We start from the raw sequence: 57,671 nt of genomic DNA, 5'->3' as shown, positions 1-57,671 counted from the left end.
CAGTTTAATTGCTACCTCAAGCAATTCGATATTTTCTGTCCAAACTTCGATCAGCTGTGGATCAACATCCTTTAGAAATGCAATATCACTTGCTTTTGAAAACGACGGATCAACGTGTTCATTTGGCGTGGTAAATCCATTGGCAATCAACAGAAAATCTTTATAATCCGTTGGAAACGTTACTCCTAGTCTTGCTTCAGCCTCTTGTATTTCAGCTAAGGTAGCAGGCTGATTACCTAGCCACTTTGCTTCGGTTTGCTCAGGTGTAAAACTAAACTCTCCTTGTTTAATTGCGATTTCGGAGATCTTCTTAAGTACTTTTTTCAACTTATGTTCTTTTTAAATTAAGTCAAAACCAATATCTTCTCTGAAATATTTCCCGTCGAAATAAATTCTGCCAGCATCAGCTGTTGCAGATTGTAAGGCAGTAAACAAATCTTTTTGCAAACTGGTAATCGCAATTACCCTTCCTCCATTTGTTTTCACGACATCATTTTCTAACAATGTTCCGGCATGGAATGCGTTAGAATGACGTAGGTTTTCAATTCCGGTAATGGCTTTACCCTTCAGGTAATCGCCTGGGTAACCACCTGCCACAATCATTACAGTAGCAGCTGTTTGCTCAGAAATAACCAAACTCACCTGGTTTAATTGTTTGTTGGCAGTAGCTAAAAACAACTCTACCAAGTCGTTTTCAACTCTAGGGATCACACTCTCTGTTTCAGGATCGCCCATACGCGCATTGTACTCGATTACAAATGGCTCTTCCCCTACTTTTATCAGTCCGAAGAAGATGAAACCTGTATAATCGATATTATCTTTCTTTAAACCCTCAACTGTTGGCTTAATAATCCGTTCTTCTACTTTAGCCAAAAATTCTGGTGTGGCAAAAGGAACTGGCGAAACGGAGCCCATACCACCAGTATTTAAACCGGTATCGCCTTGACCAATCCGTTTATAATCTTTAGCTGAAGGCAGTGTGATATAATTTTCGCCATCGGTTAAAATAAATACCGAAAGTTCTATCCCGCTTAAAAATTCTTCGATTACTACTGTTGCCCCGGCTGCACCAAATTTACCGCCAAGCATCAGTTTTAATTCTTCCTGAGCCTCGATGGTTTCGGTACAGATTAACACACCTTTACCTGCTGCCAAACCGTCGGCCTTTAAAACAACTGGCAATGCATGGTTTTGCAAATAAGCCAAGCCATCTTCTAAAGTTTCGGGGGTGAAAGATTTTGAGGCAGCAGTTGGAATACCATGGCGCTCCATAAACTGTTTAGAAAAATCTTTACTCCCTTCTAAAATAGCTCCTTCTTTTTTAGGTCCGATAACTGGAATGTGCGCAATGGCTTTGTCGGCAAGGAAAAAATCGTGAATACCATTTACCAAAGGTTCTTCCGGACCTACTACAACGAGTTCGATGTTTTCGGTAAGCACTACTTTTTTAATGGCATCAAAATCGTTTACATTGATATTGATGTTTGTACCATAAGCTCCTGTACCACCGTTACCTGGAGCAATAATTAGTTTATCGCAGTGCGAAGACTGGCTCATTTTCCAAGCGAATGTGCTTTCTCTGCCGCCTGAACCTAAAAGTAAGATATTCATATCGGCAAAGATAATATTTTAGTAACAAGTAGCGAGTATCAAGTAATAAGACTTGTCATCAAATACTAGCTTCCTTTAGCGCTTCGTGTCATTTGCTCGAGCATATCCCACATTTCGTTCGGGATTGCTTCCAGACCATTCATCTGGCCTGCTCCCTGCAGCCATTCGCCGCCATCAATGGTAATTACTTCGCCATTAATGTATCCAGAGAAATCGCTCACCAGAAATGCAGCTAAATTGGCGAGTTCCTGATGATCGCCAACTCTTTTCAACGGTACACGGTTTTTGAAATCGAATTTTTTGGCTAAATCGCCGGGCAATAAACGCTCCCATGCGCCTTTGGTTGGGAACGGACCTGGGGCAATCGCATTGGTACGAATACCGTATTTACCCCACTCAACGGCCAAAGACCTTGTAAGTGCTAAAACGCCACCTTTTGCACAGGCAGAAGGCACAACATAGGCTGAGCCTGTAAAAGCGTAAGTGGTAATTATATTTAAAACTGTTGCCGCTTGTTTTTCCTTAATCCAGTGTTTACCAAAGGTAAGTGTACAGTTAACCGTTCCTTTTAAAACGATATCGATAATGGATGAAAATGCATTGGCTGATAACCGTTCGGTTGGAGAGATGAAATTACCCGCAGCATTGTTCAATAGTACATCAACTGAACCAAATTTTTCTAAAGTTTTGGCCAATACGTTTTCTACCTGTGCTACTTCTCTTACATCACAGGCAACTGCCAATACTTTGCCACCTGTTTTTTCTTCCATTTCATCGGCAGTTTTTTGCAGTACATCCTGTTTTCTGCTTGTGATTACGAGGTTGGCTCCTAATTTCAAGAAATATACGCCCATTGCTTTCCCTAACCCCGTTCCACCACCTGTAATTACAATGGTTTTTCCTTTTAAAGCGTCTTCTCTGAGCATTGGTGCATTATAACTGAACATAGTATATTGGTTAATTGGTTAAAGCTAACTTGCTGGGAATGGTTAAGTGGTAATTGTTGAAACTGGTTAACCGTGCTGTAGTAATCGCTCAGTTGTTTGAACCGAGTAATCGACTCCAAACGCCCTGCTCCAAACTCCAAACTTACTTTCTCTGCAGATTAGCTAAAATTGTTTTTAAAATATGGCGTGTTGCCGGCGACCACCATTGTGCTAACATTTTTTCTAAAGTAGCCGACTGATCTGCAGTTACGGCAGCAATTAATTCCTCGCGTATATTTAACTTGCTTTGCGACCAGGTATTACTTTCGAGCTCCATATATTTCTTAATCTTACGTTCGGCAGCAGTTAACAAACTTTCATTTTTCACCAATTCATCAACCAAACCGACTTTTAAAGCTTCTTCGGGGCTGTAAAGTTTACCTGAAAGCAAACTACGACTGGCTTCAGCCTTACCTAACCAAAACGCATACAATTGAAAAATACTATTTGGCACAATAATACCTACTGGTACCTCATTAAGTCCAATAATATATTGTCCTTCTGCCATTACCCGATAATCGCAGGCCAATGCCATTACGCATCCGCCGGCTGGGCTATGGCCACTGATTGCCGCTACCATCGGTTTTTTAAATGAGACCATACTGGCTGTAAAACCCAAAAACAACTGCCAGAAAGATTTAGCCTCTTCTTCGTTATAGTTATAAAGTTCTACCAAATCCAATCCAGCAGAAAAGAAAGGTGCTGTACCGGTTAAAATTACACCGCCAATGTTATCATCGGCGATAATATTTTTAAGCATATCGTCAAGCTCGGTAATCAACTCGCGGTTTAAGGCATTCGATTTTCCTCTATCTAAGGTAATGGTTGCCAGGCGGTCTTTAACACTTACTTTTATTGTATTCATATTTTAAATAGCATCAAGATTTAAGAATCTAGTATCAAGATAATATACCGCAGCATAAACTATGCATGCATACTAATTCAAATTTATCTATTTTTCTCTATTTAACATCATAAGTGTAAACTTTTCTTGCTAAATGCCCTACTGTATCTATTCCTTCTACTACTACGCGATAGGTTCCAGGCTCATCTGCATTATAAAATTCGAATTGTGCTTTTCCATCTTTATCTGAAACAACCTGTGGATTCCAATAAATAGTTGTTCTGAAATCGGTCCTGCTGCTTGAGCTTGCCGCATCATATTTTGGTGAATAAAACTCTCTTGAAATCGTAAATCCTTTTGGATTAAAGGTTACAATTCCTGGTGCATAACGATCGGTACTTCTTCCCCCATCACCACGTTTAGTTGTAATGATAATTACACCTCCGCCACCTTGTGAACCATAAATTGCAGTATTTCCGATACTTTTTAACAGCTCGATGGATTCTACATCGCTAGGTGTAACGTTATCCAGAAAATCGGCCTCCATTTGTATGCCATCAACAATAATACGAATTGGTGTGTCTTGACTGCGCATCAAGTATGGCACATTCCCCCTAAATATCACTCCTGGTAAACGGCCTTGCAAACATTGCGATAAGGTAACGCAGGTAGATAATTGATCAGCGGTCATTATGAAATCGGCTCTTCCCGCACCATTTAGGTTGGATGAATTCTTCGCCGGGTTTTTCTTTTCAGTAATCGTTACTTCTTCGAGTTTAATGGTCCGCTCCAGCAGGCCTAAACGGGTCATCTCATTAAAATAGTTATCACTTTCTTTAATATACTTCATTAAAGTATTATTCACATTGATATCGATATCGGCTCCATTTTTGTTCTTGGTTACAATCTGCCCGGGAACGATATCAAGATTAATATCCACAAACTTCCTTTCTGTTTTAGTTCTGGCCTGAACAACAAATTTTGTACTATCGCCAAAACTTAAATTATCGAAAACAAACTTTCCTTCGGCATTGGTTTCCGTATCCAAAATGTACATCGTTCCTTTTGTAGCCATTAGCATTACCTTACCACCAGGTACAGGTTTATTGCCTTTCGTTACCGTTCCGCTAATGGTAATAGACTGCTCGGGTTTATAGGTAATATTCGGACCAACACCATTGATAATATTTTTCCAAAGAAATCTTCTCCAGCCCTGGGTAAGCATTAAGTTATCGAGTTCCTTTTGTGTTTGAAGATCATCCTTTAAAAAATAATGGTTGGGTTTCTCCACATAGCCACTCAAATCAGAGGTAAGTAACAACGAGGTGAGGATATTAGACTCGTTATTTTCATCAGGTGTTACTTTTGCCGTATTGGTTACAGCAACCGAAAAACTACCTAAAACGGGCTTGCTGTCATTAGCAGCATCGAAAGTAAAGGCTGCTTTTCCTCTTTTTGAACCAGAAACTCCTGATGCATTAATCGATATGTCAATTAATTCGGCCTTGTTATTAATAAAAACCAACCGCTCTGCCAAAGGTTGATTGCTGCTTGAAAATAAAGTAAACTGTACAATACCAGTTGGCAGGTTCTTTTTTGGAATATTGGCCACTAGTACCTGTTTATCCATTTTAGCTTTCGAGCCATAATATACATTGCCACCATGCTGCGCCACAACTTTTAGTTCATCGCCATTCACAAGATCTGCACTGGCCATAATTTTAACCACCACTTTACCTGTATCTAAAGCATTTACAGAAAGTGCATAACCACTTTTAACGGCCACAGGTAATTTAAACGTTTTTTCTGATCCATCCTTAAATTTAACCTTTGCCGAATATGACTTACCTGCCTGATTATTAAACACAAAGCTACCCATACCTAAATAATTGGTGGCAAAACTGGTTACTTCATTTCCCCCTTCGTCTACTATACCCCCTTCTACATCTTCACCGCGACCATCGGCATTGACAGCTTTAATGGCAACTTTTTGGGGCAATTCTTCAACAAGTGTTCCCCCCTCTGGCATAAACTGTACATCAACATTGTTAGAGGTGGAAGTGATCGGGATAGATTTGATTACTTTTTGTTTATTATCCAGCGCGATGGTCGCAATAATTTTCCCTGATTTATTTTGGAAAGATTGATTGTTTGTGAAGCTAATTACCGCATCACCTGTTAAACTTGTTTTAACTTTACCCTTTGTAACGGTACGGTAATCTAACTGAACTTCATAACTTACTTCATTTTCACTGTAAGCCACGCCATTTTTATCTTCAAAATGAACTGTTGCCGTTACTTTATCTGCATTGTTCTCTTTGGTAAAACTGTAAGAAGTTTTTGTAAAAACTTTGTTAGCCCAGCTATTTCCGATCTTAATTGTCTTATCGTAAAAGAATTCGGTGCCAAAATTCCTCATGTAATTGGTATAGGCCCTAATTCTATAATTGCCCTCACCAAGTGAATCTGTTAACTTAAAATCGCCCCAGGTAATTCCTCCCATAATGGGTAACTTAACTAGTTTTTTTAGCGAATCCTTTTCATTTATCAGCTCTACATACAGGATCTTACTAATGCCCGAAGGGGCCGAAGTCTTGGTATTTACAACATAGGCTTTGAACCAAATATCATCGCCAATGGCATAATAAGGCTTATCTAAGTGAAGGTGAACTTTTTCTTGTGGATTTTTACTGGTGTAATCTTCGAGTTTTTGCAAGAGCTGACTAAATGGATCATCATCCATTTTAAATGCGGCAAAAACAATAAGTAGAGATAGAAAACTGATTGCGAGAGTAATTTTGAGTTTCATGTGGTTAGGTAACAAATAAATACGTGTCAAGGTACAAAACCTAAGGCATATTTTTATGAAGATACCATGAAATTTAGTTTCAATCTAAATTTTTAGTTCACAACTACAGAAACACTTTAATTTATCAATATGGCTTTGAAAATGAAGGATTCAGTGTGCCAACCCTATCGGTCCGTTGTTCATAAACCCAACAACAACCATAGCACAAGGCTTTCATTTCCAAGAACGAAAATATTCCTTTAGCTATTGATTTGGAAATGAGGGGCTCTGATCACTTGGCCTCACCAGCCCGCTTTTGTTTCTGCCGATGAAAAATCGGCATTCACGACAATCGGGTTTAGAAACAATGTTCAGCAGCCCGAAAAACAGTTCCTTGTTAATAAACCCGACAACAGCGGCGGCTCCCGATTCCTTCTATCGGGACCACAGCGAATGGCGGGGCTAAAGCAGCCATAGCACACCCCCTTTCATTTCCAAAAAAGAAAAAGATACCAGTTTTCAATTGGCTGTTGGCAGTTAAACAATCTCTAAAACTTATTCTTCCACATCATACTTTCTACCGGTCTGGTGGTTTTGTTGTTGTATTTAGCATTACCTTTTGAATTGTACATCGTTTCTATTTTACCTTCAACAACAAAATAAATCAATTGGCCAATAGGCATTCCGGCATAAATTTTCACAGGTTGTGCTACTGATATTTCTAATGTCCAGGTATTACAAAAACCAACATCACCTTTACCTGCTGTTGCATGGATATCGATACCTAAGCGGCCGGTACTGCTTTTACCTTCTAAAAAAGGCACATGTCCGTGTGTTTCGGTATATTCTAAAGTAACACCAAGATATAGGGTACCGGGATGAAGGACATAACCATCTTTAGGGATTTCGAAATGTTCGATTTCATTGTGCGCTTTCGCATCGAGCACACGGCTTTTATAAGTAGCCAGGTATTTCCCTAAGTGCACATCATACGAGTTGGTTCCTAAACATTCGCGTTTAAAAGGCTCAATGATGATTGTTCCCTTCTCAATTTCTTCTAATATCCTGCTATCAGATAATATCATTTTTATACGTATTTTTGGCCTAAATTATCATTTATTTAAGATAATTTTGCATGTAATCTCCAATTTAATCAATGCCAATAATTTACAATAAAAATATTGATCAGCATTCTGTTTTAGCAATTTGGAAAATTGAAGAAACGGAGGAAGAATTGTTGGCCGGACTGCAGCTTAAGCAGCATGAACATGACATTATTTCGTCATTAAACAGCGGCAAGCGGTTACTGCACTGGTTAAGCACAAGATTACTATTGAGAACAATGCTTAATACAACCGAGTATATCGACTGTCAGTTTGATGAACATGGCAAGCCCTATCTGGTTAATTTCGACTATCATATTTCATTAAGCCATTCTTATGATTATGCTGCCGTAATGATTAGCAAAGATCATGCTGTAGGTGTCGATATCGAACTGATTAAGCACAAGATAAAAAGCATTAAACACAAGTTTTTAAGCGATGTAGAACTTGCCCAGAAACAGATTGGCGATAATACAGATGGCTTATATGTTGCGTGGTGCGCTAAAGAAGCTATTTATAAGTGGCATGGCAAAAAGGGTTTAGAATTTAAACAGCATATCCATATTAAACCTTTTAAGCTAAAAAACGAAGGCTCACTAAATGCATTGGTAGAACTGCCAACAGGTACGCGAGAGCTGACCGTTAATTACTTTAAAACCAAAGACAGCTACATGTTAGGCTATGTAGCCAGCAATTCTTAAAATAAATGGAGATGAACGAGACAGCGGAAAAAGCAATTGCAACAGATTTAAAGCCAACTATTTTTACAGACTGGGGCTTAACAGACTATCAGGAAGCTTGGGACAAACAGGAAAATCTGTTAAATAAAACGGTGGCCATTAAGACAGAAAACCGTGTAAACAATACCAATAAGCCTACCCCAAACCATCTTGTATTTTGCGAGCACCCACATGTTTACACCTTAGGTAAAAGTGGGCATCCCGAAAATTTATTATTGGATGAGCAGGGATTAAAAGATAAACAGGCAACCTACTATAAAATAAACCGGGGCGGCGATATTACTTATCATGGTCCGGGGCAGCTAGTGGGCTACCCTATCCTTGATCTTGATAATTTCTTTACCGACATACATTTATATTTACGCACGCTGGAAGAAGCCGTTATCCTTACCTTAAAAGATTATGGGATAGAAGCTGGCCGTTATCCCGGTTTTACGGGGGTGTGGTTAGATGCCGATAACGAAAAGGCTCGTAAAATATGTGCCATGGGTGTTCGTTGCAGCCGTTGGGTTACCATGCACGGTTTTGCCTTTAATGTAAATGTAGATTTAGATTACTTTAAAAATATTGTGCCCTGCGGCATCGATGATAAGGCTGTAACTTCTTTAGCAAAGGAGCTGGGTTATCATCTTGATATGGAAGAGGTAAAAGGAAAATTAAAGAATCATATTGCCGAGCTCTTTAAAATGCAGCTGATTTAATTGGTTGAATAAAACTAAACCGAACGCTAATTCGTAGATTAAGCTATGAAGATTTTATTAAGCGCCATTTTATTTTCTTTCTTAACTTCGGGCTGCACTAAACAACAGCCTATGCCTATTGAACCCGTTATCGACCGAACAAAAGCTTCTTCAAATGGAGAAGGTAATTTTACATATCTGGCACTTGGCGATTCTTATACCATTGGCGAATCGGTTAAACCGGCAGAATCTTTTCCTTATCAGCTTCAAAGTTTATTAAAAGCTCAAGGCAGCAGTGTAACAAATCCAAAAATTGTTGCGGTTACCGGTTGGACTACCGATGAACTTCAGGCAGGTATAAAAAAGGAGAATTTAACAGGCACATATAGTTTTGTTACGCTCTTAATTGGTGTAAACAATCAATATCGGGGTTATCCGATAAATACGTACAAAAAGGAATTCACAGAATTGTTACAAACGGCAATCGCTTTTGCCGGAGGCAACAAGAATAAGGTTTTTGTAGTTTCTATTCCAGATTGGAGCGCTACGCCCTTTGGCAAAAACTCGGGGCGAAACCCACAAACGACTGCCAATGAAATCGATAGCTTTAACGCTGCAAACCAAGAAATCACGCTTTCAACTGGCGTAAACTATACCAACATTACCCCGGCATCTCGAAATGCAGCAACTGATTTATCGCTAGTGGCGAGCGACGGGTTGCACCCTAGTGCTAAAATGTACACCGAATGGGCAACCGCTTTATTACCAAAAGTGGCAAATGTATTGAAATAATTAAACGTTTGTTTATGCTGTTTTTAAATTAAAAAATATATTTTAGTTTAACTATTTAAATTAATACACTTAAAAATTGATACTATGGAAGATCAAAAACCTCAAGAACAAGCACCCTTCGGTCAGCAACCGTTTGGACAAACACCATTCGGAAATCAAGGCCCAGCGCCAAAGAACTGGCTTGTAGAATCAATTCTGGTTACATTATTCTGCTGCCTGCCTTTTGGAATAGCTGGTATTGTAAATGCGGCTAATGTTAATAGTAAATATGCCATGGGCGACTATGCAGGGGCTCAGGCAGCATCTCAAGCCGCCGGCAAATGGACAAAAATTGGATTCTTTATTGGAATTGGAGTTTATGTCTTATATATATTATTTTTTGTGGTGCTCGGTTTTGGCGGTGCCATGATGAGTAATTACAGATAGATGAAATTAACGTACATCTTAGGAATCATTATAGGGTTAGCACTTGTGATAATTTACTATAAATTTAATCCTGAGATGTACAATTTCTTTCCGGAATGCCCTTTTCACAAATATTTACACCTCGACTGCCCTGGTTGTGGTTCACAAAGGGCAATACATGCCCTGCTTCACCTCGATATTAAAAAAGCTGCAGGATATAATCTACTCCTTGTACTCAGCTTACCACTACTCATTACCCAGCTGGCTTTCAAAATTTATTCTTTTTCAACAAAGAAGAAGCTGGTGATGCGCTTTTGGTATAACCCAAATACACCTAAAGTAATTTTTGCTATCGTAATGATATTCTGGATCGCCAGAAATTTGCCCTACACACCGTTCAACTATCTCGCTGCTTAACTAGACCATTGTAGCAGTAAGGTGGTTATAATCTTTTAGCACCGCCTCTAGAAACTGCAGTTCATTCATCCCCGCCGGAATGGCTACGAAAATATGTTCTTTGGTTTTAGACGCCATGGCATAAATTAAATTGGCATTCCCTGTTTGGTAATAGCCGGTTAACACTTCATGAATTAGTTCTATATCTCTATCGTTTAAATGCAGAACTTCCTTAAACTGCGGTTCATATTCTTCAGGTAAATTAAAACTGAAAGCCACGTTAGAAAATTCGGTTCTTGGTTTAGTTTTAATCAATGTCGTTTTTGCTAATATATCACCCAATCTTTGATGGTTTTTGGTTACTGCTACAGAAACCAGTGCTACAACGCCCCATCCAAAAGGAAAACCAAAATCAATCATCCTAAATAACCACCTAAAAATATACTGTCCAAGTGTTGGTTGTGTACCATCAATACTAATTACCTTTATCTTTAACACCTTCTTCCCCAAAGTCTGGCCATCCATAGTGATTTCGCAAACCAGATCGTAGAAAGCAAAAATTGCAAGGAAAATAAAGAAAACAACTATTGCAGCACTTCCCGACATCGCCATCTGTGCAGCTCCCATTACCACTAAAGTAATTATAGCGAGAATTAGAAATCCAGCCAGATCAATACACCTTGCAGCTATACGCTCTCCAAGGCCAGCAATTTCGTAATCAATATCAATATTTTGAGCAGTGCTAATTCTGATGCTATCCATATTCAAACATAATTTTTTTTTAAGGATAATAGCTGTAGGCCGATCTTTATTTTTTAAACTAAAGTTTTCTTATATTTTCATACTTAGATTGTTCATCTATGTATATTTGTTAAGCCTGGTTAATTGATTTGAATATAATGCCGGTTTCATTTCCATAAAAAATTAGCTATTTTAACCCGAGATTTGGTAAAGCCTTTAAATGAGAGAAGCATTATTTGTTAAACAGAATTCGAAGAAGTGGCAACATTATGATTCCATGCAACAGGCAAATCCTGATGAAGTGGCCAATCAGTTTATCGAAATCACTAACGATTTGGCTTACTCAAAAACGTTTTATCCAAATTCGAAAACAACCGCTTATCTCAATGGCTTAGCCTCTAAATTACATCAATCCGTTTACAAAAACAAAAAGGAAAAATCGAACCGGTTTATCCATTTCTGGAAAACAGAACTCCCCTTAATATTTCTACAACACAGAAAACAGGTATTTTATGCATTGGCATTTTTCTTGGTTTCTTGTGCCATTGGTGCTTTATCGGCAAAATACGATGATACTTTTGTGCGATTGATTATGGGTGATGGTTATGTAAACATGACAAACGAAAACATTGCCAAGGGTGATCCTTTTGGGGTTTACAAACAAAGTAATGAGTTTATGATGTTTATGCAAATTGGGGTTAATAATATTTATGTTGCGCTATATACCTTTGTTTTGGGGATTATATTTTCATTTGGCTCTATTGTTTCATTATTCAGAAATGGCGTGATGCTGGGCTCATTCCAATATTTCTTTTTTAGTAAAGGATTAGGCTTTCAATCGGTTCTGGTTATCTGGATTCACGGCACATTAGAAATATCGGCAATTGTTTTGGCAGGCGCGGCTGGTTTAATTTTGGGCAATAGCCTTTTATTCCCCAAAACGTATACCCGTATGGCTTCAGTTTTAAAAGGGGCCAAAGATGGATTAAAAATTGTAATTGGCCTGATACCGGTTTTTATAGTTGCAGCATTTTTTGAGAGTTTTGTTACCCGACATACTGAGATGCCGCTATGGTTAAGTATGTTCATTTTATTATCTTCTGCGGCTTTCATTATTTGGTATGTATTTATATACCCCATAAAAATCTACAATAAACAAGCAACACTAAATTAACATGCCAGGGAAAATTGAATTTAAGAAAAGAAGAGATTTCGGACAGGTGATTAACGACACCTTTACCTTCATGCGTCAAAATCTTAAGCCCCTCATTAAAATATATTTCACATTTTGTGGCCTATTTTTACTGGCTAGTATGTTAACCATGTTATTGCAACAATACAAAATGGTTAATGTAATAAATACGGGCATTGGGAACAGATATGGCAAAAGCTCGGGACTCGGGGCTATTTACGGTATTGAATACTTTTTATCACTATTATTTAGCATGACAAGTTACGTCAGTATGAGTGTTGCCATACTTTCTTATGTCGCTGTATATGTGCAGAAAGGGAACCAAATACCAACCACCGATGAAGTATGGGGATATTTTAAGTATTACTTCTTCAGGATTTTTGGCAGTTCTATCCTATTGATTATCCTGTTATGTATAGCCTTTATGTTTTGCCTTGTACCTGGCTTCTGGCTATTCCCCTATGTGGCCATGATGTTCCCCATTATGGTAATCGAAAATGGTTCTTTAGGTTACTCTTTTAGCAGAAGCTTCAAAATTATAAAAGATAATTTCTGGATTACTTTCGGCACGCTTGCCGTTGTTTGGATTATTGTTTCTGCCTGTATGAGCATGATTGTTTTACCTACAAGTTTATTTAATATGATTGGTATGTTTACGCATAAAACCCCACACATGTCTTTAACACTAACCATGATTACAACAGTTTTGCAGTCATTATGCCAGGTGTTTACCATCATCCCCATCATTACCATTTCATTGGCCTATTTCAGTTTAGTTGAACAAAAAGAAAGCCCCGGCCTAATGGAACGGATTTCTAATTTTGGCAATACCGAAAAACCTATAGATACCAGACCTGAAGAATATTAAAATGCAGCGCGCACTCTTCCGATATCTTCTTGTTTCTCTTTTGTTTTTTATTCCGGTAATCAACAAAGCACAGACAGCTAAACCTAAGCCTGTAACTGTTGTAATTAAAACAGATACCAGTAAGGTTGTGGCCTCAAAATTTGATAAAGAGGCCATAAGCAATTATAAAGAACAAAAAGAGTTTCAATACGACGAAATGGGTCAACAACAATTATCGTTATGGGACAAATTTTGGTTATGGTTCTGGGGTATAATCGGCGAACTGTTTCAGGGAGCAGCATCCAACATTTTTTCCAGGTATATTTTTATCGGACTTGGTGTTGCGCTGATCATATTTATTGTGGTTAAAGTTATTGGAGCAGAAAAAATCTTCGCTAAAAAATCTAAAGAAACAATCCTTCCATACGGTGTAATTACCGAAAACATCCATGAGATAGATTATGAACAGGAATTACAAAGATTAGTTGCCGAAAGAAAATTCCGTTTGGCCGTTAGGCTTTTATACTTGAGGGCGCTAAAAAAATTGAGCGATGCCGAAATTATCCAATGGCAGCCCGATAAAACCAATTATAATTATTTAATGGAAATCGGTAAGCCAGAGCTGAGAAACGATTTTAGCCAGCTTACCCTACAGTTCGATTATATCTGGTATGGCGATTTCCCTATCGATGAAGTGAAATTCGACCCTATCAAGCAATCATTTAACCAGTTTAACAACCAGATTAAATGAAAGGCTACAAATTATACCTGATTATCGGTTCCATTCTAATTTTGGGTTATTTAATTGCGCAGTATAATAAGCCTACGCCAACAAACTGGGCGCCAACATATGCTATTAAAGACAAAATCCCATACGGAACATATATTTTATACAATAGAATCAAAGATATTTTGCCCTCGGCAAGTATTCAACAGTCGAAAACAGCCGTTTATACTACGCTAAAATCTAAAAGATTCAATAAAACGGCTTATATAATCGTTGCGCAAAAGGCAGATATTAGTAAAACGGATCTTGAACAGCTGATAAAATATATGCAAGCGGGCAATGATGTATTTATAGCCACTTATGATTTAGGAAAAATAAGGACGGAACTTAAAGTGCAAACTTCTACGGCAATGTCTCCCGAAGGAAGTACCTTAAACTTCACCAATCCAGAACTAAAAACTGATGCAAACTATGGTTTTGAAAGAGGCATCGGCAGCCAGTATTTTAGTAAAGTAGACACCAATAAAACGACAATATTGGGCGTAAATGGGAAAGGCCAGCCTAATTTTATCCGTTATGCTTACGGAAAAGGCAATCTCTACCTCATCGCAGAACCTGGTTTTTATACTAATTTTAATCTGTTAGATAAATATGGTGCAGAATATGCCGCTAAAACCTTGAGTTATTTACATGGAAATAAGCAGCTCATTTTTGATGAATATTTTTCTGTGCAAAAGAACACCGCTACCGATATGCTCAGGGTATTCTTTAAACATCCTGAACTGGAGTTTGCATACTATCTGGCAATATTTAGCCTGATAGTTTTTGTCTTGTACGACATTAAGCGCAGGCAAAGAATTATCCCAATCGCAGATCCGCTTACTAATTCTTCTTTGGCCTTTGTTAATGTGGTGGGCAGTGTTTATTACCACGAGCGGAACAACCTCGATATAGCCTTAAAAAAGATCAATTACTTTATGGAGTACTTAAGAACCAGGTATTATCTAAAGACCAGCGATATCGACAGCAAATTTGCTCAGGTGCTAATAGAGAAAACAGGCATTAATGAAGCGCTGGCCAAAACCCTGACTAAACATTTTATCCAAACACCAACAATGGGCGATTTAAGCGATACCCAATTAATTAATTTAAACGAAAGCATAGAACAGTTTTATAAAAATACGCAAAGTAATGGAACAAGAACAGTTTAACCCACGCACCGATTTAAGCGCCTTAAATGAAGCTGTAAATCAAATCAGAAATGTACTTGGAAATATCATTATCGGCCAAAAACAGGTTATTGATTTCTTAATTGTTGGTTTGCTTGCCGACGGGCACATCTTAATTGAAGGAGTACCCGGTGTAGCCAAAACGCTGAGCGCTAAATTGCTGGCAAAATCTATTGATGCACAATTTTCGAGGGTTCAGTTTACCCCCGATTTAATGCCATCTGATGTTTTAGGAACCCCGATTTTTAATACCAAAATAGGAGATTTCGAATTTAGAAAAGGTCCTATTTTTGGTAATATTATTCTGGTTGATGAAATTAACCGTGCACCGGCAAAAACCCAGTCGGCCTTGTTCGAGGTGATGGAAGAGCGCCAGGTAACTATAGATGGCCATACCTATATCATGGACGAACCTTTTATGGTATTGGCCACGCAGAACCCCATTGAGCAGGAAGGAACATACCGCCTGCCTGAAGCACAATTGGATCGGTTTTTATTCAAAATAGAGGTTAAATACCCTTCTTTAGCGGAAGAAACTGCGATTTTAATGGCTCAGCACACTTTAGTTAATAAAACATTATTAAACGATGTAAAACCAGTATTGTCTGTTAAACAGATACAAGAGGCTAGAGCAATCATCCGCAATTTGTTTGTAGAGCCAAAATTATTGGAGTTTATTGCCAAAATCGTAAATGAAACCCGCAACAATTCATCGCTTTATCTGGGCGCTTCGCCAAGGGCATCTTTAGCAATTGTACACAGTGCAAAAGCTTTCGCTGCTATTCAAAACCGCGACTTTGTTACACCTGAAGATATTATTGCTGTTGCAGGCCCTGTATTAGCGCACAGGATTTTGTTATCACCTGAAAAAGAAATGGAAGGATTAACCACAAGCGACATTGTTAATCAGATTATTAAAAAAATTGAAGTACCGAGATAAGTCAGTTTGCAGTTGCAATTTTTAGTACACAGTTTGCAATTAACCGATTAAATAATTTATACAGTTAACCATTTCAACCGATTAAACAACATTGAAAAAATTCTTTCAGCAATATTATAACAATCTATTCCTAAGCGATCGCTTATTTGCGGCTTTAGGCCTCTGCATTGTACTTTTTTTGTTGAAATTCTTTTTTGCCTGGCTGGGCGATATTCCTGAAATTGCCACTGGCGCCGTTTTTGTTTTATTTTTTATCGATATTTTTATTCTATACCGCAATACCCAAGGGATTGATGCCAAAAGAATTACCTCGAAACGTTTGAGTAATGGCGATGAAAATCCGATACAAATCGAAATCAGGAATAGTTATGGTTTTGGGGTAAATGCCAGGGTGATTGATGAAGTACCTTTTCAGTTTCAACTCCGGGATAAAGATTTTAAACTTCATCTAAAATCTGCTGAAGTAAAATCGATCCACTACAACCTGCGACCAACAAAACGTGGTGAGTATGATTTTGGTTTTATTAGAGCGTACATCAGTTCACCTCTGGGCTTAATTAACCGCCGTTATAATTTTGATGGCGCCAAGATCCTGCCTGTTTTTCCTTCTTTTATTAACCTTGGTCAATACGAATTGATGGCCGCTTCACGCTATTTAACAGAATTCGGGATCAAAAAAATCAGAAAGGTCGGACAAAGCAGCGAATTTGATCAGATCAAAAATTATGTTGGTGGCGACGATATCCGTACCATTAACTGGAAAGCTACGGCCAGAAAAGGTGGTTTAATGGTGAATACCTATACAGACGAGAAATCGCAGAATATTTATTGTGTAATTGATAAATCGCGTGTAATGCGCATGCCTTTTGAAGGATTAAGCCTACTCGATTATGCTATAAATGCAGCCGTTGCACTTTCGAAAGTGGCCATGCTTAAAGAAGATAAAGCAGGTTTAATTACGATATCTGAAAATATCGGCGCTGTTGTGCCAGCAGATCGTAAAGCTTCTCAGCTTGGCAGTATCATGAATGTGCTTTACAAAGAAAAAACGAGATACCTTGAAAGTAATCTCGAGGCACTTTATTCCGCGGTACGATCAGTAGTAAAACAAAGGGGCCTTTTGGTTTTCTTTACCAATTTCGAAAGTTTATCGGCACTGCAAAGACAGTTGCCTTATTTAAAAAGAATAGCCAAATACCACTTATTGGTAGTTGTATTTTTCGAAAATACTGAACTAAAAGAATTAAGCACAGCACCTGCAAAAGACGTAGAAGGAATTTACCATAAAACCATTGCCGAGAAATTTATCTACGAGAAAAAACTAATGGTTAAAGAACTCAACAAACATGGCATTTTAGCCATCCTTACCCCGCCTCAAAAACTTACTGTTAATGTAATTAACCAGTATTTGGCATTAAAGGCACAGCATCGAATTTAGTTTGGAGTTGAGAGTGGTGAGTTTCGAGGCACTGTTCTACTAGACCATGTCTGGCAACTCCGAGCTCCAAACGCCCAACTCAAAACCCCCTACTCCTCTTCCCTAAAATACACCTTGTAAAAGTTCATCGATTTATCATCGTCGTAACCTTTTTCGATCATATCTTTATTGCCATGGATATAAATATGGAAGTTTTTATCCAACTTTAACACGCTTTTATAGGCTCGGGCTTGTTTTTTAACAGCAGATTCGGCGATTTCAAAATTATCGGCAATCGGACTTTCGTACTCTTGCTCGTAATTCTTCTTATAGTTTTTGAATGATTCAATGCCTTCGGCATTTCCAATTACTTCATTACCGAATTCCTCAATATCAAAGGTTTCTTTTTCTTTGAAATACTTCATCGAGCGGTTTAAGAGATCGATTTTATCCGCTTTACTGATTTCGTAATCGTCATCAAGTTTCTGCGTAACGAAGTTTTTGTAAACCCCTAAAACATTATTGGTTTGGTTATAACTGTCGTTCCTGATTTTTAGCTTCAAAAATTCATCTTTCCAGTAAACAGCAGAATCGTTGCTACTTTTCGATTGATCCAACACCACGACTTTATAGCCCTCTTCTTTATCAACGTTAAAAATCAGGCAACCTTTATCCAATTTATTAATACTGATGGCGTCTTGCTCGTAACTTACATTAAAGCCATCCTGCTCCGGGTAAACTTTTAGGTAGGTATCTTTTGTTTCGGATTTAAAAACCCCAACTACGTCCAATTGCTCGCCTTCTATCTGCACCTTTTCAAAATAAGCAACATACAGCTCGCCAGATTTAATTTTTGGGTGATTGGCTACATCGTATAAATGTTTGGCCAGTTGTTGCGAATCTTCATGAAAAAGTTCGTTGTTTTCGAAAATTTCATGAACGAAATGGAATACTTCGTTCAACTCCAGATTATCGTTAGGATGGTAAAAACGGTAGACCTCATTTACCTTTTCGAAAGGTTTTAGGAAATACTGCATCAACAGGTTTCCCAACACTTCATCATCAATTTTTAAAGGAGCATCAGATAATTTATAATACTCTTCAAGCAATTTATTGCCTGTGTGGTGGATAGAAAGTTGCTTAAGTGAAGCCTCGAAAAATGAAATCATGGGGGCAAAAATAGTAAAATCATTGGTTAACCTTCTCGGTCATTCAATCATTCTCTAATTCAATTATTTCTTAATATAAACCTCGGCCCGCTGCAGAAAGCTTTTTTCCTTTAATGATGCCTCAACCTCATTTATAGCCTTCATTAAGTTATTTTCCGTATTCATAATTTCTGCTGTGGCTTTAATAATCACATCCCAAACAGGCTCCATAGTGGAAAGAAGTGCTGTACCCTTTTCTGTGAGTTCAACCAAACGTTTACGGGTATCTATTTTATCTTTTTTAGACCGGATCAGTTTCTCCTTCTCCAATTCTTTTAACAAACTGATGGTAGAAGGATGTGCATAACCAATTTCATCTGACAACGAAACCACGTTCATCGTTGATTTTTTATATAAAGTATAAAGCACAGGGAACCATTTGGGTTGAAAATCAATTCCGAATGCTTTATAAATCAACAGACCATCTTTACGGATCTGATCGCTCAGCCTTTGCAATCGGGTAGAAATGGCCAATAAACCAGAAGCATCAATTACATTTTGTTCCATTAAAGAGATTTTAAATCCAGACTATAAAAAACATTGTCTACAGCCATCCTAGGGAAGTAAACCGGCAAATCTTCCATTGCAACTGATTTAAATCCGTTACGTTCATAAAAACGGCAGGCGGCCTGCAATATGTCTTTTGTGCCCAAATATACCTCATTCAGGTTATTATCCTCACAGTATGCTAGAAGTGTTTTCAATAAAGCTTGCGCAACACCAAAATCTTTTCCTCGGAATTCCTTTTTAACAAACATTTTTCTGATTGCCCCCGATTGATGCTCAGGAACAGCAATTAAGGCAATGGTACCAATCAATTCACCATTTAGTATGGCACCCCAAAAAGCGCCGCCAGAACCATCGTAATTTTTTTCTATATCCAACAAATCCGGCTGTGCTGCCAGGTCTATATCTACATTAAATTCTATTTGCTGGATGGGCAGAATTAACCCAATAATCGCTTCACAGAATTGATTATCTAACCGTTCAATTTTAAATTCGTTTTGCATCGCTAAATATTATTGAACAAATATATGTAGTTAACTACATATATTCCAAATGCAAATATCATTTGAACCTCAAATTTTAGGAAATACCTGGTTACTGGAGAAGGTTATTTTGTGTTCTTTAACTTATTGAGAAAGTCGACTATCTTTTTATCGGCATAATTGGCCACGCCTTCATGCTTGAAAGATAATCTGCCCTGTTTATCAAAAATAACTGTTGTTGGTAAAGCGCCTGCAAATACTTTTTCAGGAATCTCACTTTCTACTTTATAAACGGGCATCGCATATTTACGGTCGGACATAAACTTGCCCGATTTGACAAAATCGCCATCTGCATCCGCAAAAATGAAAACAACATTTTTATCATCTTTAAACTGAATGTATAATTTGTTAATCGATGGCATTTCAGCTCTACAGGGAGGACACCAGGTTGCCCAGAAATTAAGAAAAATGACTTTTCCTTTTAAATCGCCAAGATCAATCACATTTCCTTTTACATCCTTAAACTGGATTCCGTCAAGGCTCGTTGCGATTTCCTTTGGGCTTTCAACTTTTGGCGAATAAAAACCAATTTCCATTAATCCCCTAATTAAAAACGCTTTTGCATCGGGCACAAAAACAATTACCAAAAGGATAATGATAAATAACGCATTGAATATATGTTTCCTGATAAATTTCATTGCCTATCTGCTTTTCTTATGGTAAATAATAACGAAAACAGATTCGTAATTGGTATGGAAATAATTTTTCCCGGAAGCAATAATGCCTGAAAAAAAAGCATAAAACGGTTCACATCGTCAGTATATTTAAAAGGATTATCGATAAAGCCTAAAAATCCCATATTATTATAATCTGGTTTAATATAAATGTAATAGCTCACCACTAAGTAGACAAGGCTAAAGAATATGCCTAAACAGGCCGCTCCATTTTCAAAATCCTCAAACTGGTTAAAGGGAATGTAATAAATAAAGATTAGCACTGCTGCTAAGGCAGCGCCACCGGCAATGATGATCCAGATTCGTGGCCAGTACAATTTATGGTGATAAGTTTCTATGCTCCCTGTTGGCCCTGGATTGTTTCTCTCAAAAAACCATTCAAATATCGACATATTACTAATTTTGCTGTTGCGTTACCCGAATTTCTTTATCCGAGCATTACTAATCATGCTTCCCCTGTTAAACCATTAACTAAACCACGAGTCATAACACCATAAATACAATGTTACTTTGTAAATATATATAATTGCTTAGGAATTACTACTTTTGGCCTGTTGAAAAAGCATAGACAAAACATTAAGAAATATCTATCGGCATTTATGCTGATTGTATTTGCTATTGCTTTAACTCCGTGGAGTGTACTTCACCACCATAACCCTCTTCCGGTTGTGCAGAAAGAGGTCAACTGTAAACATGTTAGCCACGTGCAGGCCCATGGCGATACCTGTTTAATCTGTAATGCTAGTTTTGAAAAAAATTATGTGCAAACGCACCACATTTACAGAATCTTCTTATCAGCCAAAATTTTTAACCGAACCGAAGCGACCTTAAAGAATGCCTTTACCGAAATAAAGCGCACTTGCCTACGTGGCCCCCCATTAGCATAATTTTTTCTTTCAAGCGCATCCGCGCTTAATCAAATTATTTATTTGAGAAACTAAAACTAGCTTCATTTAGCTATTGCTTTGGTTTTTCTATCATTTTTATTTACTACAACACATGAAAAAATTACAGCTTATTGGCTTGGTAATTCTATATACATTATTAAGCAGCACCGTTTTTGCTGCCGCTTTAAAGAATATAACAGGTAAGGTTATTGATGCCAGCACCAAACAAACGTTACCAGGTGCAACCATTTTTATTCCTGATTTAAAAGTTTCAGCAGTAACCAACAATTATGGAGAATTTACGTTGAATAACCTTCCTTCAAAAGGAAGTTATCTTATTGAGGTACATTATGTTGGCTATAAAACCACTACACAGGTGGTAAATTTTGCAAGCGCAGCCGGATTAGAATTTTCTTTACAACCTACTGCCATAGAAACAAAGGAGATTGTAATTACCGGAAGTTTGATCAGTAGTACCAGCAAAAGAAATAGTGCTTCTTCTGCAGTAATTGGTAAGGATCAGCTTCTACAGCCTTCAACAAATTTAATTGATGCGTTGACCAAAATACCTGGTGTATCGCAAATTACTACTGGCCCATCTATTTCTAAGCCTGTAATCAGAGGCTTGGGTTACAACAGAATTGTAACTTTAGATGATGGGATAAAACAACAAGGCCAGCAATGGGGCGATGAGCATGGTATTGAAATCGATCAGTTTAAATCAGACCGCGTTGAAGTTTTACGTGGCGCAGCATCGTTAATGTACGGTTCTGATGCACTCGGTGGTGTAATTAACCTATTAGAGCCAAGTACCGCACCCGAAGGGCAGATTAAAGGAGAATTTATTACCAATTACTCTACAAATAATGGCCTTACCGCTAACTCGTTAATGTTAAATGGTAACGAAAACGGGTTTGTTTGGAGAGCCCGTGGAACGTATAAAAATGCTTACTCTTTTAAAACACCAACAGGTTACTTCCCTAATTCGGGCTTTAACGAAACCGATTTAAGTGGTATGGTAGGTTTAAATAAAAGCTGGGGTTATACCCACTTAAACGTTTCGAACTTTCATAACAATATTGGCTTTTATGAGCCGACTTTAGATGACAATGGAAATTTTGTAAAAGAAGATGGTAGTGCTTTTACCAACGATGATTATAAAAACCGCACTTTAGAATACCCTCGCCAGGATATCCGCCACTTTAAAATTGCATTGAACAACAATTTCATTATCGGTAACGGCAACTTGAAAGCTGATTTTGGCTATCAACAAAACCAACGCCGTGAGTTAGATGGACCGGACCCTGCCTTATTCTTCGATCTTAAAACCTACAATGCAGACCTGAAATACTATATCCACGAAACCAATGGATGGCAGCCCGTTTTTGGGGTAAGTGTAGATGATGCACATAGCCAAAATAAAGGAACAGAATTTTTAATTCCAGCTTACGATACTTTTGGTTTAGGTGTTTTTGCTTTTGCCAAGAAAAACTGGGAGAACAATACATTTAGCATCGGTGCACGTTATGATTTCAGAAAAAACAACGGAGAACAATTGTTTGATGACGGAGAAGAGCTTTTCGCACCTTTCAAAAATAAGTTTTCCAATGTAAGCGGCGCATTGGGTTTTACGCACCAATTTAACGAAGAATGGAACTTTAAAGCCAATGTGGGTTCTGCATTTCGTGCGCCAAATCCAGCAGAGCTAGGCTCGAACGGTGTGCACGAAGGTACATTTAGATATGAAATCGGTAACTCTGGCTTAAGTCCTGAGCGCAGTTACCAGGTAGATGCAGCTTTAGAATATGAAGGAAAAATTGTAAGCGCAAGTGCAAGTGTTTATAACAACTACATCCACAATTATATTTACGCTTCCAACAATGGCGAACAAAGAGAAGCTGAAGGTACACTTTATGATGTTTACCGTTACGGACAGGTAAACGCGAATCTTTACGGTGCTGAAGCAAGCTTAACCATCCACCCTGTTCCGTTTATCCACTTTGAGAATACCTTTGGATACGTTCATGCACAGAATAACACTTTAAACAGGCCACTTTCATTTATTCCTGCAGGAACTTTGAGAAACGAGTTGCGTTTCGAGCCTAAACTTAAAGGAACAAATGATGCCTACCTATCTGTTGGTATCAACTCGGCATTTAAACAAACACGTGTGGATGATGTTTTCGAAACGCCAACCAGCGGTTATACGCTATTAAACGCAGGCATTGGTGCTACATTTAATTTAGGCAAACAGCCAATCAAACTATCTGTTTCGGCCAACAACTTGTTAGATCAGAAATATTATGATGCTTTAAGTAGATTTAAACCAGGCCGTTTTGATCAGGAGAATCCTAATTTAGGTGTTTACAATACCGGTAGAAATATCACTTTCGGATTGTATGTTCCTTTTACACTGGTAAAATAAAACTCACTAAATACCATTTACAGACAAAAAGCGGGGTTGATCAATAAGATCACTCCGCTTTTTGTTTAAGTATATCTAAGATTAATCGTCATTTCGCTATTATCGACGGGCTCCAATAGAAAGGTCGTCATTTCGAGCGAAGTATAACTGAGCCGAGAAATCTGCATAGACAGATCTCTCCATTTCGCTACGCTTCAGTCGAGATGACGCCCTATTTATTTGAGGTTGTTATCCAAACCCAATCACTTCTTAACCACTGTCCTCTTAGCCCTCACATACTGATTTGGCCATTCGGTATCATCGCCAAGTACCTGCGCCGCATGGGTAGGAAAATAGGCATCACGCAGCGATTCGCGTGCAATAAAAATCAAATCAGCTTTGCCTTGTTCTAAAATTTCTTCCGCCTGCTGCGCCTCTACAATCACGCCTACTGCACCTGTATAAATGCCAATTTCATTTCTGATCTTATCAGCAAAAGGAACCTGATAGTTTGGCCCCGCAGGAATAAAAGCATCGGGCACATTACCCCCCGATGAGGTATCAATTAAATCCACACCGCGATCTTTTAGCACCGCTGCCAATTGTAGCGAGTCGTTCTCGTTCCAGCCACCTTCCGTCCAATCCGTTGCAGAAATGCGAACAAATAAAGGCAAGTTTTCCGGCCATACCGATTGTACAGCTTCAACCACATCGATTACCAAACGAATACGGTTTTCGAAACTTCCGCCATAAACATCTGTACGTTTATTGCTCAGCGGACTAAAAAACTGATGTAGTAAATAACCGTGCGCAGCATGTATTTCTACAACTTTATAGCCTGCATCCAATGCACGTTTAGCTGCTGCCCGGAAGGCAAAAACAATATCCTGAATCTCTGATATCGTTAATTCATGTGGTTCAACCTGTCCTGGCTTAAAAGAAATTGGAGATGGCGCAATTGGTTTCCAGCTATTTTCACCAGCGGCAATTTGTTCGCCACCTTTCCAGGGCACTTCACAACTGGCTTTTCTACCTGCGTGCGCCAGTTGAATGCCTGCAATTGCTCCATTATCATGGATAAACGAAACAATCTGTTTTAATTTAGCTACATGTTCATCTTTCCAGATGCCCAAATCGGCATAGGTAATTCTTCCATCGGCAGTTACTGCAGAAGCTTCCTGGATAATTAAACCTGCACCACCAACGGCACGGCTTCCTAAATGCACCAAATGCCAATCGGTTGCAAAACCATCAACAGCAGAATACTGGCACATTGGCGAAATAACAATTCTATTTTTTAAGGTTACATCCTTTATGGTAAAAGGAGAAAATAATTTAGACATAATATTGGGATATTTTACCGCAAAGAACTCAAAGTTTTTTCGCAAAGGAAAATAAAGTCATTTGCCCAAGCGCTCTTTGCTTTTCCACAAACATACAATCTCCACATTAAGGATGTTTTAATGCAACAATTATTAGACTGATATTTTACCTTCCCGTGGCGTAGGGCGCGGAGCGATAGGCGTGAAAACGCTAACCCCTATTCGCTCAGCGCTAAACTTTTTTCAAAATAATTTGGAGATCATCAAACAACATCATACATTAGTGTATTATTTAACTAATACAGTAGATATGATAAATATTAACAATCTTAATTTTGGCTACAGCAAGCATAAGCCATTATTTAAAAATATGAGCATGCGGTTAAGCAATGGTCATATTTACGGTTTGCTTGGAAAAAATGGGGCAGGCAAATCGACCCTGTTAAAAAATCTTGCCGGTTTGGTGTATGCACAGAGTGGCACGTTGGATGTAATGGGCTTTAACCCGGCCAAAAGACAGCCAGCACTATTAGCGCAGATTTGTTTTATACCTGAAGAATTCTATTTACCATCAGTAAAAATAGATGCCTATTTAAAAGCAAGCGCACCATTTTATAAAAATTTTGATCACAGTTATTTTACTGATCTGATAAAAGAATTCGACATTCCGGTAGAGCAGAAACTCATTAATATGAGTTACGGCCAAAAGAAAAAGGTAATTATTGCTTTCGGGTTGGCTACACGGGCGAAATTGGTCATTATGGATGAGCCTACAAATGGATTGGATATTCCTTCTAAAGCACAGTTCAGAAAAATTATGGCTTCTGCCATGACAGATGAACGGTGTATCATCATCTCCACCCACCAGGTTAGAGATTTGGACAACCTGATCGATACCGTGATTATGCTTGATGAGAACGATATCGCCCTTAAAGCTACGGTAGAAGAAATTACAACAAAGTTAACCTTCAAGAAAGTTAAAGAAATCGATGATAGCATCATCTACGCGGAGGCATCACTCTCTGGGTATAATGCTGTTATGCCAAACTATCATCAAGAAGAAAGCAAATTAGATATGGAACTTCTTTTCAATGCTATACTTGCCGAAAAAATCAAATTTAAACCTTTATTCAGTTAAGCGATGAACAACACATTCAATATTAATAGATTTGGCTTATTGCTTAGAAGACAATGGCTTGATTTTGGAAAAATTTACCTGATCAGTTTCGGTGTATTAATTGGGATTTTAGCCCTTATTTATTCCATAAGCCTAACTGATGATAAATTGAAACACCTTTCTTATGATACATTAAACTTCAGGTATCCGTTATTTTTGATTACGGGCTTGCTTTTCGTGAGCATTATAGCTAACAGTTATTTTATGCACTTAGGGCAAAAGCCCAAGGCAATTATTAATATTTTGATTCCTGCATCCAGCATTGAAAAATTTTCATGTGGTATATTTTACACTGTAATAGTTGCAATACCAAGCTATTTGCTATGCTTCTACCTAACTGATCTTATCTTTGTCTCGTCTGTCAGGTCAACCCATACGCTAGTATCAAGTTATAATGACCATTACGGTAAAAAAGTAGTTATAGATAACCTAGCGTATTTCTTTTCAACTACGACTGTTAAGCAATTTTATGAGTATTACTACGTGCCATTCTTAATCAATGCTGTTTTTTTACTAGGTTCTATTTTTTTCCAGAGCTTCCATTACATTAAAACAGCAATTTCGGTGATGGCCTTCGGGGTATTTTGGGTTACTTCGACAATTTTTGTTATGAAAAAATTAACTAACAACACTGTTTGGGTTGGAAGCCATTATTGGCAAGACGAAAAAAATATTTTTTTCCTAACAAGTTTAATTGGCATATTATTAACACTGGCATTCTGGTTCATCTCATTTATACGTTTAAAAGAAAAGGAGGCCTAAATGGAATTTAATAACAACAAGGCAATTTACCTACAGATAGCCGAATATGTTTGCGAACAAATTTTGCTGGGTAAATGGAAAGCCGACGAAAAAATACCATCAGTTAGGGAAATGGCAGTAGAACTTGAGGTAAACCCCAATACGGTAATGCGCACCTACGAATTATTGCAGGGCAAGAATATCCTTAACAACAAAAGGGGAATAGGTTTTTTCCTTGCTGATGATACTATCGATCAGGTAAAACAATATCGTAAAACTAGCTTTATTGACAATGAACTGCCCAATCTGTTCAGGAACCTTTACCTCTTGGAAATTGATTTCGATGAGCTAAAATCCCGCTATCAAACTTTTGTATCACAAAACTTTAACGCCTAAAAAATGAAAACAAGTAGTAAACTTTTAATAGGGTTAGCACTTACCCTTCTTATTGTTCCCTTAACAGTAATGATTTTGATTGCCAAAGCAAACCGCATCGACAATAAAACTTATAATAAAATGCTAATGGGAGCCGAAAATATTAATAGCGATTTAGATCGGTTTATCAAAAAATATCCGGTCAAGGCATTTCATAATGTAGTGATTAGTGGTTCGGAATCATCTTTTCTTAACGTAAAAATTATTGCCAGTGATAAGTTCTTGTTTAAAGCAACCACAGCTCTTGCCTCTGATATCGATTACAAAATAGACGATGATGGAAAACTTCATATCTCTTTAAAAAAAAGAAACAAATATCAATATGGAACACTGTTGATTTTTTCGCCAAATTTAGAAAGTATTATTTTTAACAACGTATCGATTGATGACTTATCAGCGAATCAGGAAAGTTTAAATGTGGAAATCGTAAAAGGCATAAACTTCAGATTAGGAGAAGGGATGAAAATTAAAGACCTGCACCTTATAAAGCAAACCGTTTATGAACAACAAGATGTAGTGATACCAAACATAATGATTGAAGATGCGGCGATTAAAAACCTGAAGGTGGATATTAATACCGGATACCTAACTGTAAACAATACAACGCTAGGGAATGTAGATCTGAATTTAAAAAATGCAAAAGCAGAATTCAAAAATGAGGAAAATAAAAATGTGGCCCCCATAGATACCCTTATATTAAATAGCCTGGGAAAGAATGAAGTAAATTTTCAACGCATTAAGATTAATAAAGCGAGTGGCAAGCTCTCTGATGAAACAAGTATTCAAATACCTATGATCAATCTGAAGCAAATAATTAAATAATGCTTTTACCTAGAAGAATAATAACCTTTTAAAAATTACCGTGATTATTGCAAAAAGGGCATGATTTTTAAGCTAACTAATTGGCAAAAGTTTAACTTGGGCCAATTAGCTTTTTAGTTTTACATCATTACCCATTATGAAGAGATACTTCCTTTTACTTATACTTACTTTGTTCGTTTTTAGCCATGCACAAGCACAAAAAATAGACACCCTATCTATCACCCTTGATAACGTTAAATACCCATATCCGGTTAAATATTTCCCTATCAATACAGAAGGGCAGGATATTAAAATGGCCTATATGGATGTTGCACCAACCGCTGCCCCCAACGGAAAAACAGCAATCCTCTTTCACGGTAAAAATTTTGGCGGTTATTATTGGGGTAATGTAATTAAAGCCTTAACTAACATTGGTTACCGGGTTATCGTACCTGATCAAATTGGTTTTGGCAAATCATCTAAAGCATTTATCCATTACAGTTTCCACCAAATGGCTACCTGGAATAAAAGACTGCTGGATACCTTAGGCGTTCAAAAAACCGTGGTTTTAGGTCATAGTATGGGCGGTATGCTGGCTACGCGTTTTGCCTTGATGTACCCGGAAAGAACTGAAAAACTCTTGCTCGAAAACCCAATCGGGCTAGAAGATTATAAAACTTTCATTCCTTATATCACCACTGCACAACAATACCAAACCGAACTTAAAACCACAGCCGAAAGTGTTCGTAAATATTACCAGGGTTCCTATTTTACCTATTGGAAACCCGAATACGAATACCTGGTGAGCATTGCCGGAGGGGTAACCAATAGTTCCGACTACCCACGCTGGGCTAAAGTTGCCGCACTAACTTATACTATGATTTATGAACAACCTGTGGTCTACGAATTTCAGAATTTAAAGGTTCCTACTGTTTTGTTTATTGGTAAAGAAGATAAAACCATCGTCGGCAAAGGCCTGCTTACGCCAGATCAACAGGCTTTACACGGGCAATATAAACTTTTAGGAAAGCAGACTGCAGCCAAAATTATCGGGGCTAAAATTATCGAATTTGATGCCTGCGGACATATTCCGCATATCGAAATTCCGACGGAATTTTTGGTAGCATTAACCGGAAGTTTGTAAATATAAATATTTTGAGTGATCGTCATTCTCACGTATCCGGGAATCCTAAAGCTTATAACAAGCACTGTAAAGCATTAAGATTCCCAATCAAGTTGGGAATGACGACAACACTAAATCTAATTAATCTCTTTCCCTACAATTTTATTAATACCCTGCATTTCGAAATCGATGTCCTGCCCCATCGATTTCATTTTACCATACAGCTCTACACGTAGGTGGCTGTTAAGTACAATTCCGGTTTTCATATCAAGTGAGGTTTCTCCTGAGTTGGTTCCTTGTAGATCGGTTTCCATTTTGTTGCCCATCACTTCAAAATTTCCTTTTGAGACTAATGTTCCTTTTACGCTCAAAATAGCAATACCATCTTTCACTTCCTTCAATGTGTATTGTGTAATCGTTTCAATGGGCATACTCATCTGCATTTTAGTATCAACCGTCCAGCTGTCGCCTATTTTAACGGGTTTATCAGGGTAAATTTTAAATGACGATTCCATGGTCTGTTTTACTACCTCGTTGCTAAATTGTTTACTTAAAGCATTTTTAATCTGTTTAACCTGACTGGTATCTTTAGTCATCCTTGCCGCCATATTATCGAGCATTTTATCGATACCAGCGACTGTTTTAATCCCACCGTTTGGGGTTACAGTCATATAAAAAGACGCCCCTTTTAAGCCGCTAAAAGGATTCTTTTTGGTACTATCCTGATCATCTGAATTGAGGGTCATGGTGTTGCCCATCGCTACAGATTTCATGAAAATTCTGTTATATATTACTTTCACATCCTTTTCGCCACTATGACCTTCGGTAATATCAAAAGTATAATCCGTTCCAATGCTTTGGGTTAAATGCACATCGCGGCCAGCAATTTTCTGGTTAATGATCTGTTCGGAAGTAAGTGTGAAATCGTACTTATAACCCGTTGGATAATTTTGTCTTAACACATAGGTTTTCTGTGCAAAGGCAGTTATAGAGACTAGGCTCCAGATGATTATTGTAACTATTTTTATTTGATAATTGACCATTTTAACCTGCAGGCTGTTGCGCAAAAATGCGGCTTAATTGAAAATATAATTCCGGATGTTTTTCCCTTAACTGTTCAGGTTTTTCAAAGAAATATTCAGAAACCACAGCAAAAAATTCAGCCTGATTGGTAATGGCATAAGGGTTAATATCCGATTTATTGTCTTCAATTTTTTCCATTTCCTCATGCATCATCTTAATCCAGGGCAAAGTATATTCATGTGCAATTAAATTCTCTGGAACACCATCTGTTGCGCCGTCAGATTTATCCAAAAGATGCACAAATTCGTGTATAGCGGTATTTTCTTTCCCTGCACTTTTAGAAAAACCATGTCGCAAGGCCGAGCGTGATAAAATCATCTGTCCATTCATATAACCCGTCCCTACCATACCCATAATATTCCTTTCGCCACCTTCAAACTGGAAATCTTTATTAAAAGTATCCGGATACAATAAAACGCTGGTTAAGTTTTTGTATTGCCAATCGTCAAAACCAAAAATGGGGATAACTGCGCTCGAGGCAATCAGCAACTCATCTAATGTTGTCATTTCTAAACCCACCGCTTCTATCTTAACCGTGCTGAAAAACGCGGCCACTTTCTGCTCAAACCTCAGCTTATCGGTCGAATCGAGATTATGGTAATACCCTACATAATCATCCAGTATCTTTTTGTCTACATCCGTTAAAGGCTCAACAGTAGCCTTCTTTTTTTTAAGGATGAGATAAAGGGCAATTAGAAAAATAGGAATTAAGTAGGCAAGTGGAAGCGAGTTCATAACAAGGATTACACGGATTTAAATGATTGCACAGATAAGGGTTAGCTTTCGATAATTTCTAATTGGATCAAAACATCCTCACGTGTAACCGGATAGGGTTTATTGTTTTTTATGGCTTGATAAACAGCTTCGAAAAGCGGTAGATAACTTCCTACTTCTGATGGAATTGTCTCCTCAGTTTTATGGCCTTCAGCAGCAATGGTTGTTAATAAACCATCCTTACTTGCGGACTCAATGCCGTAACCCGGATCGGTTAATTTCATACCCGCCAGCAGCTGTTCTTCCTGAATATCCGTTCTTTGTTTAATAAAACTTCCATTTACGCCATGTAAAACAAATCCTGCCTGTGGGTTTACCACCAACATGCTCGAAGTAACAAAAACATACAAACTATTAGGGTAACTCAATTGGATCGAGAAATAATCGTCGACCAAAGTACCTAATCTATTCTTACCCAGAATTTTATGGTAACTCAATGGTTTGCCAAACAGGCATATTACCTGGTCTAACAAGTGCGGGCCTAAATCGTATAAAAGTCCGCTGGCCTCTACCGGGTTTTCTTTAAATGCTTTCGGCCCAATTACATTACGGTAGCGATCGTAACGCAGGTGCATTTCGTTCAATTTACCTAATTTACCGCTTTCAATCACCTTTTTAACCGAAGTAAAATCACTGTCCCAACGGCGGTTCTGGTAGAAAAAGATTTGTTTCCCTACACTATCGGCAAGTTCAAAAAGTTCCTTTGCCTGCGCAGCTGTTGCCGTAAATGGTTTTTCAACCAGAATGTGTTTATGCTTGGTTAATGCTGCTTTCGAATGCTCATAATGAAGATTATTAGGTGTATTAATAACAACCAACTCTATTTCGGCATCATTTAAAAGCTCCTCAACACTATTATAACTTGTAATACTTGGGTAATCATTAACTGCGTTTTTATGGCTGCGTTCTACTATAGCCTTTAAATTGAACCCGCTGTGTGCCTGTAAAAAAGGAGCGTGAAAAACTTTCCCTGACATGCCGTAAGCTAATAAACCCGCATTAATTGTTTTATTGATATTCGTATCCATAGGTTATAAATGTAGCTAAAAATACAATTACGATTCAAGCTTTAATGTTAAAACCGCAAAGCTTTTACTTAGGCCTTACACGTTTTTACACTATCTTTGCACAATATGAAGCCGTCGGAGATTAATGCCAAGTGGAAAGTTTTACAGGAAAAGATTTCAAAGGAATTTGATTCAGATTTCCCTGATTTAAAAGTAATGCTTTTTTTAATCGGTGTTCAGGAGCTGGGCAAAGGGCCAAAGAAATACAGCAAACGCCAAAAAGAGGAACTGATGCACATTGCTACCTGCCGTTTATTAAGCGAAATGGGCTTTTATGAGCTTGAAGGCTTAGATCAGGATGGTTGGCCACATTGGAAATTAATTAAAGCGATACCTCCCTATACCATGCTTGAGCAGGAAATGCTGATGAAATCGCTCGTGGTAAGTTATTTCGAAGATATTTATTCGTAATGCGCAGACTAACTTACGAAGTTGACCACTGCTTGGGCTGAGCGAAACTTCGTAAGTTTTGCGTGGCCAGTGCAGTGATTAAAATTTAATATTTCTTTTAGAAAGCAAGACCATTTACATCTATTTAAGTTAGTCGGGCTTTTTGCTATATCTTCCAATCCGATGAAGAATCGGGATTGGAAGGATGCCGTTTCAATCCCGTTTAGATCATTCAGTTTGTGCAAGTATTTGGGGCTGCAGGGCGGTTAGAAAACTTCCGAAGTTGGCCTCGACCGTAGCCTAAGTGAAACTTCGGAAGTTTGGACCTGCCCCAGCACCGAACCCAAGTTAACTAAACCTGATAGAAACGGAAAGCCCATAACGCAGTGGGGGCTTGAAGTGGATAGCAGGACTTTCGGAACCGATGTGTGCAGGAACCTGCTTTTCAAAAAAACAGACTAGTTTATTATCTAGTGTCAGATGGTAACATCCGGCACCACAACAGCACAAAAAAAACCCCAGTGGATGTACACCGGGGCTGCATTTATAATGACCTCATAGGTAGAGGAAAATTGCGATATTATCCTTGTTTTTGTGCTGTCGCTTTTAACGCATCGTTAGCAACGATTACAATCTCTACACGACGGTTAGCTGCACGGCCTGCATCAGTTTCGTTATCTGCAATTGGCTCAGCAAAACCTTTACCAATGGTAACTAACCTTGATGATGGAACACCTTGAGAAACCGCATAAGCTTTAACCGCTGCTGCTCTTCTTTCCGATAAACCCATGTTATATTGTTCAGTACCACGGCTATCGGTATGACCGATAATTTTGATATCAGTATCAGGATATTGATTTAATGACGAAGCTAAACTCTGTACGTTTGTTTTAGCTGCATCTTTCAAAGCCGTTTTATCGAAATCGAATAAAATACCGCTATCAAATTTCACAATAATTCCTTCACCTTCACGAATAACTTCTGCGTTAGGAATAGCTTTCTGGATTTCAGCTGCCTGTCTGTCCATTCTACGGCCGATAAAAGCTCCCGCTGTACCGCCAATAGCACCACCAATTAGGGCACCTACTGCTGTATTACCGGCTTTTTTACCGATCAATGCACCAATAACACCACCAGCTGCAGCACCAATACCAGCACCTTTTTGTGTTTTAGTTAAACTATCACAACTTTGGAACGCCATCGATCCTACTGCTAACCCTATACTTAATGTTGCTATTCTTACTTTTGAAATACTCATAATAATCTAGATTTATAATTCTACTCATTATATTCAAACACAATGCCAAAAAGTAACCGAACAGTACTTTCTGTCTATTTTGACCGAATTTTACTCCAAACACGAACTATATACACACAAAAAAAGAGTCCCGATCAATGGAGACTCTTCGATATTGTATCATTCTTAGTACAAAAACTAAGCAGAGAAATAACTCTCTAACTCTTTCAATGTATTTTCATCTGTTTTAAAATCCTTAATTACCTGCCCTTTTTCAACCAAAATGATCCGGTTACAAACGTCGGTAACGTGATTTAAATCATGACTGGAAATAAAGGTAGTCATGCTGCCAGTTTGCTCTTTCAACAATTTCTTTAAACGGATCTGCGTGGTTGGATCGAGGTTGGCAAAAGGCTCATCTAAAATTAAGATTTCTGGCTTCTGCATCAGGGCAGCCGCAATTCCTACTTTATTCTGATTTCCTTTACTAAAATCGCGGATGTATTTTCCACTGTTTAATATTTCTCCATTAAAGAACTCACCGTATTGACTCAAATAGGCAGAAACATCTGCCACACTTAAGTTATTTAAACTGCCGATAAAAATAAAATACTCCTCCGGGGTTAAATAATCAATCAGAAAACCTTCATCCAAAAATGATGCAGTATAATTCTTCCAGTTATCGTTGTGCATTACATTTTCGCCTTTTGATAAAACCTCGCCGTGAGTTGGGCGGATTAAATCTAAAAGCATCCGGAAGAAAGTGGTTTTACCAGCGCCGTTATTTCCAACCAAGCCAACGGTTTCGCCAGCAGCAATCTGCAGATCTTCGATGTTTACAACGGTTTTATCGCCATAAATTTTTTGTAAATTCTTAACTTCTAAAATCATAATTATTCTCTAAAGCCTTCGGCTATTTTATAACGTTGTAACTCTAATCTTTTTGCAATGTAATTAACCCAAAAGCCCCGCAACAATAACATGGCCAGGCCAAAAACAGATACGGCAACCAAGCCCCAGTAAGGTTTGTTGAGGATGCCAAAGGGCACATAAATTAATATTGGTGTAAGCGCATAAGGAAACATTAACAACCATTGTGTAGCACCGGTACCCTGATAGTTAAAGCTTGCCGCCTTGGTGATATCTAATCTTTTATAGTTTAATGTAGCAAGATAGAGCACCACTACGGTACCAAAACCAATGTTGTATAAATAGGCTGCCAAGTGTAAGAGTAATAACTTCGGACTTAAAAACCCGTAAAAACTCGCCAATAAGGTAATAATGGTACAGCCAATGGTAAATAGTAAAAATTTAGCCCTGATGTAATCTTTAAAATTGATTTTATTGGCTAATATCCCGTCAAAATGGGCACTTTGCCATGCAAACATAAACTGGCCATAAATAATGATCGAAACACCAGTCATAAAAATGGCACCAAACATCATTTGGCCGAAAGCATCGCGATCTATTGCTTTTTCTTTATAAAAAATAAAGCCGTAGAACAGGAAGAAGAAACCAAGAATAACCGAAGAACGAGGGCGTTTGTGGCGAAGGATTAATTTCAGTTCTAAAGCTGCGAGTTCGCCAACTTTACCAAAGCGGTTAAGGAAAGCATAATCGGTACTGCCTTTTTTCTCTTGTTTTGTACTTAATTCTTCTACATATAAATTTTTACGCAAGAAATTAGAATTGAAGTAAAAAATACCAACAGCAGCAATTGTAAATGCAAAACCATATAAAGGCTGTGCAGCGATGGCCCTGAATACCACATCAGAACCTGCCATGATTGAGATAACCTTATAATATTCTAAAGCAGCAAAGGCAGCAATAACAACCAAGCCTAAAAAGGTATAAAGTGTATTGGTGATCGATTTCCGCTTGATGTACAACACCAGATAGTTATTAAAAATCATGATCGAAAATATAGAGATGATGTACATAATTGTAACCAGGGCTCCGTACTCAACAGAAATTTTAATGAAACAAAAAGGAAGAAAGATAAAGAATGGCCATATATTAAATGCCGAGAATAATGCCTTAACATTTAAAAATTTAATAATCTTACTCTTCTGGATCTTTAGGTGCAAATAAGGAATAATACTAAGGGTTGGTAGCTCCTGAAACTGCATGCGCATGATAAAATCGAATGCAAAATAATAGAGGATAATGCCGTTAAAGCTTCTTAGAATGTTTTGATCTGGAAAAATTTTCGGAAGAAAAATACTCATCCCAAAGCCTATCCCAACGGCTAAAGCAAAGAAGTAGAGCATAAAAAAACCCAAAACAATCTGGCCAGCAATACTACTGCCTCTGTTTCGCGAACGCCAGAAAGATTTTCTTTGATGGCTTAAAAAAGTACTCAGCATATTTAGTTTAGGTATTTGATTTTAGTCAATATACTTATTAGTATGCATTAGGCAGAAAATGTTACACTAATATTTGTATTTGTCTTTCCAGTTCTGCTTAAGTTTTTCACGCAACTTCTCTTCTGCAGGGTTTTTTCCCGGATCGTAGAGTTTAGTGCCACTTAATTCTTCTGGAAAATATTCTTGTGGTGAAAAATTGCCTTCATATCCGTGCGAATATTGGTAATCTTTTCCATAACCGATATTTTTCATCAGTTTGGTCGGTGCATTACGGATATGCAAAGGCACAGGCAAATTTCCGGTCTGCTTAACCAAAGCCTGTGCTTTATTAATGGCCTCATAAGATGCATTGCTTTTAGGCGAACTGGCCAGATAGGTTACACACTGCGATAAAATAATCCGCGCCTCCGGATAACCGATTACATTTACTGCAGTAAAACAGTTATTCGCCAAAAGCAGGGCATTAGGGTTGGCATTACCAATATCTTCTGAAGACAAGATCAGTAACCTACGGGCAATGAACAACGGATCTTCACCACCTTCTATCATCCGGGCCAGCCAATAAACGGCGGCATTGGGATCGCTGCCACGGATGGATTTAATAAAGGCCGAAATGATATCGTAGTGTTGCTCTCCGGCTTTATCGTATAACGCAAGGTTCTGCTGTGCATGCGCCAGCACATTTTCGTTGGTGAGTATAATTTTATTTCCACCGATGCCATTAATGGCAATTTCGAGCACGTTTAACAATTTCCGCGCATCACCACCCGATAAACGGATCAATGCTTCGTGCTCTTTTATAGCAATATTCTTCTCTGAAAGAACGCTATCTTTTTTAATGGCTGTTTCCAATAAACCCGCTAACTCCGTTTCGGTTAACGATTTTAAAATGTAGACCTGACAGCGGGAAAGTAAAGCGGAGATCACCTCGAAAGATGGATTTTCGGTTGTGGCACCAATTAAGGTAACCAAACCTCTTTCTACTGCCCCCAACAGACTATCCTGCTGCGATTTGCTAAAACGGTGAATCTCATCGATAAACAGAATGGGTAGGCCTAAAAAACTATCCTTCAGCTGTGCGGCCCTGTCGATCACCTCCCGAATATCCTTCACGCCACTGTTAATGGCGCTTAAATTAAAAAAAGGACGATCTAATGCCTGCGAAATGATATAAGCCAAAGTTGTTTTACCTACACCTGGAGGTCCCCAAAAAATCATTGAAGGGAGCTGACTGCTTTCGATCGCTTTGCGCAATACTGCACCTTCTCCAACTAAATGCTGTTGACCAACATATTCATCGAGATTTTGAGGGCGCATACGTTCGGCTAAAGGAGGCAGGTTTTGCATAATGGTAAATATATAAAAATTGAGTATTTTGTTTGTCGATAATTTACTAACCAAATATTGAAAGCATAAATCCCAGGTTGTTAAAACAAAAGGACGGATGCTTTAGTTCTAATTTATTGTTATGGACATTAAAAACTTAGATCACCTTGTATTAACGGTTGCCAATTTAGAAAGTACCTGCAGGTTTTATAACCTTGCCCTGGGAATGGAAGTTATTGAGTTTGGCGAAAACAGAAAGGCTTTGAAATTTGGGAATCAGAAAATTAACCTGCACCTATATGGAAGTGAGTTTGAACCAAAAGCTTTTAAACCCATGCCCGGAACAGCCGATCTATGTTTTATTACCGATTTCCCCTTACGCGAAGTGATGCAGGAACTAAAAGAAAAATGCATAGAAATTGAGGAAGGGCCTGTAGAACGCACTGGCGCCGATGGGAAAATCATCTCTATTTACCTCCGAGACCCGGATATGAATTTAATTGAAGTGAGTAATTATTTGTAGCTTGACATCCAGACTGTATCATATTTGTAATTCCATTCGAATTTGTCACGTTGAGCCTATCGAAACGTCTCTCCGGATATTTAAACAAGTCCTTCGACAGGCTCAGGATGACACCTCAAAATCTCGTTACAAAAAGCGATGTTTTGATTGCATTAAGATTCCCAATCAAGTTGGGAATGACGCCCCATATTGTATTAAGCTCCAAGAAATTAGTCCTCAATCTTCGAATGGTGTTTGGTATCTTTCATGGTGGTATATAAAATCAACGAGATTAAAATACATCCGGTTACATACCAATAGAAGTAATTTTCATGGCCAATATTTTTAAACCATAGCGCAAAATATTCTGCGGTTCCACCAAAAATTGCAACCGTTAAAGCATAAGGTAAGCCCACGCCCAGAGCTCTGATTTCGGCGGGGAACAGCTCTGCCTTAACTACCGCATTAATGCTCGTATATCCGCTCACAATAATCAAGGCGCCAATCATCAACAAGAATATGATAGTGGTATTGGTTTCGCCAGCCAAGCCGGTTAAAATTGGATAGGTACATAAAGTGCCTAAAACACCAAAACCAATTAATAAAGGTTTACGCCCAATTTTATCAGATAACAAGCCAAATAAAGGCTGCATAACGGCAAAAACAAGCAACGAAATAAACGATAACGTTGTGGAGGTTTCTTTACTGAGGTGCACGGTATTGACCAGAAACTTTTGCATGTAAGTGCTAAATGTATAAAAGGCAATCGTTCCGCCCAAAGTTAAGCCTACTACGGTAAAAACTTCCTTTGGATATTTCATAAGTACCGCAATGCCACCTTTTTTGTCTGCCGAGTTTTTGCTTTTAAAAGCCGACGTTTCATCGATATGTCTCCGTAGGTACAGCGCGATAAAAGAAAGTATAGTGCCGATAAAAAATGGAATCCGCCAGCCCCATTCATGCAGTTCGGCAGGTGTAAGCAACCAGTTTTGCAAGATCAATTGAATACCCAAAGCCAGTAACTGCCCACCGATCAGGGTTACGTATTGAAAGCTTGAATAAAAGCCTCTATGTTTTTTAGTGGCCATTTCGCTGAGGTAAGTGGCAGAAGTACCGTATTCGCCGCCAGTGCTTAATCCCTGAATCAATCTTGCAAAAATGAGTAATAGCGGAGCTGCAATCCCAATCTGTTTGTAACCTGGGGTTAAACCGATAATCAATGAGCCTATTGCCATGATGAGTACAGAAAGTGTCATCGAACGTTTTCGCCCTAACCTATCTGCAATGCTGCCAAACAGCCAGCCACCGATAGGCCGCATTAAAAAGCCTACTGCAAAAATACCTGCGGTATCTAATAACTGTGCAGTTGGATTACTATTAGGGAAAAAGGCAGGAGAAAAATAAAGTGCAAAAGCAGAATAAGTATACCAATCGTACCACTCCACAAGATTACCGACCGAACCACCAAAAATAGATTTCAACCGATATTCCACATCCTTAATTTCCTTCTGTTGTAATGCTTTTCCCATATTAGAGAATTATTGAATGATAGATTTTTGAATGAGTGAATGATAAACGAAACTTAAATTCTACACCAGTTGTTAATCAAAAATATAATAATTTTATAAAGAAAGAATGGAGTTATTCCCATCGCGATATCATTCACTCTTTTCGTCACTCAAAATTCAATCATTAAACAATGAAAGATAATTTTTCTACCCAATCTGCCGATTACGCTATCTACCGACCAACTTATCCGCAAGAATTATATGACTATCTGTTTTCGCTGGTAAAAAGCAAAGAAACGGCGTGGGATTGTGCTACAGGAAATGGACAGGTTGCGCGTGTATTGGCCCAATATTTCGATGCCGTTTATGCGACAGATATCAGCGAAAATCAATTAAAAAATGCTTTTCAACAACCAAATATTACTTACAAAGTGGAACCTGCAGAACAAACATCGGTAGGTAATGCTAGTTTTGATCTGATTACGGTGGCACAGGCCATTCATTGGTTTAATTTTGAAGCATTTTACACTGAGGTAAAACGAACACTAAAACCAAATGGCCTTTTTGCAGCGATTGGTTATGGCCTAATGTTTATCGATAAAAAAGTAGATAAGGCTGTACATAAACTTTACGAAGATATTTTGGGTAAATATTGGGACAGCGAACGCCGTTATATTGAAGAAGGTTATAAAACCATCCCCTTTCCTTTTGAAGAGATCGTTGCTCCTCATTTTCAGATTAAAACCACCTGGAATTTTAACCAAATGATCGGCTATTTAAATACCTGGTCTTCTTTGCAGCATTATAAAAAGGCGAATGAACGCAACCCATTAGAGTATATGTTTACCGAATTAAAAGAAGCCTGGGGGGATGATGCGGAGAAAGACGTTCATTTCCCGGTTTTATTGCGCATTGGCAAACTAGCATAACCGCAAAGAAAAGAAGAAAAATGCAAAGCGCGCAAAGTTGGGTACTTAACCATCCTCTGCGTTTCTTAGCGAAATCCTTCGCATTCTTTGCGGCAAAAAATGCGCAAATTATTTCAACAACTCCAGAATACCCAAAACAGTCAGCTTTTTCTGCTCTCCGCTTTGCATATCTTTTAGGGTAAGTTCTCCGCTTGCAATTTCATCACCACCGATTAAAATTACATAAGGGATGTTCTTCGCATCGGCATAGGCCATTTGTTTTTTTAGTTTCGCCGAACTTGGGTACAACTCTGCTGAGATCCCCGCATTTCTGAACTGCTGAACAATTGGCAAAGCATATTTTTCAGCTTCTGCATCAAAATTACTGATCAACACTTTTGTGCCAACTTCTGCTGAGGCAGGGAAAAGGTCCAGCTCTTCCAATACATCATAAATGCGGTCGGCACCGAAAGAAACACCAACTCCGGTTAAATCTTTTAAACCGAACATACCGGTTAAGTCATCGTAACGGCCACCACCACCAATGCTGCCCATCGCTACTTCGTTGGTTTTAACTTCGAAAATGCAGCCGGTGTAGTAGTTTAAACCTCGCGCTAAAGTAATATCCAATTCCAGTTTAGCCGTTAACGGCAAGCCATAAGAAATCAAACTTTCCACATATTCGAAAACCTGTTCAATTTCTGCAACACCTTTTAAACCTGTTTCTGATTGTGCCAAAACAGTTTTCAAACTAGTCAGCTTTTCTTCATTAGTGCCTTCCAACAAAATTACCGGACGAAGTTTTTCTAAATCTGCTTCGGTAAAACCACGTTCCAACAATTCTTTACTTACGCCATCTAAACCGATTTTATCCAGTTTATCGATGGCTACGGTCATATCGATAATTAAATCTGGTTTACCGATAATCTCAGCAATACCAGATAAAATTTTTCTATTGTTAATTTTTACGCTGAAATCTTTCAAACCCAATTTGCTCAAAGCTTCATTGTAGATTAAAATAAATTCAGCCTCGTTCAATAAACTTTCAGATCCCACCACATCCACATCGCACTGATAAAACTCACGGTACCTGCCTTTTTGTGGGCGGTCTGCACGCCAAACGGGTTGTACCTGAAAACGTTTAAAAGGCAAAGTAATTTCGTGTTGGTGCATCACTACGTAACGCGCAAAAGGCACCGTTAAATCGTAACGCAAGGCTTTTTCAGAGATTAGCGGAATCAGTTTATTGCTATTATCTTCATCTGCAAAATCGAAAGATTTCTTTTTTGGATCTTTAAGAAATTCGCCACTGTTTAAAATTTTAAAAATCAGTTTATCGCCTTCGTCACCATATTTCCCTGTCAAAGTCGAAAGGTTTTCGAAACTTGGCGTCTGGATTTCGGCGTAACCATATTTTCTGAAAACCGTTTTAATGGTATCGTAAATAAAGTTACGTTTTACCATTTCAACCGGAGAAAAATCGCGGGTACCTTTTGCTAATGAGGGTTTAATAACTGACATAGCCGCAAAAGTACAAAAATGTAATGTTTATTAACCACAGAGTTTTTAAAAGAAGGCAAGAGACGTTGGTGAACCACAAAGACACCAAGGACACGAAGAAGTTTTTATTTAGAATAAACAAGTCTCTCGAAAGCCAATCATTTGTCTTGGTGCTCTTTGTGTCTTGGTGGTTTATAATGATGCGACAAAACTACTTCCCTAACACCTCTTTCACCAATTCCCGATTTGGTTTCGATACCGGAATTTTATCACCACTATCCATTAAAAGCGTTCCACCGTCTTCCTTAAGCCAGCTTTTTACAAATTTTGGGTTAACCAAATGGCTTTGATGTGCCCGCACAAAATCATGGGGTTTGAGCAGATCGGAATATTCTTTTAATGATTTTGAAATCAAAAGCTGATCACCGTCGCTAAAAAAGAAGTTGGTGTAATTGTTATCCGCTTCGCACCTGATGATTTCTTCGATACCAACATATCTAATTTCACTCTGTTGAGGTAACGCTATCCTGGTAACTCCTTTAACGGTATCCTTTTTGTCGATTCTTTCTTCAATTGTAGGATTTTGATAAGCAAGCGGAGGTGCAAAGTTTATGGCTACGGTATTTGGGGCAGCGTTTGATGACGTATTACGGTTTTTTTTAATCAAAAAGTAGATCAGCATAAAAATGCCACCAAAAAATCCGAAAAAGACAAGGCCTGCTACGAAGAGCATAATTACTTCCGCGCTACCCATATTTAAAAAGTCGGCATAGGCAATATGAATACCATAGGCGAGGATAAAAACCAACCCAAAGATTATCTTATTTTTCATTTTTAGCTGGCTTAACACGTCTAATTAAGTATAAACATAAAAAAATAAAACCTATAACGAAGGTCACAGCAAAAAAGCCCACGACCAAAAGCATTATTATCTCTGCTGCACCAAGATTCAAAAATTCTGCGTGCGCAACTTGTAAGCCAAAAGCAATGATAAAAAAGAATAAAAATAATAATTGTTTCATGTTGATTGATTTAAATGGTTCAACGAAAGTAATGACGCGTTATCCATTTAAAAATCAACATTGAGAATAAGTCGGTTTGCGATGAGGATTGATGGGTAGACTTTTAGTATTTTACGAGCGCTGTCATAGTTGAAGCCCATTATACCGGGAGAATTAAAAAAAGATCCTTCGACTACGCTCAGGATGACACCTCTTTAAATTTAACTATAATTTAATCACGTTAATATTACCCCCCAGCTTTTTTTACTTTATAGCCATCTTTCTGAAGAATGCCCATTACTTTATCGCGCACATCGCCCTGGATCATGATTTCGCCATCTTTAACTGAGCCACCTACACCACATTTGGTTTTAAGCATTTTGCCCAATACTTCTAAATCTTCGGTACGCCCTCTAAAACCAGTAATTAAGGTTACCGCCTTGCCACCACGGTTCTTTTTATCGAGCATTACCCTTAAATCCTGATGATTGTTTTGCGAAGTAACAGTATCATCAACTTCTTCTTCGTATTCGAATTCTGGATTGGTAGAATACATAATTCCGCCAAGATCACTTAAACTATTTTTCTTTGGTTTCATGTTTTATAAAAGGTTCATTGGTTCACTGACCATTTGTTCATTAGTTTGGGGTGCATGGCCTAACAATTCGTTGCGGCGCCAGACTTGAGCTTGCGAAGCAATCTATTTGATCAGGAACAACACCAACCGCGTAACGCTTAGCGCCACACTCAAGGTACAATTACTTTGAGCGAAAGTGGATTTACTACCGCGTGTATCTCTGTCCCCATTTGTAAGGGCTCGCCATCTACATGCACTGCACCAGCTTTTTCTCTGGTAATTTTAATGTTTTTGCCTTTAATAATTTCAATCATATCTGATGTTTCGGCCTTCCCTCTTAACATTACATAACCCAATAATGGCAATTTTATTATCGGAAAAGGTTTAATAATGCAAACATCAAGCAAGCCATCTTTTACCGAAGCATTAGGTGCGATATAAACATCGTTGCCGTACTGCGATGAATTGGCAATGCTAATGGCAAAAGCTTTTTTGGTATATTGAACGCCATCAATATTAATGAGATAAGTTTGGGCTTTATAGTTAAAAACCTCCTTAAAACCCAGCTTTACATAACCTGACAGACCGCGTTTTTTATCTTTCGAAAAAACAGCGCTCAAATGGGCATCGAATCCCATACCGGCCAGATTAAAAAAACATTTGTTGTTAAACTCGGCAGTATCAATCTCATCAACCCTAAAATTATTGATCAGGGAAAGTGCATACCTTAAATTTTTCGATATTCTTAAAAACCGGGCAAGGCCGTTTCCCGATCCAAGCGGTAAAATCCCCAAAATCTTTTTGTGTTTTAACACTTTACTGGCCACCTCGTTAATGGTGCCATCGCCACCCGCAGCAACAATTACATCAAAATTTTTAGTCGCAGCCTCGTCTGCCAATTCGCCGGCATGACCAACATATTCACTAAAAACAAAGTTCGGACTAAACTTTTCCTTATCCAGGTATTGATCAATAAAATCAGGGATGCGTAATTTCCCTCGCCCACCAGAGATAGGGTTTATAATAAAGAGGATATTGATCTTTGTGTGCAAAGTGTAAGAATGAGTGCACAAAATAATCTATAATTTTTGAAATAAAGAAAATATGCTAATTTTGCAGCAGTAAAAAAGTGGATTGATTTGCTATCCCGACACCTCGGGACCGGATTGCAACCACTTAAAAAAATTGCTAATGCCTCCTTTCAATCATTTAAACACCTGTTTCCAAGGGGTTTGGCAACTATTAATTTGTTTATTTACCATTAATTTATTTAATAAATGTCATATTTATTTACATCAGAATCTGTTTCTGAAGGCCACCCAGATAAAATCGCCGATCAAATTTCGGATGCATTAATTGATAACTTTTTAGCATTCGATCCAGAATCAAAGGTTGCTTGCGAAACTTTGGTAACTACTGGTCAGGTTATTTTGGCTGGTGAGGTAAAATCTAAAACATATTTAGATGTACAACAGATTGCCCGCGATGTAATCAAGAAAATTGGCTATACCAAAAGTGAATATATGTTTGAGGCCAACTCTTGCGGAATTTTATCGGCAATACACGAGCAATCTCAAGATATTAACCAAGGTGTAGATAGAAGCAACAAAGAAGAACAGGGTGCTGGCGATCAGGGTATGATGTTCGGTTACGCCACCAACGAAACGGAAGATTATATGCCTTTGGCATTAAACCTTTCTCATAAATTATTACAGGAACTTGCTGTTCTGCGCCGCGAAAATAACGAAATCACTTATTTACGCCCAGATGCAAAAAGCCAGGTTACTTTAGAGTACGACGATAACAATAAACCAATACGTATCGATGCGATTGTAATTTCTACACAACACGATGATTTTGATGAAGAAGCAACAATGCTGGCTAAAATCAAAACTGATTTAGTGAATATCCTGATCCCAAGAATTATCAAAAGTAATCCTGCATACGCACATTTGTTTAACGATAAAATTGAATACCACATTAATCCAACCGGTAAATTTGTAATTGGTGGCCCTCACGGCGATACTGGTTTAACCGGAAGAAAAATTATTGTTGATACTTACGGTGGTAAAGGTGCACATGGCGGTGGTGCTTTTTCGGGTAAAGATCCAAGTAAAGTAGATAGAAGTGCGGCTTACGCTACACGCCATATCGCTAAAAACTTAGTGGCTGCTGGCGTGGCTGACGAAATTTTGGTTCAGGTATCATATGCTATCGGTGTTGCAAAACCAATGGGTATTTACATCAATACTTACGGTACTGGCAAGGTGGGTAAAACGGATGGCGAAATTGCTAAAATTGTAGAATCGATTTTCGATATGCGTCCTTACTTTATTGAGCAACGTTTGAAATTAAGAAACCCAATTTATAGCGAAACGGCTGCTTATGGGCACATGGGCCGTACGCCAGAAACGGTTACCAAAACTTTCAGAACACCAAACGGTGACGAAAAAACAGTTACTGTTGATTTGTTTACCTGGGAGAAATTAGATTACGTAGATCAGGTTAAAACTGCTTTCGGCATTTAATTCTTCTAATAAATTTATAGAAAAAGGCGTTTTTGCAATGTTGCAAAACGCCTTTTCTTGTTTTAGACTTATGAAGTCGACAGGGCTAACGGCAATGGCAGAATTCGTAAGTATCCAAGCGTTTTTTTTGAAAAGCAGGGTTCTGCGCACATCGGTTCCGAAAGCCCCGCCATCCGCTTTACCTCACTGCGTTCGGTGTTCGCTCCTGTCGGGTTTAGTTAACTTGGGCAGGTGGTTCTTGGGGGGAGAAATCTTCTCAAGAAATAAATCTGCTGGAACTTTGCGGTTTTCCGATAATAGGAGCAAAAGCTAATGTATTTAAACCTGCTCCCGCTTCTGCTCCCGATTTTTCATCGGAGCAGAAGCGGGAGCAGGACTGAATAAGCCGATACACTACTGAACCTGCTTTTCAAAAAACAATACAAAATATTTTTTCCTACGCTAGACTTACGAAGTTTTCCCTGCACTTGCCTCCTAAGTAAGTTTAGGCCAAATGGTATTTCAGTTCCTGATGACTGCCTTGCTCTACTACTAAACCTTTATCCAATACAATAATTTTATCAGCATTGTTCAACGTGCTCGATCGGTGCGTAATTACAATTACGGTTTTCTGTTCGGCTTTTAGAAGCTCGATCATGCGTTGTACATGTTGCTCAGAAACCGAATCTAGCGATGAGGTGGCCTCGTCTAAAATCAGAATTTCCGGATTGCGGTATAAAGCCCTTGCAATGGCAATGCGCTGCCTTTGTCCGCCTGATAAAGATGTACCGTTTTCGCCCAAATAAGTCTGAAAGCCCTTAGGTAAAGCCTCAATAAAACCAATTAAACCCAGCTTAGTGGCAATATCAATAATCCTTTGCATATCGGGTTCTTCTTCGCCAATGGCAATATTGTCGATTACATTACCGGCAAATAAATCAATCTGTTGAGGCACTACCGATACCATTCTACGAAGCGACGAATTGGTAATGTATTTCAGATCATATTTACCGATGCGCACATTGCCCGCCTGTATCGGATAAATATTCTGCAGGATAGACATTAACGTTGATTTTCCTGATCCACTCTCGCCAACAATGGCTGTAAATTTACCTTGTGGAATGGTTAAATTCAGGTTTTCGAAAACGGGTAGCCTTGCCCCATAGCGGAAAGAAACATTTTCGAAATGAATATCCCCAATTTTATCGGTACTCAGTTCAATCTGGTTCTCATCACTTTCGCGTTCCAGATCCATAATTTCGAATAACCTGTCGGCCGCAATTACCGCATCCTGTACGGTTTTATTCATCCCGATTAAAGAAGATACTGGTCCTGTAAAATAACCGATCAAGGTATAAAACGACAATAGTTCTCCAGGGGTAATCGAATTGCTTAATACATAACCTGCACCCACCCAAAGCAATACAATGGTAATCATGCGCGAAATAAACTCGGTAGAAGTACCCGATACAACGGCATTTATATTCGATTTAAAGCCTGCCTGGAGCAACTTAATAAAACGGGTTTCGGTTTTATCGTTGGCATGATCTTCCAAGCCGAAACGTTTAATGGTACCTACAGCGTTTAAGCTCTCTACCAATTGCGATTCGAGCTCGGCAGCATCTTCCATTAACCTCCGTTGCGTACGTTTGTTAAATTTATCGGTAATTACATAGATTATTAGGTATAACGGGATAACGGTAAGCGTGATGAGTGCCAATTTCCAATAGTAGGTAAACATCATGATGAACGAGAAGAAAACAATAAAAATGTTGACTACAAAATTTACGCATACATCATTTAAAAATGTTCTGATTTTTACCGCATCATTAATCCTCGAAATAATTTCGCCCACCCGCATGGTATCAAAAAACTGCTGTGGCAAACGGAGCAGGTGTTTGTAGTAGCCTAAAATAAGCTGCGAATCGATTAACTGGCCTGTTTTTAAGGTAAAAATTGTTTTTGCCGAGCCAATAAACAGCTGTACCAGCAGAATAACCATCATGGCTATGCTCATGAGGTTTAGCAGGTTATGGTTACCATCTACCAGTACAAAATCGACTAATTTCTGAACAAAAATAGAGGTGGATAAACCCAGTACAGTATAAACAATAGCACCAAATAAAACTTGCGTCAGAATGCCTTTATGCGGTTTAATCAAACTCCAAAATCTACCCTGGATTGATTTTTTTTCATTGCCGATCTGAAAGTCTTCTGATGGCAACAATAAGACTAAAGCACCAGTCCATTCCTTTTTGAATTCATCGTGCGTTTTACGGTGCACTTTCCCATCTATAGGGTCCATCACCTCTATAAACTTACTGTTTACTTTGTAAATCACTACATAATGCTGAAGGATATCATTCACAATGATATGTGCTATAGCGGGCGTAGGTATTTTAAATAAACTGTCAAAAGGTGCCTTTACACCTTTCGCTTCAAATCCTAATTTTTGGGCCGCTTCAACAAGTCCTAAAACGGTTGTACCTTTTTTATCGGTTCCGGCAAGCTGCCTGATGCGGGCAACAGCCAAATCCAATTTATAATGAGCAGCAATTGAAGCCAGACAAGCCGCACCACAATCTGTTATATCTCGTTGCTTAACTTTTGTACTCATTGCTTCTATGTTTTTTGGATTAAATTCGGATTAACCCAATCATCTACCTTATCATAAAGTAATTGATATAAACTACGGTCGGTTACTTTAAAACGAGCCGTAAAATTCATTCCTTTTTTGAGGTATCCTTTGTAACCGTTTTTGAGCATCAAAAAATTTTTGTCCATTAAACACTTTACCTTAAAAGCAGGCTGGTTACCATTTAAGATCACAATATCGTCCGAAATATCGATCACTTTACCTACTGCCAAGCCCCACTGGTTATAATTATAGGCATTGATCTGAAAATGCACTTCTTGGCCTTTTCTAATCAGGCCAATATCTGAAGGATTGATATAACAGTAGGCAGCTAAACCCGCATCGGGCGAAACCTCTCCTACTTTTTGGTTGGCAAATACGTATGCGCCATTCTGCAAACCGACTAAGTTCTGAACTGAACCATCTATCGGCGCACGTAATACGTATTGTTTTTTCTGCTCATTAAGCTCTGCCTGCTGGCCCGAAAGTTGGCGCAGCTCATTCCGGTAACCATTGGCTTCAGTTTGCCATTGGGTTTTATATTTGGTACGCACCATTAAGTAAACCGATTCGGCCTGCTCTAGTTCGTATTTGTATTTTTCGTATTCAGATTGCGTAAGTACTTTATTCTGATAGAGCTTACTATAGCGCGCAAAGTTGCTCGCGGCCTGTCTTTTTGCAATACCAGCATTTTTTGACTCCTGCACATATTGTTGCCAAGAAGCTACATATTGACCGCTTTGCAAATTTGATGACCCACCGTTAAATGATAACAGCGTGCTAATGTCTTGTAAAAAATGGGTGATCTGGTTTTTGCGGGTTTCAACCAAGGCGTCCTGCTGTTTGGGTAAACCCGCATCAATGGCTAAGAGCGTATCGCCTTGCTTAAGTCTTTTATTATCCGAAAGTTTGTACTGTATTAACCGGCCATTAACCGGTACAATAAGTTCTGTTTTTTCGATGGTCGATTGTAAAACGCCTGTCCCATTTATACTAATGGGTATTTTAACAAATGGAAGGGCAATCAAAACAATTAAAATGGCTGCCACGGCAACGACATAAATTAACTGACTTGATTTACTAATTTGAGAACGGTAAACGAGAGCGGTATTTGAAATTCTTTCTGTAGAGTAGCTGGTTAACGCCATAGTGTTGAAATCGTAAAGCATCCGCTATTCTGAAAACCAGAACAGCGGATACAATAAATTGCTTATAGACTCCAAACAAGTTTCAAAACATTGGTAACTGTTTTGCTTAAAAATGTCGAAGTGTCTGCACCAACTGCATTTAAAGTTCCTGCAAGAGAAGTTAAAAGTTCGTTTAATGTATTGTTGATAATACCACCACCTTCAACTTGTGACATTTCAGTTGTGTTCATTTCTTTAACACCAAGATTTTTTAATTCTAAACTTTTCATACTAGATTTTTTTTGAGTTTTAAGACCCCTACTCTTTTGAAGGCTTTTCGGGATGCGCCTGATGCTTGGCCAAACACTTCGACTAATGTAACATTATTAGCTATATGGATGTAGTATTAAACACCTAACACAAACGTAACGATTCGTTAATAATCCAGAAAATAGCCCTCCAGCACATAAAAAACGCAATCACGACCAAAAAACTAGGGTATTAGTTTTCATATTCAATTTATTCATTAGCCTTAAACCGCTTTATATTCTTTTTATTCGCTGTTTTTTAAGTAGTCTGCTTTAAAAAAAATAGCTTGATCAGATGCCGTTCATTTTCATAAATACAGTCTCCTTTTCTGCAATATGATCGTCGTCAATGGCATAAGATTTAATATTGGCAATTTTCATTTCATCAATTACATCAACAAAATCCTTGAACTTAGCCGTTTTAGCTGGCTTGATAATGACGATCATGTATTTGGCAGGATTATGCTGATGAGTTTCGGCAACCAGTTTCTCGTTTTTACTAATTTCTTTTTGAATATTTGCCACAGGTATAATGTGCATATCTGCCTTTTCAATTGTACCCATGTAACAAACGGCCTTGTTGTTTTTGCCGAGCAGGATGGTCATGGTACGCGATTCGGGATAAGGCACAATATCTGCACCGTCATCCTTAACTGGCTTAGCAATATCTGCCGCATTTAAAGATCCCAATGAGGTGGTGAGCATAAAAAATGTAGTTAATAAAAACATCAGATCTACCATTGCGGTAAGATCTACCCTTGGGGCAGGTTTTTTGGTTCTTCCTTTCGCAGCCTTGCCGCTTTGAGATTCGTTTAATGTTGCCATAATAATTTAGGTTTTTAATGATGATGACAAGCCCTATCAAATTGCATAAAAAAAGCGATTAAAAATTTAATCGCTTAAGAAAAAGTCGTCATTGCGAGGAGGAACGACGAAGCAATCTTACAACTGTGGGTTTATGGCTACCGTATTAAGATTGCTTCGTCGGCTGAAAAAGCCTTCTCGCAATGACGATCATATTAATACTACTTCACTGCTTCAATTACACCGCAACCCACCCTTGGCCCCGAGTTACCAGTTGGTTGTGTAGTATAATCGTCGGTACCGCCATGCACAATAATTCCACGACCGATAATGTTTTTAATATCACCATCTTTAATGCTCCATCTATCGGTAGTAACCGAAAGCGTGGCATGGCCTTTATTATCCAACATGATGTTGCCAATGTCACCGCTGTGATAATTGGCAGATCCCCATTTGCCGTGAGCTTCTTTAGTTGGGTTCCAGTGGCCGTGTGTATTTTCGCCCATATTGCCACAATCGCCATGTTCGTGAAAGTGGACCGCAACATTACTGTCTGCACGTGCAGCAAAATTCATCTCGATGTCCATCTTAATTTTTCCATCGCTTAATTCGTAAAACTTTGCCGTTCCAATGGTTTTTGTATTATCAGCTGTTTCGGTCAAAGTGGCCTGGGCAATTTCTTTGTCAGTTTTGGCACAAGCACTGATAAGTGCTACGCCTGCAATAGCTAAGCTTAGAAGATATTTTTTCATTTTATAAAAATTTAGTTTACATAAGAAACAGATTGACAATCATTTAGTTTGCTTTAAAAAGAAGGATGCTAAAACCATTTCGAATGCCACTTGTTTAAACAGTATAAAATCGTATAACTATGGAACAGCCAATTGCAATGAACACTTTAAGTCAAATTTTGGAGAAATTGAGGCTGAAAGGGAAAGATAACGAATTAAAAATTTCTGATCATGGTAAGATGCAAAGTAAATCGCTCGGAAAAATTTATAGCCCCGAAGATTTAACCATTGTTAAAACTTATCGCTTTGAAGGAGATTCAGATCCTGCAGACAATTCAGTATTGTATCTGGTAGAAGATCAGGAGAAAAACATTGGATATATATTAGATGCTTACGGCATCTACTCTGATAATGAAGGACCGGCATTTGATGATTTCTTAAAGAAAATTCCTACCGAAAATAGAGATGAACAGGAACTTTTCTGTTAATAGCCTAAAAATTTTATTGGAAGGGAGAATTAGCGTAATCTGATTCTCCCTTTTTGTATTTTAAAATATTAGCAGGTTATAATTCCGTAATTTTGCGCCTCATTTACCAGCGACAGATGAAAAGCAAAATCAATATCCCACCCATACCAGCCGTTTTATTGTCTATTATCAGCGTGCAATGTGGGGCGGCAATTGCAAAAGGACTTTTCCCACAAATTGGTGCCGCTGCTACCGCATCGTTACGGATCGGTTTATCAGCGATCATCTTATTAATCGCTTTTAGGCCAAACCTATTTAAACTAAATGCCAAACAATGGAAATATGTTACCCTATACGGTGTTTGTTTAGGGGTAATGAATATGGTATTCTATATGGCTATAGCAAGAATTCCGATCGGTTTAGGCGTAACTTTAGAATTTGTTGGCCCATTGGGCCTGGCTATTTTTGGATCTAAAAAACCTATAGATTTCCTTTGGGTAGTACTGGCCGCAGCCGGCATTGCACTAATTGCCCCCTGGGCCAGTACAGGGCTAAATGTTGTGGGTGTATTGTTGGCACTTTTAGCCGGCATTTTTTGGGCAGCCTATATTATACTGGGTGGTAGGATCTCAAAAATAATGAAAGGTGGTGATGCTGTTGCCATTGGAATGTTATTCGCTACCATAGTCATCTTGCCATTTGGTGTTTTTAGCGACGGCTTAAGTGGCCTTAATCCAAAATTACTGGGTTTAGGAGCAGCGCTTGCTCTACTATCAAGCGCCATCCCGTTTACCCTCGAAATGAGAGCCCTTAAGCAGCTTCCTGCCCGGACTTTCAGTATTTTAATGAGCCTCGAACCCGCCATGGCTTCATTAGCTGCACTCGTTTTTTTACAAGAATACCTCACTTTAAAAGAATGTTTTGCCGTGGCTTTCGTTGTTATTGCTTCTGCGGGTTCTTCGTTAACAGCCAGGCGTGCAAAACTGTAATTAGGCCAGTTTTTCTGTTTTAAAAATTACAATACCATCCGTTAACATATCTGCTTGCGCTACAAAGGCTAAGATATAAGGCTGCTGATCGTGGAGATCCAAACCTGCCTGATCTTTCCACTCCTCTTGAAAAATAAAAGTATTATCAACTGCAGATTCATGCAGATCGTACTGAATGCAGGCCTCCTCTTTGCGGGAATTTACCACCATATCCAACAGCATAGTTCTTAATGCCGCAGTGGTTTCTTTTTTACTTTTAACAATTGCTGTTAGATAAATGCTCATATACTGCTGTATTTAAAAAATTTTGGGTTAAATGTTCCTCATGCAATTTAAGTGCATTCGTTATATCTGCGTTCTTTTCTACATCGTGAAAATGGATGCCATCTATGCGTTTCATTCCGGTAAAAGCGTTCATTCTATGAAAACCAAACAATACACCATCATCCACACTGGTTTCCATAAAAAATTCTTCAGGTAAGGTAAATGCTTCTTTGGGTGCGTTCCACGATGATGTTACCATGTACTTACGGCCATGCAACATCCCTCCGGTGCCGTAGTTTCTTGTCGGATTATCTGCTTTACGGCCATCACTTACATAGATTCCTTTTTTATGCCCTTCGGTAAACACAACATCGATATATTGTTTAAACCCATATGGTAACTGAAACCACCAGATGGGTGTATGGTAAATTACAACATCTGCCCAAACATATTTTTCTACTTCCTCTTTCGGATCGTAGTCATGATTGATGTTAGTTATTTTCACTTCGAAATCTGCCAATGAGGAAAAGAAACTGGCTGTAGCATCAGCTATTGTTTCGTTAAATCTGCCGCCTGAGTGACCAAATTTTTGTCCTCCGTTGATGATGAATATTTTTGTCATTTCGTTTTTCTATTTGATAAAACAAAATTACAGCGCCGAAATCTATTATTAAAACAAGTTAATTCATAGCTTTGTATCAGAATTATAATAGCAAGATTATGGTTAATTTAGAATGGTACAGAAGTTTCAAGGCAATTTATAAAACAGGAACCTTAACCGGTGCAGCAGAGAACCTGTTTATTTCGCAGCCTGGGGTAAGTTTGCATTTAAGTTCTTTAGAAAGTTACGTTGGCTATAAGCTGTTCGAACGTACGGGGAGGAAGATGATTCCGACCGAAAAAGGAAAAGTGCTTTATAATTTCATTGTAGAGCCGCTTACAAAACTTGAGGATGCTGAAAAACATTTTCAAAAAAGCACTGAGAAACATACACCAACCATTAGCGTAGGCATGTGTTTCGAAACTTTCCAGATTACGCTCGAACAATATATCTCTACACTTCCTTTTAATGTGATCATCCGTTTCGGCGAATATCCTGAAATGTTAGACCAATTGGATAAAGGTATTTTAGACCTGATTATCACCCCACAAAAAGGCAATTCGGCCAATGTAGAACACGAGGCTTTTTCCTCCGAAACCATTGTTTTAGTAGGTGGAATAGAAACTGATGGGCAAACTTTTAATTCGTTGGTTAAAAAGAAAGATTTAGCCGGAATGGAAGCCTGGTTAAAACAGCAAAAGTGGTATGGAACAGCCGGCGATATGGAGCACCTTCTACGTTTCTGGCAGCTTAACTTTGGCAAGCATGCCGATTTTCGCCCTAACTACATTGTACCTAACCTCAATTCGATTGTGCGCTGCTTATCCGGAGGAAAAGGCCTGGCTATTATACCCGATTTTCTTTGCAAAAAAGAAGTTGAAGAAGAAAAAGTAAAAGTAATTTGGGAAGGCACCTCAAAACTGACAAACACTTTATATTTTGGTTGTAGGAAAAACACCCAGTATGCATCAGAAATCCACATTATTAAAAAACTTTTTAAGGAGGTTATGGTTAGTATATAGTTTATATTGAAAATGATCATGGTTAGATCCCTGATTTAATTTTGCTTAGACAATAGATAAATAATTATTTCAGATAATACTTTAAGCTTCCATAATGAGTTATCCTAATCACCTTTTAAGTAGCGATCAATTATTAGAAGTTTTTAATTTGACCCATACGGCCACAGCTGTTCATGTTGGCGAAACGGCCATAATTCAGGCGGCAAATGATGCAATGCTCAGAATATGGGGAAAAGACAGGAGCGTAATCGGAAAATCGTTAGAAGAGGCTTTACCTGAACTTAAAGGACAACCTTTTATCGATATGTTCAGGAAAGTATGGTTAGAAGGTTTAGTTATCTCAGGAAAAGATACCGCAGCGGATTTGATGGTTGATGGTAAACTGAAAACTTTCTATTTTGATTTTGAATACCGGGCCATAAAAAACGATGCAGGTAAAACCATTTGCATTTTACACACTGCAATTGATGTAAGCGAGCGGGTACTTAGACAGCAGGCCGTAGAACAGGCGCTTGAAAGAGAAGAGGCGTTACAACGCGAGCAAACTTTAAATGAAGAACTGGCGGCTACAGTAGAAGAACTTGCCACAACCAATGAAGAGCTTGTGGCCACCAACGAAGAACTCCAGGAAACACAAGAAACACTGCACGTTTTAAACAACGAACTGGAATTAAGGGTTGTTGAGCGCTTTAACCAGCTTTCGGAAAGCGAAAAGCGTTTTAGGACCATGGCGGAAGGAACCGATATTTTTATTGCTGTTGCTGATGAAAGTGGAAATGCCATTTATTTTAATAAATCGTGGGTAAAACTCACGGGCCGATCGATGAAAGATCTGCTCGACTTTGGCTGGACAGATTTAATTCACCCTGAAGATCGGGATAGGTATATAAATATTTACCTTTCGGCCCTTGCCGAAAAAAGACCTTTTACCGGCGAATTTAGAATACTAACTAAAAAAGGCGACTACAGATGGTTGCTTGCGAGTGGTCCGCCACGGTTTCATGCCGATGGCTCATTTGCCGGTTACATTAGCTCCTGCATTGACATTACAGAACGGAAGTTAATTGAAATAGAGCGACTGAATCTAAATAAACTTATAGAGGCCAGTTCAGAATTTATAGGCATTGCCGAATTGGATATGTCAATCCAGTACCTAAATCCTGCCGCATTACAAAAACTAGGTTGGTCTGGCATTTCGAACAGAACAATCTTAGATTGTGTTTTTCCTGAGGATCGATTAATGGCGGAGAAAATTCTACCAGGAATTTTAAAGAATAATACCTTCAGACAGGAGATTCGATTCTGGAATGAAAAAACAGGGAATCCTTTTTGGATTGAATGGAATGGCTTTGCCATTCGAAATGAAACCGATGAAATAGTTGCCATTGCTACGGTAAGTCCTGATATTACAGAGCGAAAACTTTATCAGGAAGAACTGCAAGGTATAAATATGGAAATGGCAGCAGCAAACGAAGAGCTGGCCACTACAAATGAAGAACTTGCTAAAACGCATGATGACCTGATCAAGTACACCAACAAACTATCAGACAGTGAGGAAAAACTCAGACAGGCGATAGAAACGGGCAGAATGGGTACCTGGAGCATCAATCCTAAAACACTTGAAGTTACGATGTCGAGCTTTGTTAAGGACTTGCTGGGCTTGCCTTTGGATAAACCTGCAGAAATGGATATGATTATGAAGGCCGTGAATCCGGATTACCATAACATGCTTTTTTCGGCGCTGGATAATGCCATGAAAAACCATTTACCTAGTGATACGGAATACCCGATTAACAATTTAATTAATGGTCAGGAAAAATGGGTTAGAGCAACCGGGCGTGTTTTTTTAGATCAACAAGGAAATCCAACGGAGTATTCTGGCCTTTTCATCGATATTACGGAGCAAAAATTAGATGAGATTCGAAAAAACGACTTCATCGGAATGGTTAGTCACGAGTTAAAAACACCGCTAACTGCAATTAACGGTTTTGTGCAGGTTTTGCAGCGCAAAGCGAAAAAAGATGAAGATAACTATGCCATTATCGCTTTAGATAAAGCGCACAGCCAGATCAGGAAAATGACCGCCATGATTAATGGTTTCTTAAATGTATCCCGTTTAGAATCGGGCAAGCTGCTTATCGAAAAAACAAACTTTAGCTTAGATGAGCTGCTGAAAGAAACCATCGAAGAAACTTATGTGTCGCAATCTTCGCATCAAATTATATTAAACCCAACATGCGAGGTTAACATTAATGCCGATCGGAATAAAATCGGGAATGTGCTTTCTAACCTCATCAGCAATGGCTTAAAATACTCAGACAATGGTACACGTATCGAGATTACCTGCAAATTGCACGATACTGAGGTTGAAATTCAGATTAAAGATGAGGGAATAGGTATAAAGCCCGAAGATATTGATAAACTTTTCGAACGTTATTACCGTGTGCAGGGTAACCACACCATTTCGGGCTTTGGAATCGGGCTTTACTTAAGCGCCGAAATTATTGAAAGACATGGCGGCCGGATATGGGCAGAAAGCGAAGAAGGTAAGGGTTCTGTTTTTCATTTTACTTTGCCATTGGGTTAATTAGCACAGTTTTTACCGCAAAGATCACTAAGGTTTTCGCAGAGGTTTTTCCTGAAATTCGTCATTTCTAAGCACAAACGCCATTGTATTGTATCGTCATTCCCGCGCAGGCCTATCGTGTGGACACATCT

Annotated in this window: 58 protein-coding genes (1 of these 58 running past the window's edge); 25 read left to right on the top strand and 33 right to left on the bottom strand. The window is 38.5% G+C overall.

Annotated elements, in window-relative coordinates:
* The 6 genes from J7E57_RS00290 to dcd all read right to left on the bottom strand — a co-directional run.
* Nucleotides 1-327 carry the 5' portion of an SMI1/KNR4 family protein gene (locus tag J7E57_RS00290; protein WP_215129491.1) on the bottom strand. The gene continues 180 nt to the left of window position 1, outside the view, so 327 of the gene's 507 nt are visible here — the first part of the coding sequence; its start codon is at nt 325-327; its stop codon lies off the left edge, out of view.
* Between the two features lie 12 nt (nt 328-339).
* Complete coding sequence (purD, locus tag J7E57_RS00285) at nt 340-1,611, bottom strand: phosphoribosylamine--glycine ligase (protein ID WP_215129489.1); 1,272 nt, start codon at nt 1,609-1,611, stop codon at nt 340-342.
* A 65-nt stretch (nt 1,612-1,676) separates the two neighbouring features.
* A complete protein-coding gene (locus J7E57_RS00280) occupies nt 1,677-2,558 on the bottom strand; it encodes an SDR family oxidoreductase (RefSeq protein ID WP_215129487.1) in 882 nt (293 codons plus the stop codon).
* A gap of 142 nt (nt 2,559-2,700) precedes the next feature.
* Entirely contained in the window at nt 2,701-3,462 is a 762-nt protein-coding gene (locus tag J7E57_RS00275) for an enoyl-CoA hydratase/isomerase family protein (RefSeq protein ID WP_215129485.1), read from the bottom strand.
* 97 nt (nt 3,463-3,559) lie between these two features.
* Nucleotides 3,560-6,250 (bottom strand): carboxypeptidase-like regulatory domain-containing protein, encoded by a 2,691-nt coding sequence (locus tag J7E57_RS00270; RefSeq protein ID WP_251029741.1) that lies wholly within the window; start codon nt 6,248-6,250, stop codon nt 3,560-3,562.
* A gap of 527 nt (nt 6,251-6,777) precedes the next feature.
* Nucleotides 6,778-7,314: a dCTP deaminase gene (gene dcd, locus J7E57_RS00265; RefSeq protein WP_215129483.1), complete on the bottom strand. Its 537-nt coding sequence runs from the start codon at nt 7,312-7,314 to the stop codon at nt 6,778-6,780.
* Nucleotides 7,315-7,385: 71 nt separating this feature from the next.
* On the opposite strand from dcd, the gene J7E57_RS00260 reads away from it, so the two are divergent.
* From J7E57_RS00260 to J7E57_RS00240, 5 genes are all read left to right on the top strand, one after another.
* The gene (locus J7E57_RS00260; protein WP_108197253.1) at nt 7,386-8,033 is read left to right on the top strand and encodes a 4'-phosphopantetheinyl transferase family protein; all 648 of its coding nucleotides are present in this window, start codon (nt 7,386-7,388) and stop codon (nt 8,031-8,033) included.
* An 11-nt stretch (nt 8,034-8,044) separates the two neighbouring features.
* Nucleotides 8,045-8,773: a lipoyl(octanoyl) transferase LipB gene (lipB, locus tag J7E57_RS00255; protein WP_215129481.1), complete on the top strand. Its 729-nt coding sequence runs from the start codon at nt 8,045-8,047 to the stop codon at nt 8,771-8,773.
* 45 nt (nt 8,774-8,818) lie between these two features.
* A complete protein-coding gene (locus J7E57_RS00250) occupies nt 8,819-9,544 on the top strand; it encodes an SGNH/GDSL hydrolase family protein (protein WP_215129479.1) in 726 nt (241 codons plus the stop codon).
* An 84-nt stretch (nt 9,545-9,628) separates the two neighbouring features.
* The gene (locus tag J7E57_RS00245) at nt 9,629-9,970 is read left to right on the top strand and encodes a CD225/dispanin family protein (protein WP_083488603.1); all 342 of its coding nucleotides are present in this window, start codon (nt 9,629-9,631) and stop codon (nt 9,968-9,970) included.
* A 75-nt stretch (nt 9,971-10,045) separates the two neighbouring features.
* A complete protein-coding gene (locus J7E57_RS00240; RefSeq protein WP_215164895.1) occupies nt 10,046-10,366 on the top strand; it encodes a DUF2752 domain-containing protein in 321 nt (106 codons plus the stop codon).
* Here J7E57_RS00240 and J7E57_RS00235 read toward each other — a convergent pair whose 3' ends face one another.
* Nucleotides 10,367-11,107, bottom strand: coding sequence for an RDD family protein (locus tag J7E57_RS00235; RefSeq protein WP_215129475.1), 741 nt, complete (start codon nt 11,105-11,107; stop codon nt 10,367-10,369). It lies immediately after the preceding gene.
* A gap of 199 nt (nt 11,108-11,306) precedes the next feature.
* Here J7E57_RS00235 and J7E57_RS00230 point away from each other — a divergent pair, with 199 nt between their 5' ends.
* The 6 genes from J7E57_RS00230 to J7E57_RS00205 all read left to right on the top strand — a co-directional run bounded on the left by J7E57_RS00230 (nt 11,307) and on the right by J7E57_RS00205 (nt 17,459).
* The gene (locus tag J7E57_RS00230; RefSeq protein WP_215129473.1) at nt 11,307-12,260 is read left to right on the top strand and encodes a stage II sporulation protein M; all 954 of its coding nucleotides are present in this window, start codon (nt 11,307-11,309) and stop codon (nt 12,258-12,260) included.
* A gap of 1 nt (nt 12,261) precedes the next feature.
* Complete coding sequence (locus tag J7E57_RS00225; protein WP_215129462.1) at nt 12,262-13,146, top strand: hypothetical protein; 885 nt, start codon at nt 12,262-12,264, stop codon at nt 13,144-13,146.
* 1 nt (nt 13,147) lies between these two features.
* Nucleotides 13,148-13,876, top strand: a complete 729-nt coding sequence (locus J7E57_RS00220) for a DUF4129 domain-containing protein (RefSeq protein WP_215129460.1) — start codon at nt 13,148-13,150, stop codon at nt 13,874-13,876.
* Nucleotides 13,873-15,063: a DUF4350 domain-containing protein gene (locus tag J7E57_RS00215; protein ID WP_215129458.1), complete on the top strand. Its 1,191-nt coding sequence runs from the start codon at nt 13,873-13,875 to the stop codon at nt 15,061-15,063. Before J7E57_RS00220 ends, J7E57_RS00215 begins: the two co-directional genes overlap by 4 nt.
* Nucleotides 15,044-16,021, top strand: a complete 978-nt coding sequence (locus J7E57_RS00210; RefSeq protein ID WP_215129456.1) for an AAA family ATPase — start codon at nt 15,044-15,046, stop codon at nt 16,019-16,021. Before J7E57_RS00215 ends, J7E57_RS00210 begins: the two co-directional genes overlap by 20 nt.
* Before the next feature lie 91 nt (nt 16,022-16,112).
* Nucleotides 16,113-17,459 carry a DUF58 domain-containing protein gene (locus J7E57_RS00205; protein ID WP_215129454.1) on the top strand — a complete coding sequence of 449 codons (1,347 nt, stop codon included), beginning with the start codon at nt 16,113-16,115 and terminating at the stop codon, nt 17,457-17,459.
* Nucleotides 17,460-17,548: 89 nt separating this feature from the next.
* Here J7E57_RS00205 and J7E57_RS00200 read toward each other — a convergent pair whose 3' ends face one another.
* The 5 genes from J7E57_RS00200 to J7E57_RS00180 all read right to left on the bottom strand — a co-directional run bounded on the left by J7E57_RS00200 (nt 17,549) and on the right by J7E57_RS00180 (nt 20,761).
* Nucleotides 17,549-18,607 carry a nucleoid-associated protein gene (locus tag J7E57_RS00200; protein WP_215129452.1) on the bottom strand — a complete coding sequence of 353 codons (1,059 nt, stop codon included), beginning with the start codon at nt 18,605-18,607 and terminating at the stop codon, nt 17,549-17,551.
* Between the two features lie 63 nt (nt 18,608-18,670).
* The gene (locus tag J7E57_RS00195) at nt 18,671-19,153 is read right to left on the bottom strand and encodes a MarR family winged helix-turn-helix transcriptional regulator (RefSeq protein ID WP_215129450.1); all 483 of its coding nucleotides are present in this window, start codon (nt 19,151-19,153) and stop codon (nt 18,671-18,673) included.
* Nucleotides 19,153-19,656 carry a GNAT family N-acetyltransferase gene (locus J7E57_RS00190; protein WP_215129448.1) on the bottom strand — a complete coding sequence of 168 codons (504 nt, stop codon included), beginning with the start codon at nt 19,654-19,656 and terminating at the stop codon, nt 19,153-19,155. Before J7E57_RS00190 ends, J7E57_RS00195 begins: the two co-directional genes overlap by 1 nt.
* A 104-nt stretch (nt 19,657-19,760) precedes the next feature.
* Entirely contained in the window at nt 19,761-20,333 is a 573-nt protein-coding gene (locus tag J7E57_RS00185) for a TlpA family protein disulfide reductase (RefSeq protein WP_215129446.1), read from the bottom strand.
* Nucleotides 20,330-20,761 (bottom strand): hypothetical protein, encoded by a 432-nt coding sequence (locus tag J7E57_RS00180; RefSeq protein WP_215129444.1) that lies wholly within the window; start codon nt 20,759-20,761, stop codon nt 20,330-20,332. The genes J7E57_RS00185 and J7E57_RS00180 overlap by 4 nt, the downstream gene beginning before the upstream one ends.
* A gap of 607 nt (nt 20,762-21,368) precedes the next feature.
* Here J7E57_RS00180 and J7E57_RS00175 point away from each other — a divergent pair.
* The gene (locus tag J7E57_RS00175; protein WP_215129442.1) at nt 21,369-23,681 is read left to right on the top strand and encodes a TonB-dependent receptor; all 2,313 of its coding nucleotides are present in this window, start codon (nt 21,369-21,371) and stop codon (nt 23,679-23,681) included.
* A gap of 242 nt (nt 23,682-23,923) precedes the next feature.
* On the opposite strand, the gene J7E57_RS00170 is transcribed toward J7E57_RS00175, so the two are convergent.
* Complete coding sequence (locus tag J7E57_RS00170; RefSeq protein WP_215129440.1) at nt 23,924-25,003, bottom strand: NADH:flavin oxidoreductase/NADH oxidase; 1,080 nt, start codon at nt 25,001-25,003, stop codon at nt 23,924-23,926.
* 289 nt (nt 25,004-25,292) lie between these two features.
* Between J7E57_RS00170 and J7E57_RS00165 the strand changes: the two genes are divergently transcribed.
* From J7E57_RS00165 to J7E57_RS00145, 5 genes are all read left to right on the top strand, one after another.
* Entirely contained in the window at nt 25,293-26,120 is an 828-nt protein-coding gene (locus tag J7E57_RS00165; RefSeq protein ID WP_215129438.1) for an ATP-binding cassette domain-containing protein, read from the top strand.
* A 3-nt stretch (nt 26,121-26,123) separates the two neighbouring features.
* Nucleotides 26,124-26,921, top strand: a complete 798-nt coding sequence (locus J7E57_RS00160; protein ID WP_215129436.1) for a hypothetical protein — start codon at nt 26,124-26,126, stop codon at nt 26,919-26,921.
* Entirely contained in the window at nt 26,922-27,296 is a 375-nt protein-coding gene (locus J7E57_RS00155; protein ID WP_215129434.1) for a GntR family transcriptional regulator, read from the top strand.
* Between the two features lie 3 nt (nt 27,297-27,299).
* Nucleotides 27,300-28,157: a hypothetical protein gene (locus J7E57_RS00150; RefSeq protein ID WP_215129432.1), complete on the top strand. Its 858-nt coding sequence runs from the start codon at nt 27,300-27,302 to the stop codon at nt 28,155-28,157.
* 136 nt (nt 28,158-28,293) lie between these two features.
* Nucleotides 28,294-29,280, top strand: a complete 987-nt coding sequence (locus J7E57_RS00145) for an alpha/beta fold hydrolase (protein WP_215129430.1) — start codon at nt 28,294-28,296, stop codon at nt 29,278-29,280.
* 116 nt (nt 29,281-29,396) lie between these two features.
* Here the strand turns inward: J7E57_RS00145 and J7E57_RS00140 are convergent, their stop codons facing one another.
* The 3 genes from J7E57_RS00140 to J7E57_RS00130 all read right to left on the bottom strand — a co-directional run bounded on the left by J7E57_RS00140 (nt 29,397) and on the right by J7E57_RS00130 (nt 32,144).
* Nucleotides 29,397-30,221: a DUF6263 family protein gene (locus tag J7E57_RS00140; protein WP_215164893.1), complete on the bottom strand. Its 825-nt coding sequence runs from the start codon at nt 30,219-30,221 to the stop codon at nt 29,397-29,399.
* A gap of 82 nt (nt 30,222-30,303) precedes the next feature.
* A complete protein-coding gene (locus J7E57_RS00135) occupies nt 30,304-31,077 on the bottom strand; it encodes a zinc-dependent peptidase (protein ID WP_215129426.1) in 774 nt (257 codons plus the stop codon).
* A 41-nt stretch (nt 31,078-31,118) separates the two neighbouring features.
* Nucleotides 31,119-32,144: a Gfo/Idh/MocA family oxidoreductase gene (locus tag J7E57_RS00130; RefSeq protein WP_215129424.1), complete on the bottom strand. Its 1,026-nt coding sequence runs from the start codon at nt 32,142-32,144 to the stop codon at nt 31,119-31,121.
* Between the two features lie 105 nt (nt 32,145-32,249).
* Between J7E57_RS00130 and J7E57_RS00125 the strand changes: the two genes are divergently transcribed.
* Nucleotides 32,250-32,594 (top strand): hypothetical protein, encoded by a 345-nt coding sequence (locus tag J7E57_RS00125; RefSeq protein ID WP_131028267.1) that lies wholly within the window; start codon nt 32,250-32,252, stop codon nt 32,592-32,594.
* A gap of 559 nt (nt 32,595-33,153) precedes the next feature.
* Here the strand turns inward: J7E57_RS00125 and J7E57_RS00120 are convergent.
* From J7E57_RS00120 to J7E57_RS00105, 4 genes are all read right to left on the bottom strand, one after another.
* On the bottom strand, nt 33,154-33,831 hold the full coding sequence (locus tag J7E57_RS00120; protein ID WP_215129422.1) for an OmpA family protein: 678 nt from the start codon (nt 33,829-33,831) through the stop codon (nt 33,154-33,156).
* 177 nt (nt 33,832-34,008) lie between these two features.
* On the bottom strand, nt 34,009-34,701 hold the full coding sequence (locus J7E57_RS00115) for an ABC transporter ATP-binding protein (protein WP_215129420.1): 693 nt from the start codon (nt 34,699-34,701) through the stop codon (nt 34,009-34,011).
* Nucleotides 34,702-34,703: 2 nt separating this feature from the next.
* Nucleotides 34,704-36,176 carry a DUF5687 family protein gene (locus J7E57_RS00110; RefSeq protein WP_215129418.1) on the bottom strand — a complete coding sequence of 491 codons (1,473 nt, stop codon included), beginning with the start codon at nt 36,174-36,176 and terminating at the stop codon, nt 34,704-34,706.
* A 66-nt stretch (nt 36,177-36,242) separates the two neighbouring features.
* Nucleotides 36,243-37,523 (bottom strand): replication-associated recombination protein A, encoded by a 1,281-nt coding sequence (locus J7E57_RS00105; protein ID WP_215129416.1) that lies wholly within the window; start codon nt 37,521-37,523, stop codon nt 36,243-36,245.
* Nucleotides 37,524-37,644: 121 nt separating this feature from the next.
* Between J7E57_RS00105 and J7E57_RS00100 the strand changes: the two genes are divergently transcribed.
* Complete coding sequence (locus tag J7E57_RS00100) at nt 37,645-38,025, top strand: VOC family protein (protein WP_215129414.1); 381 nt, start codon at nt 37,645-37,647, stop codon at nt 38,023-38,025.
* 209 nt (nt 38,026-38,234) lie between these two features.
* Here J7E57_RS00100 and J7E57_RS00095 read toward each other — a convergent pair whose 3' ends face one another.
* The gene (locus J7E57_RS00095; RefSeq protein ID WP_215129412.1) at nt 38,235-39,533 is read right to left on the bottom strand and encodes an MFS transporter; all 1,299 of its coding nucleotides are present in this window, start codon (nt 39,531-39,533) and stop codon (nt 38,235-38,237) included.
* Between the two features lie 170 nt (nt 39,534-39,703).
* Between J7E57_RS00095 and J7E57_RS00090 the strand changes: the two genes are divergently transcribed.
* Nucleotides 39,704-40,441, top strand: a complete 738-nt coding sequence (locus tag J7E57_RS00090; RefSeq protein ID WP_215129410.1) for a class I SAM-dependent methyltransferase — start codon at nt 39,704-39,706, stop codon at nt 40,439-40,441.
* 108 nt (nt 40,442-40,549) lie between these two features.
* On the opposite strand, the gene hisS is transcribed toward J7E57_RS00090, so the two are convergent.
* The 5 genes from hisS to J7E57_RS00065 all read right to left on the bottom strand — a co-directional run bounded on the left by hisS (nt 40,550) and on the right by J7E57_RS00065 (nt 44,550).
* Nucleotides 40,550-41,941, bottom strand: coding sequence for a histidine--tRNA ligase (hisS, locus tag J7E57_RS00085; protein WP_215129408.1), 1,392 nt, complete (start codon nt 41,939-41,941; stop codon nt 40,550-40,552).
* A 190-nt stretch (nt 41,942-42,131) separates the two neighbouring features.
* A complete protein-coding gene (locus tag J7E57_RS00080; protein ID WP_215129406.1) occupies nt 42,132-42,752 on the bottom strand; it encodes a LytR/AlgR family response regulator transcription factor in 621 nt (206 codons plus the stop codon).
* Nucleotides 42,742-42,942: a hypothetical protein gene (locus tag J7E57_RS00075; protein WP_215129404.1), complete on the bottom strand. Its 201-nt coding sequence runs from the start codon at nt 42,940-42,942 to the stop codon at nt 42,742-42,744. The genes J7E57_RS00080 and J7E57_RS00075 overlap by 11 nt, the downstream gene beginning before the upstream one ends.
* 226 nt (nt 42,943-43,168) lie before the next feature.
* Entirely contained in the window at nt 43,169-43,519 is a 351-nt protein-coding gene (locus J7E57_RS00070) for a translation initiation factor (protein WP_215129402.1), read from the bottom strand.
* 149 nt (nt 43,520-43,668) lie between these two features.
* Complete coding sequence (locus J7E57_RS00065; protein WP_251029740.1) at nt 43,669-44,550, bottom strand: diacylglycerol/lipid kinase family protein; 882 nt, start codon at nt 44,548-44,550, stop codon at nt 43,669-43,671.
* A gap of 225 nt (nt 44,551-44,775) precedes the next feature.
* Between J7E57_RS00065 and metK the strand changes: the two genes are divergently transcribed.
* Complete coding sequence (metK, locus tag J7E57_RS00060; protein WP_215129398.1) at nt 44,776-46,026, top strand: methionine adenosyltransferase; 1,251 nt, start codon at nt 44,776-44,778, stop codon at nt 46,024-46,026.
* A gap of 484 nt (nt 46,027-46,510) precedes the next feature.
* Here metK and J7E57_RS00055 read toward each other — a convergent pair whose 3' ends face one another.
* The 5 genes from J7E57_RS00055 to J7E57_RS00035 form a co-directional block, all read right to left on the bottom strand.
* Nucleotides 46,511-48,622 carry a peptidase domain-containing ABC transporter gene (locus J7E57_RS00055; protein ID WP_215129396.1) on the bottom strand — a complete coding sequence of 704 codons (2,112 nt, stop codon included), beginning with the start codon at nt 48,620-48,622 and terminating at the stop codon, nt 46,511-46,513.
* A gap of 5 nt (nt 48,623-48,627) precedes the next feature.
* Nucleotides 48,628-49,788, bottom strand: a complete 1,161-nt coding sequence (locus J7E57_RS00050; protein ID WP_215129394.1) for an HlyD family secretion protein — start codon at nt 49,786-49,788, stop codon at nt 48,628-48,630.
* Nucleotides 49,789-49,850: 62 nt separating this feature from the next.
* A complete protein-coding gene (locus J7E57_RS00045) occupies nt 49,851-50,057 on the bottom strand; it encodes a bacteriocin (RefSeq protein WP_215129392.1) in 207 nt (68 codons plus the stop codon).
* A 309-nt stretch (nt 50,058-50,366) separates the two neighbouring features.
* Entirely contained in the window at nt 50,367-50,900 is a 534-nt protein-coding gene (locus J7E57_RS00040) for an ExbD/TolR family protein (protein WP_215129391.1), read from the bottom strand.
* Between the two features lie 200 nt (nt 50,901-51,100).
* On the bottom strand, nt 51,101-51,631 hold the full coding sequence (locus J7E57_RS00035) for a superoxide dismutase family protein (protein ID WP_215129389.1): 531 nt from the start codon (nt 51,629-51,631) through the stop codon (nt 51,101-51,103).
* A 119-nt stretch (nt 51,632-51,750) separates the two neighbouring features.
* On the opposite strand from J7E57_RS00035, the gene J7E57_RS00030 reads away from it, so the two are divergent.
* Together J7E57_RS00030 and J7E57_RS00025 are read left to right on the top strand one after the other, a co-directional pair.
* Complete coding sequence (locus tag J7E57_RS00030) at nt 51,751-52,098, top strand: hypothetical protein (protein ID WP_215129386.1); 348 nt, start codon at nt 51,751-51,753, stop codon at nt 52,096-52,098.
* A gap of 116 nt (nt 52,099-52,214) precedes the next feature.
* Complete coding sequence (locus tag J7E57_RS00025) at nt 52,215-53,066, top strand: EamA family transporter (RefSeq protein WP_215129384.1); 852 nt, start codon at nt 52,215-52,217, stop codon at nt 53,064-53,066.
* Here the strand turns inward: J7E57_RS00025 and J7E57_RS00020 are convergent, their stop codons facing one another.
* A complete protein-coding gene (locus J7E57_RS00020) occupies nt 53,067-53,351 on the bottom strand; it encodes a putative quinol monooxygenase (protein WP_215129381.1) in 285 nt (94 codons plus the stop codon).
* The gene (locus J7E57_RS00015; RefSeq protein WP_215129379.1) at nt 53,323-53,952 is read right to left on the bottom strand and encodes an NAD(P)H-dependent oxidoreductase; all 630 of its coding nucleotides are present in this window, start codon (nt 53,950-53,952) and stop codon (nt 53,323-53,325) included. The genes J7E57_RS00020 and J7E57_RS00015 overlap by 29 nt, the downstream gene beginning before the upstream one ends.
* Before the next feature lie 98 nt (nt 53,953-54,050).
* Between J7E57_RS00015 and J7E57_RS00010 the strand changes: the two genes are divergently transcribed.
* Complete coding sequence (locus J7E57_RS00010) at nt 54,051-54,953, top strand: LysR family transcriptional regulator (RefSeq protein WP_215129377.1); 903 nt, start codon at nt 54,051-54,053, stop codon at nt 54,951-54,953.
* 94 nt (nt 54,954-55,047) lie between these two features.
* Nucleotides 55,048-57,540 (top strand): PAS domain S-box protein, encoded by a 2,493-nt coding sequence (locus tag J7E57_RS00005; protein WP_215129375.1) that lies wholly within the window; start codon nt 55,048-55,050, stop codon nt 57,538-57,540.
* Nucleotides 57,541-57,671 lie beyond the last annotated feature (131 nt).

It is taken from the genome of Pedobacter sp. ISL-64, from assembly GCF_018613605.1.
Lineage (GTDB): Bacteria > Bacteroidota > Bacteroidia > Sphingobacteriales > Sphingobacteriaceae > Pedobacter.
Note: the sequence above shows the minus strand (reverse complement) of the source record. Positions and strands in the feature narration are given on the sequence as shown.

What these genes read in the sequence shown, in the direction of transcription:
- J7E57_RS00010 (WP_215129377.1), top strand. Translation starts at nt 54,051, where the DNA reads ATGGTTAATTTAGAATGGTACAGAAGTTTCAAGGCAATTTATAAAACA.
- J7E57_RS00075 (WP_215129404.1), bottom strand. Translation starts at nt 42,942, where the DNA reads ATGAAACAATTATTATTTTTATTCTTTTTTATCATTGCTTTTGGCTTA.
- J7E57_RS00280 (WP_215129487.1), bottom strand. Translation starts at nt 2,558, where the DNA reads ATGTTCAGTTATAATGCACCAATGCTCAGAGAAGACGCTTTAAAAGGA.
- J7E57_RS00050 (WP_215129394.1), bottom strand. Translation starts at nt 49,788, where the DNA reads ATGGCGTTAACCAGCTACTCTACAGAAAGAATTTCAAATACCGCTCTC.
- J7E57_RS00165 (WP_215129438.1), top strand. Translation starts at nt 25,293, where the DNA reads ATGATAAATATTAACAATCTTAATTTTGGCTACAGCAAGCATAAGCCA.
- J7E57_RS00020 (WP_215129381.1), bottom strand. Translation starts at nt 53,351, where the DNA reads ATGAGCATTTATCTAACAGCAATTGTTAAAAGTAAAAAAGAAACCACT.
- J7E57_RS00240 (WP_215164895.1), top strand. Translation starts at nt 10,046, where the DNA reads ATGTACAATTTCTTTCCGGAATGCCCTTTTCACAAATATTTACACCTC.
- J7E57_RS00025 (WP_215129384.1), top strand. Translation starts at nt 52,215, where the DNA reads ATGAAAAGCAAAATCAATATCCCACCCATACCAGCCGTTTTATTGTCT.
- J7E57_RS00150 (WP_215129432.1), top strand. Translation starts at nt 27,300, where the DNA reads ATGAAAACAAGTAGTAAACTTTTAATAGGGTTAGCACTTACCCTTCTT.
- dcd (WP_215129483.1), bottom strand. Translation starts at nt 7,314, where the DNA reads ATGATATTATCTGATAGCAGGATATTAGAAGAAATTGAGAAGGGAACA.
- J7E57_RS00215 (WP_215129458.1), top strand. Translation starts at nt 13,873, where the DNA reads ATGAAAGGCTACAAATTATACCTGATTATCGGTTCCATTCTAATTTTG.
- J7E57_RS00125 (WP_131028267.1), top strand. Translation starts at nt 32,250, where the DNA reads ATGAAGCCGTCGGAGATTAATGCCAAGTGGAAAGTTTTACAGGAAAAG.
- J7E57_RS00230 (WP_215129473.1), top strand. Translation starts at nt 11,307, where the DNA reads ATGAGAGAAGCATTATTTGTTAAACAGAATTCGAAGAAGTGGCAACAT.
- J7E57_RS00135 (WP_215129426.1), bottom strand. Translation starts at nt 31,077, where the DNA reads ATGAACTCGCTTCCACTTGCCTACTTAATTCCTATTTTTCTAATTGCC.
- J7E57_RS00180 (WP_215129444.1), bottom strand. Translation starts at nt 20,761, where the DNA reads ATGTCGATATTTGAATGGTTTTTTGAGAGAAACAATCCAGGGCCAACA.
- lipB (WP_215129481.1), top strand. Translation starts at nt 8,045, where the DNA reads ATGAACGAGACAGCGGAAAAAGCAATTGCAACAGATTTAAAGCCAACT.
- J7E57_RS00260 (WP_108197253.1), top strand. Translation starts at nt 7,386, where the DNA reads ATGCCAATAATTTACAATAAAAATATTGATCAGCATTCTGTTTTAGCA.
- J7E57_RS00185 (WP_215129446.1), bottom strand. Translation starts at nt 20,333, where the DNA reads ATGAAATTTATCAGGAAACATATATTCAATGCGTTATTTATCATTATC.
- J7E57_RS00080 (WP_215129406.1), bottom strand. Translation starts at nt 42,752, where the DNA reads ATGAAAAATAAGATAATCTTTGGGTTGGTTTTTATCCTCGCCTATGGT.
- J7E57_RS00030 (WP_215129386.1), top strand. Translation starts at nt 51,751, where the DNA reads ATGGAACAGCCAATTGCAATGAACACTTTAAGTCAAATTTTGGAGAAA.
- J7E57_RS00190 (WP_215129448.1), bottom strand. Translation starts at nt 19,656, where the DNA reads ATGCAAAACGAATTTAAAATTGAACGGTTAGATAATCAATTCTGTGAA.
- J7E57_RS00175 (WP_215129442.1), top strand. Translation starts at nt 21,369, where the DNA reads ATGAAAAAATTACAGCTTATTGGCTTGGTAATTCTATATACATTATTA.
- J7E57_RS00245 (WP_083488603.1), top strand. Translation starts at nt 9,629, where the DNA reads ATGGAAGATCAAAAACCTCAAGAACAAGCACCCTTCGGTCAGCAACCG.
- J7E57_RS00045 (WP_215129392.1), bottom strand. Translation starts at nt 50,057, where the DNA reads ATGAAAAGTTTAGAATTAAAAAATCTTGGTGTTAAAGAAATGAACACA.
- J7E57_RS00015 (WP_215129379.1), bottom strand. Translation starts at nt 53,952, where the DNA reads ATGACAAAAATATTCATCATCAACGGAGGACAAAAATTTGGTCACTCA.
- J7E57_RS00090 (WP_215129410.1), top strand. Translation starts at nt 39,704, where the DNA reads ATGAAAGATAATTTTTCTACCCAATCTGCCGATTACGCTATCTACCGA.
- metK (WP_215129398.1), top strand. Translation starts at nt 44,776, where the DNA reads ATGTCATATTTATTTACATCAGAATCTGTTTCTGAAGGCCACCCAGAT.
- J7E57_RS00250 (WP_215129479.1), top strand. Translation starts at nt 8,819, where the DNA reads ATGAAGATTTTATTAAGCGCCATTTTATTTTCTTTCTTAACTTCGGGC.
- J7E57_RS00200 (WP_215129452.1), bottom strand. Translation starts at nt 18,607, where the DNA reads ATGATTTCATTTTTCGAGGCTTCACTTAAGCAACTTTCTATCCACCAC.
- J7E57_RS00120 (WP_215129422.1), bottom strand. Translation starts at nt 33,831, where the DNA reads ATGAGTATTTCAAAAGTAAGAATAGCAACATTAAGTATAGGGTTAGCA.
- J7E57_RS00270 (WP_251029741.1), bottom strand. Translation starts at nt 6,250, where the DNA reads ATGAAACTCAAAATTACTCTCGCAATCAGTTTTCTATCTCTACTTATT.
- hisS (WP_215129408.1), bottom strand. Translation starts at nt 41,941, where the DNA reads ATGTCAGTTATTAAACCCTCATTAGCAAAAGGTACCCGCGATTTTTCT.
- J7E57_RS00235 (WP_215129475.1), bottom strand. Translation starts at nt 11,107, where the DNA reads ATGGATAGCATCAGAATTAGCACTGCTCAAAATATTGATATTGATTAC.
- J7E57_RS00100 (WP_215129414.1), top strand. Translation starts at nt 37,645, where the DNA reads ATGGACATTAAAAACTTAGATCACCTTGTATTAACGGTTGCCAATTTA.
- J7E57_RS00055 (WP_215129396.1), bottom strand. Translation starts at nt 48,622, where the DNA reads ATGAGTACAAAAGTTAAGCAACGAGATATAACAGATTGTGGTGCGGCT.
- J7E57_RS00035 (WP_215129389.1), bottom strand. Translation starts at nt 51,631, where the DNA reads ATGAAAAAATATCTTCTAAGCTTAGCTATTGCAGGCGTAGCACTTATC.
- purD (WP_215129489.1), bottom strand. Translation starts at nt 1,611, where the DNA reads ATGAATATCTTACTTTTAGGTTCAGGCGGCAGAGAAAGCACATTCGCT.
- J7E57_RS00225 (WP_215129462.1), top strand. Translation starts at nt 12,262, where the DNA reads ATGCCAGGGAAAATTGAATTTAAGAAAAGAAGAGATTTCGGACAGGTG.
- J7E57_RS00115 (WP_215129420.1), bottom strand. Translation starts at nt 34,701, where the DNA reads ATGATTTTAGAAGTTAAGAATTTACAAAAAATTTATGGCGATAAAACC.
- J7E57_RS00040 (WP_215129391.1), bottom strand. Translation starts at nt 50,900, where the DNA reads ATGGCAACATTAAACGAATCTCAAAGCGGCAAGGCTGCGAAAGGAAGA.
- J7E57_RS00275 (WP_215129485.1), bottom strand. Translation starts at nt 3,462, where the DNA reads ATGAATACAATAAAAGTAAGTGTTAAAGACCGCCTGGCAACCATTACC.
- J7E57_RS00095 (WP_215129412.1), bottom strand. Translation starts at nt 39,533, where the DNA reads ATGGGAAAAGCATTACAACAGAAGGAAATTAAGGATGTGGAATATCGG.
- J7E57_RS00070 (WP_215129402.1), bottom strand. Translation starts at nt 43,519, where the DNA reads ATGAAACCAAAGAAAAATAGTTTAAGTGATCTTGGCGGAATTATGTAT.
- J7E57_RS00170 (WP_215129440.1), bottom strand. Translation starts at nt 25,003, where the DNA reads ATGTCTAAATTATTTTCTCCTTTTACCATAAAGGATGTAACCTTAAAA.
- J7E57_RS00110 (WP_215129418.1), bottom strand. Translation starts at nt 36,176, where the DNA reads ATGCTGAGTACTTTTTTAAGCCATCAAAGAAAATCTTTCTGGCGTTCG.
- J7E57_RS00220 (WP_215129460.1), top strand. Translation starts at nt 13,148, where the DNA reads ATGCAGCGCGCACTCTTCCGATATCTTCTTGTTTCTCTTTTGTTTTTT.
- J7E57_RS00130 (WP_215129424.1), bottom strand. Translation starts at nt 32,144, where the DNA reads ATGGATACGAATATCAATAAAACAATTAATGCGGGTTTATTAGCTTAC.
- J7E57_RS00155 (WP_215129434.1), top strand. Translation starts at nt 26,922, where the DNA reads ATGGAATTTAATAACAACAAGGCAATTTACCTACAGATAGCCGAATAT.
- J7E57_RS00005 (WP_215129375.1), top strand. Translation starts at nt 55,048, where the DNA reads ATGAGTTATCCTAATCACCTTTTAAGTAGCGATCAATTATTAGAAGTT.
- J7E57_RS00195 (WP_215129450.1), bottom strand. Translation starts at nt 19,153, where the DNA reads ATGGAACAAAATGTAATTGATGCTTCTGGTTTATTGGCCATTTCTACC.
- J7E57_RS00145 (WP_215129430.1), top strand. Translation starts at nt 28,294, where the DNA reads ATGAAGAGATACTTCCTTTTACTTATACTTACTTTGTTCGTTTTTAGC.
- J7E57_RS00210 (WP_215129456.1), top strand. Translation starts at nt 15,044, where the DNA reads ATGGAACAAGAACAGTTTAACCCACGCACCGATTTAAGCGCCTTAAAT.
- J7E57_RS00160 (WP_215129436.1), top strand. Translation starts at nt 26,124, where the DNA reads ATGAACAACACATTCAATATTAATAGATTTGGCTTATTGCTTAGAAGA.
- J7E57_RS00105 (WP_215129416.1), bottom strand. Translation starts at nt 37,523, where the DNA reads ATGCAAAACCTGCCTCCTTTAGCCGAACGTATGCGCCCTCAAAATCTC.